This is a genomic window from Dermacoccus sp. GAS27A (assembly GCF_044909235.1).
GTDB classification, from domain to species: domain Bacteria; phylum Actinomycetota; class Actinomycetes; order Actinomycetales; family Dermatophilaceae; genus Dermacoccus; species Dermacoccus nishinomiyaensis.
On the sequence record NZ_JBIYDW010000003.1, the window covers coordinates 288,045 to 331,693 of the forward strand.

Consider the following 43,649-nt stretch of genomic DNA (forward strand, 5'->3'; position numbering starts at 1 on the left):
ACCGCACCACGACCGACACCGACGTCAGCGAGGCCCCGAACTCCGCAAGCGGTGGCCGAACCCTCCCACGACCGCAGCACCCGACGACGCAGACGCACGAAGGCGACCCCGTCGCGAGCTTGCGAGTGACCGGGGTCGCCTTCGTGGCGCATGACGTTGCCGCTCCCGGATCCGGACGGCACACGTCAGCGAATGGAGTAATTCGGGGCTTCGACGATGCCTTGGACGTCGTGGGGGTGACTTTCTTTGAGCCCGGCGGAGGTGATGCGCACGAATTGGCCGCGCTTCTGCAGTTCGGGGATCGTCGAGCCGCCGACGTAGAACATCGACTGGTGCAGGCCGCCGACGAGTTGGCGGACGGCGTTGCTGACGGGGCCCTTGTAGGAGACGCGGCCTTCGATGCCTTCGGGGACGAGTTGGTCGTCGCTGATGACGTCGGCCTGGAAGTAGCGGTCCTTGGAATAGGACTTCTTGCCGCGTGAGCTCATCGCTCCGAGTGAGCCCATGCCGCGGTAGGCCTTGAACTGCTTGCCGTTGATGAGGACGACTTCGCCGGGTGATTCTTCGGTGCCGGCGAGCAGTGAGCCGACCATGACGGTGGAGGCGCCTGCGACGAGGGCCTTCGCGATGTCGCCGGAGTACTGCAGGCCGCCGTCGGCGATGACGGGCACGCCGGCGGGCTGGCAGGCCTGCGCGGCTTCGTAGACGGCGCTGACCTGCGGGACGCCGACGCCGGCGACGATGCGCGTCGTGCAGATGGAGCCGGGGCCGACACCGACCTTGACGGCGTCGACGCCGGCATCGACGAGTGCCTGCGCGCCTGCGCGGGTCGCGACGTTGCCGCCGACGATCTGCACGTGCTTCGTCATGGGGTCGGCCTTCAGCTTGCGGATCATGTCGAGCAACAGCTTGGCGTGACCGTGCGCGGTGTCGACGACGAGCACGTCGACGCCCGCTTCGATGAGCGTCGTCGCGCGCTGCCAGGCCTCACCGAAGTACCCGACGGCGGCGCCGACGAGCAGGCGGCCTTCGGCGTCCTTCGAGGCGTTCGGAAACTGCTCGGACTTCACGAAGTCCTTCACGGTGATGAGCGCGACGAGACGCCCGTCGTCGTCGACGAGCGGCAGGCGCTCACGCTTGTGCTGACGCAGGATCGCCGTCGCGTCGTCGTTCGAGATGTCGACGGGCGCGGTGACGAGCGGCTGCGGCGTCATCACGTCGCGCACCTTCGTCGTCGCCCACTCCGCGACGGGCGTGAAGCGCAGGTCGCGGTTGGTGATCATGCCGACGAGCTTGTCGTCCTCGACGACGACCGGCAGCCCGGAGACGCGGTACTGGCCGCAGATCGCGTCGAGCTCTTCGAGCGTCTTGTCGGGGCCGATCGTCACGGGGTTCGTGATGCGCCCCGTCTGCGTGCGCTTGACCAGGTCGACCTGGTAGGCCTGATCCTCGATCGACAGGTTGCGGTGCAGCACACCCATGCCACCCTCGCGCGCCATGGCAATCGCCATGCGCGCTTCGGTGACGGTGTCCATCGCCGCCGAAACGAGCGGAATGTTGAGGGTGATCTCGCGCGTCAGCTGCGCCGTCGTGTCGACCTCGGACGGGATGACGTCGGTCTCGCCGGGCAGCAGCAGAACGTCGTCGTAGGTGAGGCCCAGCGTCGCGAACTTCGGGGGAACGTCAGTGACATTGTCAGAACCGAAAGCCATTCACCAAGTCTAGGACACTCCGGCCCCTGCCCTCACCGCGCGTGACGACGGCACAGGTGGCTGCACGACGAGCCCGCCGCAGCTCCGGTCAGTGCGAGCCGGCAACCGGGCTCCACGACGAACCGCGCCGCAGCTACCGTCAGTCGGATTCGGCCGACGGGCTTCCCGTCGCGGTGGCGCCGGCGCTCGTCTGCGCGGTGCCCGGGTCCGAAACCGTGTCGGAGGGCGTCGGCGTGTTCGACGCCGACGGCGTGGTAGGCGGCGTGGCCGGACTCGTCGGCGTCGCAGTGCCGGACGAAGGCGTCGTCGGGCTGGTCGGCGACGTGGGCTGCGAGTGCGACGGCGCCGGACGCGAACTGCTCGGCTTGGATGTGCTCGAGCTGCTCTGCTTGGACGTGCTCGAGGACGAACCGGGCAAGGTCGATCCGGACGAGCCCGTCGGACGCGACGTGCTGGGCCGTGAGCTGGACGCCGAACCCGTCGACGGGCGCTGCGTCGTCGACTGGGACGAGCGCTGGCCGCGCGTTCCCGGCGTCGTGCGCTGCGGCGCGTCGCCGCGCGTCGTGGTCGTCATCGCCACGCTCGAGGGAACCTGCTCGGGAATCATCGAACCGGCGACTGAACCCTCACCCGAACGCTCGGCGCCTGATTGCGGGCCGGTTTCGGGTCGGGCTGCCTCACGACCGGCACTCTGGCCCTGACTCGGTCCACCATGCGCACTCGATCGCGCCGGTGCACCCGGCGCGGCGGCCATCGGTCCGGGCAGTGTCGTCGGGGTGGGAACGGCCGTGGCCTGCACTCGGGGGACGTCTGGTTCGGCGACGGCGCGCGCATTGCTCCAGTCGAGGTGCAGCGGCGCGAGAACGGTCGACAGGCTTCCGCCGTTGACGGCAGCGGCGACGCTGGACAGCGCGACGACGGCGCCGGCGGAGACGGCCGTGAGACTGGCACGTCCACTCCAAGCACGCCGCGTACGGCGCTTCGAGGTAGGTCGTCCGGTCGCGAGGTAGCGGCCACCGCCGGCGAACTCGTTCTCGCGCGAAGCTGTGATGTTGGTGTCGATGACGGGGTGGGCCGACACATCCTTGTCGTGTACCTCGGGCCGGCGCGTCACCTCGGGACGCGACGGCCGCGTCACGGCCTCGCAGGTCGCGTCGATCTCACGTGTCCAGGCGGTGAACAGGTCGCTCAATGCCTGCTCGCCGGGGCTGCGCTCCAGGTCGTCGTCACCTTCGCGGGCCGGGGGCTCGACAACGGGCCGCAACCGGGCGGGGCGCAGGGCGGAGACGCAGCGCGCCTCCGAGGGGGGAACCGTCGTGCCGCGTGAGCACGGCGACTCGACGACGGAGCGGGCTCCGAGAGCGTCGAGCAGGGCGTCGTCCTCGGCGATGTCACGCAGGTTGGCCTCGACGTCGAAGCGGGTGGCGGGCGGTGTCATCGAAGCTCCTCCCCCGAGGTCTCGTGCAGGGTGCGCAGTCGCGCGAGCGCACGGTGCTGGGCGACACGGACGGCGCCCGGCGACATGCTGAGGCTCGCGCCCGTCTCCTCGGCGCTGAGGCCGACGGCGACGCGCAGCGTCAGGATCTCGCGCTGCTGCGGCGTCAACTTCTCCATGAGCACGGACAGCCGCCGCGCGGTGTCGAGGTTGAGCGCCGCGTCCTCGGGGGTGAGGCCGGGGTCAATCATGTCGGGCACCTCGTCCGTCGGCACGGCGGAGCGGAAGGCGCCGCGCTGGACGTCGGCCACCTTGCGCGAGCAGATCGAATACACGAACGCTTCGAAGGGGACACCGCGCTCGACGTAGCGGGGCAGAGCCTTGAGCACAGCCACGCACACCTCCTGAGCCGCATCCGCTGCGAGTTCGCGGGAGCCACTGAAGGCCCCCAACCTTGCCGAGGCATAGCGAAGTGCACGTTGGTGCACGTCGTCGAGAAGTGTCTCCCGTGCCGCGTCGTCACCGGATCGCGCTGCTGAGACCAGCGCGGCGATGGACGAGGCTTCCCCGTTCACTTCCTCCATCGCTGTTGGGGTCGTGAGCGTTACATGGCGGCGCGCGGAACTCACCCGGGGCCATTCAGCCTCGGGTGAGGAGTATCCGGTCTCGCTCGTCATGCGGGCCTCTCCAAGGGGCTGCTGCGTGCTGTCGGACGGGGTTCTGCCTGCTCGTTTCTGGGCGTGCGGTCGCGCTTCAGTGTTCCGATCCGACGGTACTGCCTGTCGCGCTCTGACGGTGTGTGGGGCCGTAGATCGACGCTCCACGCTAACGAAGCTGGGGCCGCGGCGCCACCTCAGCGCCGCCCGCGATGGGACAATGGGGGCAGTCTCAGAAAGGAGTGCGTCATGAGCGCACACGCCGATGTTCAGATCCGTGACGAGTCGATCAAGCTCGGTCAGTTGCTCAAGCTCGCGAATCTCGTGGAGGACGGTGCGGAGGCGCGCGTGGTCATCACGGAGGGTCTCGTAACGGTGGATGGCGAGGTCGACACGCGTCGTAGCGCGCAGATCAAGGTCGGCAGCGTCGTGTGCCTCGAGGACGAGTGCGTGCGCGTCACGAACTGACGCCCGCTCCGCACCCCCGGCGCGAAGCCGGCTCCGGAACAACCTCGCGCGTTCCCGCCACCACCCGACGACGCGAGCCCCCCGGGCGAACAACGCCCCACGCTCCCACCATCGCACCACGGCGCGACGCCGGCGTCTGACCAACACCGCACGCTCTCGCCACCGCACCACGGCGCGACATGGACCCGTGACAGACGAATCCCGCCCCGTCCCACACTGAGCTTGCGAAGTGTGGGGCGGGGCGGGATTCGTCTGTCACGCCCGAAGCATCGTCGCGCCGAGCGGGGGTCTGAGCGGGGCGCATGCGCCCGCTCAGACCCCCGCCGGAAGACGAAGCGAGGGAAGGATCAGTGGCTGTGGCCGTGGCCGCCGGCGGCGGGGGCCTCTTCCTCTTCCTTCTTCTCGACGACGAGGGTGTCGGTCGTGAGCACCATCGAGGCGATGGAGGCGGCGTTGGTGAGCGCGGAGCGGGTCACCTTGACGGGGTCGATGATGCCGGCGTCGACGAGGTCGATGTACTCGCCGGTCGCGGCGTCGAGGCCCTGGCCGACGGGCAGTTCGCGCACCTTGGAGACGGCGACGTAGCCCTCGAGGCCGGCGTTCTCGGCGATCCAGCGCAGCGGCTCGGCGATGGCCTTGCCGACGAGTGTGGCACCCGTCGCCTCGTCACCCTCGAGCGAGAGGGAGTCGAGAGCGGACGACGCGTGGATGACGGCCGAACCACCACCTGCGACGATGCCCTCTTCGATGGCCGCACGCGTGGCCGCGATGGCGTCCTCGATGCGGTGCTTCTTCTCTTTCATCTCGACCTCGGTGTGCGCACCGACGGCGATGACGCAGACGCCGCCGGCGAGCTTGGCGAGGCGTTCCTGGAGCTTCTCGCGGTCCCAGTCGGAGTCGGTGCGCTCGATCTCGGACTTCAGCTCCTTGACGCGGCCCGCGACGTCATCAGCGGCGCCGGCGCCGTCGATGATCGTCGTGTTGTCCTTCGTCACCTGGATGCGGCGTGCCTGACCGAGCGAGTCGAGGTCGGCGTTCTCGAGCTTGAGCCCGACCTCCTCGGCGATGACCTGGCCACCGGTGAGGATCGCGATGTCCTGCAGCATCGCCTTGCGGCGGTCGCCGAAGCCGGGGGCCTTGACGGCGACGACGTTGAACGTGCCGCGGATCTTGTTGACGACGAGGGTGGAGAGGGCCTCGCCCTCGATGTCCTCGGCGATGATGAGCAGCGGCTTGCCGGACTGCACGACCTTCTCGAGGACGGGCAGCAGGTCGGCGATGGCCGAGATCTTGCCCTGGTTGATGAGGATGTAGGCGTCCTCGAGGACGGCCTCCATGCGCTCGGGGTCGGTGACGAAGTACGGCGAGAGGTAGCCCTTGTCGAACTGCATGCCCTCGGTGTACTCGAGCTTCGTCTCGGCGGTCGAGGACTCCTCGACGGTGATGACGCCGTCCTTGCCGACCTTCGCGAACGCCTCACCGATGAGGCCACCGATCGTCGCGTCCTGAGCGGACAGCGAGGCGACCTTGGCGTAGTCGTCCTGACCATCGACGGGGCGCGCGTTGGCGAGCAGCTGGTCGTTGATGGCCGTGACGGCCTTGTCGATGCCGCGCTTCAGGCCGGACGGAGCAGCGCCCGCAGCGACGTTGCGCAGGCCCTCCTTGACGAGCGCCTGGGCGAGAACCGTCGCGGTCGTCGTACCGTCACCGGCGACGTCGTTCGTCTTGGTGGCGACCTCCTTGGCGAGCTGCGCGCCGAGGTTCTCGTACGGGTCCTCGAGCTCGACCTCGCGGGCGATCGTCACACCGTCGTTCGTGATCGTGGGGGCGCCCCACGCCTTGTCGATGACGACGTTGCGGCCCTTGGGGCCGAGCGTCACCTTGACGGCGTTGGCGAGCGCGTCGACACCGCGCTCGAGGGACTTGCGGGCGTCGTCGTTGAATTCAAGCGTCTTGGCCATGGTTCAACCTTTCGTTCGAAGGCGCCGCGCGGCGCGTGACGCGCGCAGCGGAAGAGTGTGGGGTGCGAGTGAGAGGAAAGGACGAACCCGGCCCGGCCGTCAGACCTGAGCCGGGCTCGTCGTCACCTGCTGGCTCGACGGATCGTCAGGAGACGACCGCGAGCACGTCGCGAGCGGAGAGGATGAGGTACTCGGTACCGGCGAACTTGACCTCGGTGCCGCCGTACTTCGAGTAGATGACCTTGTCGCCGACGGCGACGTCGACCGGAACGCGGTTGCCGTGGTCGTCGATGCGACCGGGGCCGACGGCGATGACCTCGCCCTCCTGCGGCTTCTCCTTGGCGGTGTCCGGGATGACGAGGCCGGAGGCCGTGGTCTGCTCGGCCTCGACGGCCTTGACGACGATGCGGTCTTCGAGCGGCTTGATGTTGACCGACACGGTAGGACCTTCCCTTTCGCAGACCGCCCGATCTTCTCGGGCGGGACGGATGCTTTCGTTCCCTGGCCACACCACCCACCGGTGGCGGTGTGGCATGCATGTGGGCCGATATCGCCTCGCCGTCGCGGGGGTCGAGGGATGAGCTCACTGGCACTACCCAGGGGTGAGTGCTGGAACCGAATCTAGTAATGCCGTTGGCACTCGGTCAAGCCGAGTGCCAACTCGTTTCCGATGTTCGCCCACAGCGCATCGGGGGCTGCTCCGGGGGCCCCCGATGACACAATGGCGGCCATGGATGCGAGCGTCGTGCACGAGTTGTTCACCGACGACGGACGCGCGCTGCTCGCCTCGCTCCCGCCCTACGAGGAGAAGAACGTCGTCATGCTGACGACGCGGCTGCGCGCCGCAGGGCACTCCCCCGAACTCGTCGCCGCTGCGCTCACCCAGTCCCGGCTGCGGGCCAGGGCCGTCGACAAGTTCGGTGATGCGGCGGCGTCGATGTTCTTCACCCCCGACGCCCTCGAACAGGCCACGCGCGCACCCATCGCCCGTCTGCACGCGCAGCGGTTCCTCGACGCCGGGGCGAGCCTCGTCATCGACGGTGGCTGCGGAATCGGTTCCGACGCCGTCGGATTCGCGCGAGCCGGGCTCGACGTCATCGGCGTCGAAGCGGATCCGGAAACCGCGGCTCTGGCCGCCCAGAACCTTGCGTCGTTTCCCGGCAGTCGCGTCGTCACGGGGCGGGTCGAGGATGTCGCGGCTTCGCTCGACCAACCCGGGGCCGCCCGGTGGTTCGACCCGGCACGCCGCACGCCCGGCGTCGCCGACATCCGCGGGCGCACGAAGCGCACGTTCTCCCTCGCGGCGCTGACGCCGACCTGGGAGCTGATCCAGCACGTCGCGGCTGCCGCCCCCGCGGCAGGCGCCAAGCTCTCGCCGAGCCTGGCCCATCACGACGTGCCGAGCGGTTGCGAGGTCGAGTTCGTCTCCTACGCCGGCGACGTCGTGGAGGCGAGCGTGTGGTGGGGCGCCGCCGTCCGTGACGTCGGCAGAACTGCGACGATCATGCGTCCCCGACCGGGCGGCTCGAGGTCGTCCGGCGATCGCGTCCCGCCCGACGTCCTGCACGTCATCGAGGCCGACTTCGACGGCATCGACGCCGCGCCCGCAAGCCGCGCGTCACTCGGACCGTACTTCTACGAGGCCGACAAGGCGTTGACGCGCAGCGGCCTCGTCGGGGCGCTGCTCGACGCCACGGGCGGCCACGAGTTCACGCCCGGACACGGCTACGTCACGGCCGATGCGCTCGTCGACATCGGGCTGCTGGGACGCGCCTACCGCGTGCTCGACTCCGTGCCGCTGCACGAGAAGACGCTGCGCGCCTACCTGCGCGAGCGCGCCGTCGGCCGCCTCACGATCAAGAAACGCGACGTGGACGTCGACGCCGACGCGCTGCGCCGCTCGCTCAAGCTCAAGGGCTCGAACGCCCTGACGGTCGTGCTCGTGACGCTCGACGGCGAGCGCCTGGCACTCGTCGTCGAACCGCTGTGACGCTCGCCGCCCCGCTTCCCTGACGCCCCGCCCCATGACGCATCCGTGAGATCGAGCGATGTGGGCGAGTCCGAGCACCACAGTGCTCGGACTCTCCCGTATCGCTCGATCTCGAGGATGGGCGTGCGAACCGTGACCTGACCGAGATCCACGCCCCAGCTCGGACGCACTTGAGCCGTCGATACTGACGAACATGCAAACGTCCGAGGCGGGCGCCCTCTCCGAAGACTCGACGCCTGTGCCACCTGCTCCTGCCGAAACCACAGGCCGACGACCGTCCGCGCCCGGGCGCAGTGGCACGGCGACGTGGCTGATGAGCATCGCTCTCATCCTCTGGGCAGTGTGGGCCGTCAGCATCCTCGCCTCGCCGATGCGTTCCGGCAGTGTGGCCGACGCGGCCAGCGCCCTGCAGCGGCACGACGACGTGCGCTGGCTCGTCGTGCAGCGCCCCTCCGACGACGGCCCGAGCGGTCACTTCACGCCGGGCCTCGCCGACCCCCTCTCCCAGGAATGGCAGGATTCGCGTTTCACGACCCCGCGCGAGAACGGTGGCGACGGCGCGGGCACGCTCTCGTCGACGCAGGAGCAGCAGATCGCCTGGAGCGACAGCTCGGGGCTGCACGTGACGCGCGACTTCAGCGTCACCGGCTGGCGCACCGCCGAGGACGGCTGGCCCGACCCCGCGTCCAGCCCGTCGGCCGCCCTCTACCGATCGCTCGCGACCCAGGCTGCGTCGACGCGCGTCACGACGGTCCGCGCGCTCACGCCGCTGGGCACGATCAGCTACGCCGACGGCTCGGGCACCGTCGAGACCTACGGGGTCGTCATGCTGCTCAGCGTGCTGATCGCGCTGGGATCGCTGTACGCCCGCCAGCCCCGTTTCGGCACCCGTTGGAGCTGGTTCTGGATCTTCGGCTGCCCCATGGGCGTCGGCCTCGTGTGGTACGTGATGCGCGAGGGGTGGTTCGGCCGTTCCACGGCCCCTGCGCCCGATCAGCGACGTTCAGGCTTCGCCGGCTTCGCGGCGTTCGTCGGCATCAGCTGGGTGCTCGGTTCGCTCGTGCATGCTTGGCTGTTTCGCTGACGCCGTGTCAGCGAGTTCGAGCGAAATGGGGCGCACGCACGGGGCATGACGGTCCGCCGGAAGGCGGCACGCTCACCGACACGCTGAAGAGCCCACCCCGTCCTTGCCGACGGCGACGGGCAGCGTCCCACCGGCCTTGGCCTTGCCGGTCAGGACGTCCGCGAGCGCCGCGAACGTCGGCTGCGTCGAACCGTAGGCCGCGAGTCCGACGGTGTCGGAGCCGCGCAGAGCGAGCGGGTAGGGCGTGTCGAGGGCGATCTGCACGCCGCTGTTTCCGGCCTTGATCGCTCCTGACGTGCCGGGCGACGTCGCCTCCGCTCCCCCGCCGGCGGACGATTCGCCGGCGTTGTACACGCCCCCTTCGAGCAGGTTCACCCGCGTGCCCTGCAGTCCGACGTCGACGCCGCGGGCCTTCAGCTCCTTCGTCAGCGTCGCTCGATGTTCCGCCGTCCCCCCTTCGACCCGCACACGGCTCCCGACGAGGTCACGCCCGCAGCGCCCGCCGAGCTGGGTGATCGACGCCTTCGCGAGACGGCGCGCGTCGTCGTCATGGGAACCGCGCACCGACGCGTCGGGCGCACTGACGTGCTGGTGCCGCGTCGTCGCGACGATGCGCGCGGCGGATTCGATGAGCCGCTGGCGCGTCAGTTCTCCTGAGGCGACGGCCTTCTCGATCGCGCTCACCGACGCGCTCGCGTCGGCGGGCATGAGCACGACATCGGCTCCGGCCTCGAGCGCCGACACCGCTGCAGCGCCGCCGCGATCGAACTTCTTGACGATCGCGCCCATGTTCATGCCGTCGGTGACGATGAGCCCCTTGAACCCGAGCTTGTCGCGCAACTGGCCCGTGAGCACCTTCGGCGAGAGCGTGCTCGGCACGTTGGGGTCGACGTCCTTGACGACGATGTGCGCCGTCATGATGGCGGGCACGCCGGCCTTGCTCGCCGAGGCGAACGGCACCCAGTCGCGCTTCATGAGCTGCTCGACCGACTGAGCCTGGACGGCGTAGTCGACGTGCGTGTCCGTCGTCACCGAGCCGTGGCCCGGAAAGTGTTTGATGACGGGCACGATGCCGGCCTGCTGGTAACCGGCGACCTGCGCGTTGACAGCTCGCGCGACGCGCTGCGGGTCGCTGCTCGGCGAGCGCACGCCGATCGTCGGGTCACTGGGGCCGACGGTGACGTCCGCGTCAGGTGCGAAGTTCATCGTCACGCCGAGCGAACGCAGCTCCCGGCCTTCGTCCTTGGCGAGCTGCGTCGCGAGCGCCGCATCGTCGGCGGCGCCGTAGGCCATCGCACCCGGCAGTGGGGTGACGCCGGAGGTGATGCGGGTGACCGGACCGCCCTCCTGATCGATGCCGATGACGGCCGGCCACGACCGTCCGCTCTCCTTGACGGCGGCCTGCACCGCTTTCGTGACGGCCGGCAAGCCCGCTGACTCGTCCGTGGGGTTGCTCGGCACGTTGTCGCCCATGATGATGACCCCGCCGAGGCCATTGCGACGCACTGCATCGGCGGCCGCCTGCGGGCTCGTGCCCTGGTAGTACCCGACGATGACCTGCCCGGCGAGCTGCTTCGTCGTCAGCTTCGAGACGTCACCCGTAGCGGCGTCGAGCTCTGCCTGTGTCGGCAGGCCCGTGTCGGCCTGGGCGCGATTTCCGTCAGCCGGCGCCGATGCGCCGGCCGAACCGGACGCCTTCGACGATGCCGACGATCCGGACGATGACGCGGGCTTGCCGTCGTCCGACGAACTGCACGAGGCGAGCGTCATCGACAACGTTGCGGCGGCGACGACCGTCAGGCGGACGCGGCGTCGGCGGGGCGCGAGTCGGGCCTGGTCGGCGGCGAAGGCGACGCCCGCGGGGGCGACGTCAGGCGTGCCGGTAACAGGGGTGGTTGCGGGGGTGCGCGGGGTCATCCCATCACCTGTCCGATCGGCATGGAGGAGTCGGCGGGCACGGCGAGCGTTGACGGTGCGATGCCCTTCGCGACGAGGTGCGCGCCGAGCGTCGCGACCATCGCGCCGTTGTCGGTGCACAGGCTCAGTTTCGGCACGCGGATCGAGATGCCCGCCGACGTGCAACGCTGCTCGAGCACCGTGCGCAGCCGCGAGTTGGCCGAGACGCCGCCGCCGACCATGAGGTTGTCGCACTTGTAGTCGCGGCAAGCCATGACGGCCTTCTTCGTGATGACGTCGACGACGGCCTCCTGGAAGGACGCGGCGACGTCGGCAACCGGAACCTCTTCCCCGGCAGTCTGTTTCGTCGCGACCCAGCGGGTGACGGACGTCTTGAGGCCGCTGAACGAGAAGTCGTACCGGTGCTTCTCGAGGTCCTTCTTCGTCGACAACCCACGCGGGAACGGGATGGCCTTCGGGTCGCCGTCCTTGGCCGCCTCGTCGATCGCCGGGCCGCCCGGGTAGGGCAGGCCGAGTACGCGCGCCACCTTGTCGAACGCCTCGCCGCACGCGTCGTCGATCGTGTTGCCGAGGCTGCGCACGTCCGTCGCGATGTCGGGCACGTAGAGCAGGTTCGTGTGGCCGCCGGAGACGAGCAGCCCCATCGTCGGTTCCGGCAGCGGGCCGTGCTCGAGCATGTCGACGGCGACGTGCGCCGCGAGGTGGTTGACGCCGTAGAGCGGCTTGTCGAGGGCGATCGACAGGGCCTTCGCTGCCGCGACACCGACCATGAGCGCACCGGCGAGACCTGGGCCGACGGTGACGGCGATCGCGTCGACGTCGGTGAGCTTGACGCCCGCCGTGTCGCAGGCGCGACGCAGCGACGGGATCAGCGCCTCGAGGTGCGCGCGGCTCGCGATCTCGGGCACGACGCCACCGAAGCGGGCGTGCAGATCCATCGAACTCGCGACCTCGTTGGCGAGCAGCGTCGTGCCACGCACGAGGCCGATGCCTGTCTCGTCGCACGAACTCTCGATGCCGAGGACGAGGGGTTCGCGGGTGGCGGTGAGGCTCATCGGGTCTCCTTCAGGAGCTTGCGCATGATGACGGCGTCGACGTCACCGGGTTGGTAGTAGCGGCGGCGCACGGTGAGGCGATCGAACCCGGCGCGTTCGTAGAGACGCAGCGCAGGGTCGTTGTCGGCGCGCACCTCGAGCAGCAGGGCTTCGGCGCCCGCGTGCGTGGCGGCTGTGACGAGGTGATCGAGCAGCCGACGCCCCAGCCCTGTGCCGCGCGCCTCGGGGGTGACGGCGATCGTCATGACGTCGGCAGTGCTGCCGGCCACGTCGAGCCCGGCGTAGCCGAGGATGTGTTCTGGGTGACCATTCGCCGAGACGTGAGGTGCGCCGTCGGTTCGCGGCATCGACTGTGCGCTTGGCTCGCGATCATCGGCGTCGTCCGGCGAGGCCTCTGGGGCGTGCGCCGTGCCGTCAGCCACGACGCGCTGCTGCGGCACAGCAGCGCCCACTGCGACGACGTACTGACGGCGCGGGCGTGCGGCGAACTCGTCCCACCACGTGCGTTCGCGCCACGCGTCGTGCTCGAACAGCTGCGCATCGAGGGCCGCGAGGGTCTCGATGTCGCGCCAGGTGGCGGGGCGCAGGGCGACGTCAGCACTCGCCGTCGCCGCGGCAGGCTGCGCAGCGGGCTCTGGTGACGGGGTGTGCTCCGCGGGGTGTGCCACTGACGAATCACTCGAAGGAATAGCCGACAAACCCTGCGGTGCAACGCTGTTCATCGACCAAGAACGCGCGCGATGGGTGCCGCAGCAGCGGGCACGGCGTCAGGGCGGCGCAGGTAGAGAGGTTCGGTGTCGAGCAGGCGCTCCCCCGCCATGACGCGTTCGTGCGCGACGATCGCGAGGTCGGCGGCGTCGACGTCGAGCAGCACCTCAGCCTCGCCTGCTCCCGTCAGGGCCGCGTCGCCGGACGTGTCGACAGCACCGGCCGCGGCTGCCCGCGTCGCGTCATGGAGAACGTCGGCGTAGAGCCTCGCACCGCGACCGACGGCGGGAATGTCACCGAGCTGTTCGGCGACCGCGGCGGCCTTGTCGACGCCCGGGTCTCCTGCCGCGATCCGCCCACCGTCGATGTCGTAATGCGCCCAGTAGATCTCCTTGCGGCGCGCGTCCGTCGCGACAAGCAGCGGACCGCGCATCCCGAGCGTCTGCGCACGATGCGCGAGGGCGTCGAGGGAGCACACACCACCGATGGGCAGGTCGAGGGCGTACGCGAACGTCATCGCCGTCATGATGCCGACGCGCAATCCGGTGAACGGCCCCGGCCCCACTCCGACGGCGACGCGTGACAGGTCTGCGGGCACCACGTCGGTTTCCGCGAACATGGCCTCGATCGCGGGTGCCAGGATCTCGGTGTGACGACGCGCGTCGATCGTCGAGGTGCGCGCGACGACGTCACGCCCGTCGTGCAGGGCTGCCGTGACGGCGGAGGTGGACGTATCGATCGCGAGAAGCACCCATCCAGCTTATCGGCGGGACGCAACTCGCCTGACGAAGCTGCCGGCCGGCTGGGCGCGGAGGCTCACGTCGAGCAGCTCCGGGCGAGGTACCGGCCGACGCGGAACGCACACGTTGCCCGAGGCTGCGGCTGCGACTGCGGCGCGGTCACGACCGCTGCACGAGAAATGTGCAGCGACGCAGGTGCTGGCTGCGATGCTCAGTCGGCGACGAGCCCCAGAGCCGCGACGAGGTCGACGTCCGCCCAGCGCGGCCCGGCCGTCTCGACGGTGACGGTGCGGTCGTCGAGCCCGGTCAACGTGAGGTGCAACCGGTCCTCGGACAGCCCCTCGGCCATCCCGGCGCCCCATTCGACGACGGTGACGGCGTCGTCGACGGACGTGTCGAGGTCGAGGTCGTCGAGTTCACCGAACCCGCCGAGTCGGTAGGCGTCGACGTGGACGAGGGCCGGCCCGTCACCCAGCGACGGGTGCTCACGCGCGATGACGAACGTCGGGCTCGTGACATCACCCCGCACGTTCAGTGCCGCACCGAGGCCGCGCGTCATCGTCGTCTTGCCTGCTCCGAGATCGCCCGTCATGACGACGACGTCCCCCGCGCGCAGCACACCCGCGAGCGCCGCACCGAACGCGGTCGTCGCGTCGGCGTCAGGCAGGTGCTTGCTGCCGCGAATCACCAGGTCATTCACAGTCCGAGCTCCTTCGCCAGGCTTCCCGTATAGACGCGCGGCAGCCGCGTGCTCATGCGCGTGACGATCTCGTAGCTGATCGTGCCGGCGGCGTCAGCCCAGTCCTGGGCGCTCGGGCCCTGGGTGCCGTCGGACGCGCGCCCGAACAGCACGACCTCATCGCCGGCCGCGACGGCGGCGTCCCCGGCGTCGGTGACGATCTGGTCCATGCAGACGCGGCCGGCAATAGTGGTGCGCGCGCCCGCCACCAGGAGCGGGCCGACGTTCGACGCGGCGCGCGGCACGCCGTCTGCGTACCCGACGGGGATGTCGGCGAGCGTCGTCTCACGCGGCGTCGTGTACGTGTGGCCGTAACTCACGCCCTGCCCGGCCGGTACGCGCTTCGTCACCGTGACGTTCGCGGTGATCGACATCGCGGGGCGCAGCGTCAGCTCCTCGCTCGTCGCGAGGTCGGGTGCGGGCGAGAGCCCGTAGAGCGCGAGCCCGGGGCGGACGAGGTCGAAGCGCGCCTCGGGCAGGAAGAACGTCGCCGGCGAGTTCGACATGTGCCGCACCTCGAGTTCGAACCCGGCACTTTCACAGTCGGTTGCGGCGGAGGTGAACCGTTCGATCTGGGCGGTGTTCTCGGGGTGGCCGGGTTCGTCCGCGCGCACGAAGTGCGTCATCAATCCGACGACCTCGACATCACCCGTTGCCTGAGCAGCCTTCGCAGCCTCGACGAGGCGCGGCCAGTCGTCCCCATAGGCGCCGTTGCGGGCGAGGCCCGTGTCGACCTTGAGGTGCACGCGCGCCCGACGCCCGACGCGGCGCGCCGCGGCAGCGATCCCGTCGAGTTCGCCGACGGACGGCGCCCCGAGATCGATGCGCGCCTCGATGGCATCGGCGAACGGTGAGCCGGGAGCGTGCAGCCACGACAGCACCGGAACATCGAGGTCGCCGGCGCCCTCGGCGGCCGCGCGACGAAGCGTCATCGCCTCAGCCAACTGCGCGACACCGAGCCACGTCGCGCCCCCGCTGACGGCGGCGCGGGCGCTCGGCACGAGACCGTGACCGTACGCGTCGCCCTTGACGACACCGAGAACGGAGGCGCCCTCGGCGCGACGCGTCATCTCGTTGGCGTTGTCGGCGATGGCATCGAGATCGACGACGACGCGCGCCGGCGCGTTGCCGAGCAGTGCTGGGGCGGCTGAGTGAGTCATGATGCGCCCATTTTCTCACCCACCCCGCCCGCACTCAGCACCCCGATCCCGCCCCAACGGCGATTCCCGTCCAAATCGGCGATTTTCGTCCACATCGAACAGACGTTGCCATGCCAGGTTCGAGGTGCGCCTGCAGCCGCCGTCACCACATGAATGTGGACAAGAATCGCCGATGGGGACGGGAATCGCGAAGGGGGACGCCGTTCGCAGGGCGGACGCGGTGGTGCACGGACGTCAGAGGCGGCCGGCGTGCAGGTCGTCGTCGAATCTCGTCTTGATCTCGACGAGCTCGGCGATGGCGCGTCCGACGTTCGAGGCGACGTCGAGCGCCCGCACCGGGCCGCCGGGGTTGGCCAGGTGCGCCGCCCGCCCGTGGATGTACGTCGCGACGGCGCATGCTGCCGACGCCTCGATCCCCGCTGCGAGCGCCACCCCGACGATCCCCGCGAGGACGTCGCCCGTCCCGGCCGTCGCGAGCCAGTTCGGTGAGCGGTTCTCGACGAAGACAGCCCGGTCGTGCGTGATGCCATCGGCTGATCGTTGCGCCGGACGCGCGATGACGGTCGCGCCGCCCTTGAGCAGCACGACGTATCCCGTCCCGTCGGCCATGCGACGAGCCCACCGCACGGGGTCGGCTTCGACGGCCTCACGCGTCACCTCGTCACCGTCGTCGGTGATGCCGAGCAGCGCCAGCGCTGACGCGAGTTCTCCCGCATGCGGCGTGATGACGGTGACGCTGCCCTCGGGCCGCTCGATCTCGTCGAGCCATGTCAGCGCGCCGGCGTCGATGACGACGGGAACAGCCTTGCCGAGCACCTCTATCGCGCTCTCGTAGCGTTCGGAGTTCTTCTCGCGCTCGCTCACGCCATCGATGCCAGAGCCAACGACCCAGGCCTGCACCCGGCCCATGCCGTGGACAGCCTCGGGGACGGCGGCGAGCACGAGGTCGGACGGACGTGACGGCCCCACGTACCGCACCATGCCGGCGCCGGCCGTCGCGGCCGCCACCGTCCCAAGTACCGCCGCACCGGGAAACGCGTTGCTGCCCGTCGCCATGCCGACGACGCCGCGCGTGTACTTGTGGTCGTGAGCTCCAGGAATCGGCCAGCGCCCCGCATACTGCTGCACGCTCCATCGCAGCGCATCGGTGCTCAGACCGTCGAGCTCGGCGAGCCCGATGTCGACGACTCCCACCTCACCCGCCGCGCGTGGGTCGAGCAGCATCGACGTCTTGAGTGCTCCGAACGTCACCGTGCGGTCAGCCGTGATGCCAGGTGTCGGGCAGTCGACGGCGACGACGCGCGTCTCGCGCCCGATCGCCCGTACGGCAGATGCCCACGGCGCCGCGTCCGAGTCGTCCTCGCCATGCGAGCCGCTCAAGCCCCGCGAGGCGCGCGCGCCGATGCCCAGAATGCCGTCGACGACGAGGTCCGCGGCCGTGATGGTCTGCAGCGAGCGTGGCCCGTCGCAGTGTTCGCCACCGCACTCGCTGTGCGGCCCATGCGGGTGCTCGATGACGTCGAGACCCGCGTCGCGCACCGCGGCGAGACCCTCCTCGTGCGCTCTGCCGGCGACGAGCACGACGTCGGCACGCACTCCGAAGTCGCGCGCGAGGTCACGGGCAGCGAACAGCGCGTCACCGCCGTTGTTCCCAGGCCCGACGAGCACGACGACGCGGTCAGCGCGAAGCCTGCGCACCTCATCGGCGACGACGCGCGCCACCGCAGCGGCAGCGCGCTGCATGAGCGTGCCGCTCGTCAGCAGCTCGCCGCTCGCCTTCTCCGCCTCACGAACCCACGTCACCGACGCCGTCCGCAGCAGGTCGTCACCGTCGAGCCGCCCGACGTACTCGATGTCGTTCTCCATCGTCATGCCTCCTCGCCCGACGGCCGACGCGAAGCCACCGTCGCCCCAGCTGCCGTAACCCGTAGTGCAACTCATCGTCATGCCTCCGCGATGACGACGGCCGACGCGATGCCACCGTCGTGAGTCAGCGAGAGGTGCAGAGCGTCGACACCGAGGTCGTCCATGCGGGAGGCGACCGTCCCGCCCGTGCGCAGGAACGGTTGCCCCTGCGCGTTGGTGTCGACCTCCGCGTCCTGCCAGCTCATCCCGGGCGGCGCGCCGAGCGCCTTGCTCAACGCCTCCTTCGCCGCGAACCGGGCCGCGAGCGAGCGCACGTGCAGATCACGCTCCAGCGGTGTGAACAAGCGCTCACGCATTCCGGGCGAGCTTTTCAGTGTCTCGGCGAACCGGTCGATCTCGACGACGTCGATGCCCACTCCCACGATCATGAGTTCAGTCAATCACTTGTCGCCTCGAGACCGAGCCCCCGAGCAACACGGCGCCGTCGTTGACGAACAGGGCGACCGGGCCTCGCGACGCTGGTCGCCGGCATACGACGGGGCGCCCCCACATGATGGTGGGAGCGCCCCGTCGGCGTCGGCGCGCGTCACTCCACGGTGACGCTCTTGGCCAGGTTGCGCGGCTGGTCGACGTCGAGGCCCTTGGCCGTCGACAGTTCGAGGGAGAACACCTGCAGCGGCACGATGGCGAGCAGCGGTGCGAGCAGCGGAGCCGACTTCGGGATGCGGATGACCTCGTCCGCGAACGGCACGACGGCTTCGTCGCCCTCCTCCGCGATGACGAGCGTACGTGCGCCGCGCGCACGGATCTCCTGGATGTTGGAGACGACCTTGCCGTGCAGACCGTGCGGCGTGTCGGGTCCGGGCACCACGATGAACACCGGCTGCCCAGCGTCGATCAGCGCGATCGGGCCATGCTTGAGCTCACCGGCGGCGAAGCCCTCGGCGTGGATGTAGGCGAGCTCCTTGAGCTTGAGCGCACCCTCCATCGCGATCGGGTAGCCGACGTTGCGGCCGAGGAACAGCACCGAGCGGGTGTCGGCCATGAAGCGGGCGATCTCGCGGGTGCGCTCGAGGTGGCCGAGCACCTCCTCGATCTTGGCCGGCATCTCCTGCAGCTCACCCATGACCTTGGCCGCGTCGTCGGCGTACGTGCCGCCGCGCAGCTGCGCGAGGTAGAGGCCGAGGATGTAGCAGGCCGTGATCTGCGCGAGGAACGCCTTCGTCGAGGCGACCGCGATCTCCGGGCCGGCGTGCGTGTAGAGCACGGCGTCGGACTCGCGCGGAATCGTCGCGCCGTGCGTGTTGCAGATCGACAGCGTGCGGGCGCCGAGCTCCTTGGCGTGCTTGACGGCCATGAGCGTGTCCATCGTCTCGCCCGACTGCGAGATCGACACGACCAGCGTGCGCTCGGAGACGATCGGGTCGCAGTAGCGGAACTCGTGCGCGAGCGACACCTCGACCGGGATGCGCGTCCAGTGCTCGATCGCGTACTTGGCGACCATGCCCGCGTACGCGGCGGTGCCACACGCGACGATCGTGATGCGGTCGATGGCCTTGAGGTCCTCTTCGGAGATGCGGATCTCGTCGAGCGTCAGGCGCCCCGCCTCGTCCGTACGGCCGAGCAGCGTGTCGCGCACCGCGTCCGGCTGGTCGAAGATCTCCTTCTCCATGAACGTGTCGTAGCCGCCCTTCTCGGCGGACGCCGCGTCCCAGTCGACGTGGAACGTCTTGCCCTGCGCCGCGGAACCGTCGAAGTTGCACACCTCGACGGCCTCGGGGGTGATGACGACGACCTGGTCCTGGTCGACCTCCATCGCCTCCTTGGTGTACCCGATGAAGGCGGCGACGTCGGAGCCGAGGAAGTTCTCGCCCTCACCGAGGCCGATGACGAGCGGCGAGTTGCGGCGCGCCGCGACGACCTGGTTCGGGCTGTCGGCGTGCACGGCGAGGAGCGTGAACGCGCCCTCGAGACGGTTGACGACCTCGAGCATCGCGGCCTTCAGATCGCCCGCGTACGCCTTCGCGAGAAGGTGCGCGACGACCTCGGTGTCCGTCTCGGACGCGAACTCGACGCCGTCCTCGAGCAGCTGCGCGCGCAGCGGGTGGAAGTTCTCGATGATGCCGTTGTGGATGAGCGCCAGCTTGCCGTCCGTGCCGCCACGGTGCGGGTGGGCGTTCGCGTCCGTCGGGCCACCGTGCGTCGCCCAGCGCGTGTGACCGATGCCGGTCGCACTCGCGGGAAGCGGGTGGTTCTCCAGCTCGGCGCGCAGGTTGGCCAGCTTGCCGGCCTTCTTCGCCGTCGAGACGTGATCGCCCGTCACCAGGGCGATGCCGGCCGAGTCGTAGCCGCGGTACTCGAGGCGGGCGAGGCCCTCCATGACGACGGCCTCAGCGCGCTCGTCGACCTTCGAGCCGACGTATCCAACGATTCCACACATACGATTCAGACTACCGGCACGCGCGCGCCGCCCACGAATCCCCGAACGTTCACGAAGCCGTCCCCGCACGGACTTGGCACAATGACACCGTGACCCGCGCCCACCACCCGCCGCTGCCGAGCCCCTACGTCGAACTCACCCGAGCCGACTGGGCCCGCCTGCGCGACACCCACCCCATCGACCTGACGAGCGACGACGTGCGCCGCCTCGCCGGGCTCGGCGAACGCATCGACCTCGCCGAGGTCGAGGACGTCTACCTTCCCCTTTCGCGCCTGCTCAACTTCTACGCCGCCGCGACGCAGAACCTGCACCGCACGACGACGGACTTCCTCCAGGAACGCCCCGCCAAGACGCCCTTCATCATCGGCGTCGCCGGCTCCGTCGCCGTCGGCAAGTCGACGACCGCCCGCGTCCTGCAAGAACTGCTCGCGCGCTGGCCCGACACGCCCCGCGTCGAACTCATCACCACCGACGGCTTCCTCTACCCCAACGCCGAACTCGAACGCCGCGGCATCATGGACCGCAAAGGCTTCCCCGAGAGCTACGACCGACGCGCCCTCGTCCGCTTCGTCGCCGAGGTCAAGGGCGGCAAGGCGGAAGTCGAAGCGCCCGTCTACAGCCACCTCGTCTACGACATCGTGCCGGACGAGAAGATCGTCGTGCGCCAACCCGACATCCTCATCGTCGAAGGCCTCAACGTCCTGCAACCACCCGTCTCGACGCCCGGGCAACCCACCCGCTCGACGCTCACCGTCAGCGACTTCTTCGACTTCAGCGTCTACGTCGACGCCCGCGAAACCGACATCCGCGAGTGGTACATCAACCGGTTCCTGCGCCTACGCGAAACTGCGTTCGCCGACCCCGACTCCTACTTCCACCGCTACGCCCGACTCGACGACGACGAAGCCGTCACCCTCGCCACCCGCATCTGGGAGAGCATCAACCTGCCCAACCTCATCGACAACGTCCAACCCACCCGCGGCCGCGCCACCGCCATCCTGCGCAAGAGCAGCAACCACGCCGTCGACAGCGTCAAACTGAGGAAGCTGTGATGGCCCTCGTCGCCATCACGCAAGGTTGCCTGCGCAATGAGCGGTCGGCGAGCGGGACGTCAGAGCAACTCGCGCACCTGCACCGGCGCGTACCGATGCGGCCGTCAAGCTGGTGGTCTGCGGGCAAGGCGGTCCTGCACCCCTGACGGGTCAGTGGGTGCGGGCGTGCTCGTGGGAATCGAAACGGTCGGGGACGTCGTCGCGCTCGAAGACCTCGTCGTCCTGGTCGAAGGCCCCGTGGCGGCGCTCGGCCGCGTCGAAGTCGTCATCCAGATCGTCGAGCGTGTCGAAGTCGTCGCGCGACTCCTCATCCGGGTGACGACGGCGATCCGCCGCCCACAACGCCATCCAGACGACGGCGAACAGCGCCGCCACCGCGAGACCCGCGAGCAAGCCACCCCCCGCGCCGAACAGGAACTGCGAGCCGACGCCCGTGCGCTTGCTCTCCCCGAACTCCGGCGCCGCACCCGACGACGCCTTCCCGGCACTGACCGCGGCGAAGACCGTCGCGACGAACGCGACAACCCAATACGCGATCCCGAAGAGCTTGTTCTGGACGAGACGCACGGTCGAGCCTTCCTCACGATCGGTGACCCGCCACCTCCCCGCGGCGGATCGTCGAAGCACACGCTACCCAGTCACGAGCCCACTGCGCGCGCGCCACACCGACACCGCTGCCACCGGCTCACATCGAACGCAGCGGGCACGCGGCCAGACCCCGTCAGGCCCCGCGCGTCGGCGACACGATCAGCCCACGCGCCGGCCGTCAGTTCGCGAGCACCGACGTCACGAGCGCCGCGATGGGGCTGCGTTCCGACCGCGTCAACGTCACGTGCCCGAACAGTGCGTGCCCCTTAAGCTTCTCGACGACCGCGGCGATGCCGTCATGGCGCCCCACCCGCAGGTTGTCGCGCTGCGCGACGTCATGCGTCAGCACGACGCGCGAGTTCTGGCCCATGCGCGACAGCACCGTCAGCAGCACGTTGCGCTCCAACGACTGCGCCTCGTCGACGATGACGAACGCGTCGTGCAGCGAACGCCCACGGATGTGCGTCAGTGGCAGCACCTCGAGCAGGTCGCGCGCGATGATCTCGTCGACGACCTCCTTGCTCACGACGGCGCCGAGCGTGTCGAACACCGCCTGAGCCCACGGGCCCATCTTGTCGTTCTCACTGCCCGGCAAGTACCCGAGCTCCTGGCCGCCGACGGCGTACAGTGGGCGGAAGACGATCACCTTGCGGTGCGCGCGACGCTCCATGACCGCCTCGAGGCCCGCGCACAGCGCGAGCGCGCTCTTGCCGGTGCCGGCCTTCCCGCCGAGGCTGACGATGCCGACGTCGAGGTCGCTCAACAGGTCGATGGCGATGCGCTGCTCGGCGGAGCGGCCATACAACCCGAACAGGTCGCGGTCGCCGCGCACGATCTTCACCACGTTTCCCGGCATGACGCGCCCGAGCGCCGAACCGGACGCCTCGCCGTCGGCGCTCAGGATGACGCCGGTGTTGACGGGCAGATCCTCGAGGCCGTCGAGCGTGACGCGCCCCGTCGCGTACAGGGTGTCGATCTCACTCGCGTCGACGCTGCGTTCGACGATGCCCGTCCACCCCGAGTCGGGCACCCCGTCGGCGCGGTACTCATCGGCCGACAGCCCGGTTGCGGACGCCTTGATGCGCATCGGCAGGTCCTTGCTCACCACCGTCACGTCGTGGCCCTCGGCCGCGAAGTTGGCGGCGACCGCGAGGATGCGCGAGTCGTTGTCACCGAGCCGGAAACCCGCGGGCAGGGCGGCGGGGTCGGTGTGGTTGAGTTCGACGCGCAGCGTGCCGCCATCACCGATCGGGACGGGGTGGTCGAGGCGGCCGTGACGCACGCGCAGGTCGTCGAGCAGGCGCAGGCACTCACGCGCATAGTAGCCGAGCTCGGGGTGATGACGCTTGGCCTCGAGCTCGGTGACGACGACGACTGGGAGCACGACGTGGTGCTCGGCGAACCGGGTGAACGCGCGCGGGTCGGACAACAGCACGGACGTGTCGAGCACGTACGTCTTGACGCGCTGGGCGACGGCGGCGTTCGTCGTCGCGCCGTCATCGGTTCCGGGCCTGAGGCCCGATTCGAGCTGGGTGGTCGAGGTGAGCGCGCCCGCGGCGCCCCCCGTCGTGAGGGTGTCCGCCAGGGTCATCGTCGATTCCTCGGGTCACGGGTGCGAACGCGCCGGCCGGGCGCCCGCGAGGAGCCGTCGTGCACCCCTCGTCCTCGACGCTAACGGCGGCGCCACCGCAGGTCGGCGGACAGCCTGAGAAGCCTGCATGAACTTCACGTGAATGGCCGCCGCAGCGACGCGTCACGACCCGAAACGACGCTCGCGTTCGGCGTAGGCGCGCAGCGCGCGCAGGAAGTCGACGCGACGGAAGTCGGGCCAGAACGCTTCGCAGAAGTAGAACTCGCTGTGCGCCGACTGCCACAGCAGGAAGCCGCCGAGGCGCTGCTCCCCCGAGGTGCGGATGACGAGATCCGGGTCGGGCTGGCCCTTCGTGTAGAGGTAGTCGCCGACGCTGTCGATCGTCAGACGCTGCGCGAGCTGCGTCATGTCCTCACCGCGCTCGGCCGCGTCGAGCAGGATGGCGCGGAAAGCGTCGACGATCTCCTGACGCCCGCCGTACCCGACGGCGATGTTGACGACCATTCCGTCGCCGTCCTGCGTCGCGCTGACGGCGTTCTCCAGCCGGGTGCGCGTCGCCTCCGGCAGCAGCCCAAGGGCGCCGACGAGGTTGAACCGGCGGTTGCCGGCTGCGGAGAGTTCGTCGACGACGTCCTCGATGATGGCGAGCAATGGCGCGAGCTCGGTCTCGCTGCGCTTGAGGTTGTCGGTCGACAGCAACCACAGCGTCACGACCTCGATGCCGAGCTCCTCGCACCACGTGAGCAACGGTTCGATGTTGTCGGCGCCCGCCTTGTGACCGTGCGCGGTGTTCGCGCCCCTCTTCTTCGCCCAGCGACGGTTTCCGTCGAGCATGAGGCCGACGTGACGCGGGAGACGCTCAGGAGGCAGGCCCTTGACGAGTTGGCGCTCGTAGGCGGTGTACAGCACGTCGCCCGGTCCGCGCATGGCTGCCTCCTCGTGGTGTGGCGCTGGGTTGACGATAGCAACGCCGGAGCAGGTGGCCTGCCCCGGCGCCGCGACGATCAGTGCTGTGCGCTGCCGATCGGGTCGTCGTCCCCGCGCGGCGCGGAGTCTGCCTCGCGTGCGCCGACGCTCTGCTCGCGCTCGGTGAACGTCATCTTGCGCAGGTGCGTGTTCATCGAACGGAACAGGAACCAGCACGCGAGCGCCAGGCCGAAGAGCACGAGAAAACCCCAGATGCCTGCGGTGACCTCGACGGATTCGTTGCCGCCCATCAGTGTTCCTTCCGTTCGACGACGTCGTCGATCACCATTGTGACAGCGCCGCTCGTCGCGAGTGCATCCGCCTGCTCGGGTGATCCGAGCCCGGCGAACAGGTCGTCCTCGTCCGGGGTGAGCGGCACCGCGCTCAGTGCGAGGTCCCATTCCTCTGTCGGCCACGCCTCGCCCTGCTCGCGCGCGTCGAGCGCGAAGAACATGCCGTCGGGGTCGATCTGCGTCGCGTGGGCGAGCAACGCGCGCGAGCGCACGTCGAACCACTCATCGCAGCGCACCCGCGTCGTGACGCGCCCCTCGGGCCGGTCGCTGCGGCGCTCCAGCCATTCGGGGTACGGCGAATCGCGCCCGTCCTTCACGAGGGCCTCGTGGTAGGCGCTCAGCTTCGCGCGGGTGAAGGTGCGGTCGTAGTAGACCTTGAGCGGCTGCCACGGCGCACCGGCGTGCGGGTAGGCGTCCGGATCGCCCGCCGCGCGGACGGCGGCGATCGTCACGACGTGCGTCATGATGTGGTCCGGGTGCGGGTAACCGCCGTTCTCGTCGTACGTCGTGACGACGTGGGGGCGGCGCTCGCGGATGACCCGCACGAGCGCCTCGACGGTGATGTCGAGCGGCTCCAGCGCGAAGCATCCGTCGGGCAGCGGCGGCAGCGGGTCCCCCTCGGGCAGACCCGAATCGACGAAGCCCAGCCAGACGTGCTCGAAGCCGACGACCTCGCGCGCCTTCGCCATCTCCGCGCGACGCAGCGCGACGAGGTCACTCTTGACCTGCGGGTCGTCGACGAGGCGCGGGTTGAGCACGTCACCACGTTCGCCGCCGGTGCAGGTGACGACGGTGACGTCGTCCCCCTCGGCGAGGTAGCGCGCCATCGTCGCTGCGCCCTTGCTCGATTCGTCGTCCGGGTGCGCGTGCACCGCCATGAGCCGGAATCCGCCTGCCACCTGACACCTCGTATCGTGAGACCTGTTGAACTGCTCCGCAGGCGAACCCGCGAAGCACCCATTGTGACAAAGGAGAGCGAGTGCCCCTCGAACGCCCACGGGCCGAACAACGCAAGTGGTGGATCATCGGCACGCTCGGCGTGGTCCTCATGACGGCGTTCTGCATCTGGTTCGGCATCCAGTGGACGTCGAACACGGTCACCGCGAACCAACACGGCTTCAAGGTGCTCTCCGACGATCGCATCCAGGTGAGCTGGGACGTCATCCCCAGCGACAAGGACAAGCCGGTGACCTGCACGCTCATCGCGCTCAATGACCGCCGCGACGTCCTCGGTTCGAAGTCGGTCTCGCTCAAGCCGAGCCCCTACGACTCGACGACTTACACCGACGTCGTGCGCACCACGTCGCGCGCCGTCTCGGGCACCGTCAAGGAGTGTCACTACACGGGCGAGGAGGCTCAGGCCGAGTGACGTCGCGGCGTCGATGCCGCGGCACACTCTGCCGCTGACGACGCGCGCAAGAGCCGTCGACGACGTGCGTTCTCGCGCCATGGCGCTAGAATGGTGGTTTCACCTGGGCTGAGACGCGCACCGCCGCCGGCGGACACCGCAGCGTCTTGGCCTTGTTCTTTCGTGCGGGAGACCGTGCGAGACCCGAAAGCACAGCAAGGAGAAGACCGTGAGCGAGACCACCACCTCCTCCAGCTTCCTGACGCAGGACGCATACGACCGTCTCTCGGCGGAACTCGAGCACCTCAAGGGAGAGGGCCGTTCCGACATCGCGAAGCGCATCGAAGCCGCGCGCGAGGAGGGCGACCTCAAGGAGAACGGTGGCTACCACGCCGCCAAGGAGGAGCAGGGCAAGATGGAGGCCCGCATCCGCCAGCTCGAGTCGCTGCTGCGCGACGCCGTCGTCGGGGAGGCACCGAAGGACAACGGCATCGTCGACTCCGGCATGGTCGTCACCGTCGAAATGTTCGGTGACACCGAGACGTTCCTGCTCGGCAGCCGTGAGATCGCCGGGGACGCCGACATCGACGTCTACTCCGAGCAGTCGCCGCTCGGTGAGGCGATCATGGGCAAGAAGGTCGGCGAGGAGACCTCCTACGACGCCCCGAACGGCAAGACGATCGAGGTCAAGATCGTCGACGCGAAGCCGTACGCCGGCTGACGCATCGTTCGGCACGACACGAAGAGGGCAACCCCGTGGTGGGGTTGCCCTCTTCGTGCATCCGACGCGACGCGTGCGCCGGCTCCGGTGTGCGCGGCCGGCTGGTCCGCCTCAGACGGTGCCAGTCGTCACCTGCGCCGCGACGGAGATGGCCAGCAGCGCGCTGACGCCGAGCAGCAGCCAGCCCCAGACCCATTCGGCCTGGGCCGGCCGTGGCCGACGCAGATCACTGCGCGGGCCCCGCGCCCCGAGGTGGGCGACGACATCGGCCGGAGGCTCGGGGCGGTCCTGGTCGAACGGGCCGCCCTGCGTGTCGGCCCACCACTGTTCCGCCCGCGTGATGCCGGCCTCGTCGCGGGCCCACGCGGCGCGCGTCGCCCGAGCGCGACGCAGCAGGTACAGCGCCGCGACGAGCGCCACCCCCGCGAGAACGAGGCGCACGACGACACCGGTCATCGCGAGGAGTCGAGTGCGTTTCGCAGGTCGGCGACGAGGTCGTCGGCCTCCTCGATGCCCACGGAGAGACGGATGAGGGCGGCCGGTACCTCGAGGTCCGTGCCGGCGACGGAGGCGTGCGTCATCTTCGCCGGGTGCTCGATGAGCGACTCGACGCCGCCGAGGCTCTCGCCGAGGGTGAAGATCTTCGTGGCATTGCAGACCTCGAGCGCGCGCTCCATGCCGCCGGCCACCTCGAAGCTCACCATGCCGCCGAAGCGTTTCATCTGCTTGACGGCGACGTCGTGGCCCGGGTGCGAGGCGAGGCCCGGGTAGTAGATCTTCGTGACGTCGTCACGGCTCGCCAGGAACTCGACGATCTTCTCGGCGTTGTCGCAGTGACGCTCCATGCGCACCGACAGCGTCTTGAGACCGCGCAACGTCAGCCAGCTGTCGAACGGACCGGAGATGGCGCCGATCGCGTTCTGGTGGAAGCCGATGCGCTCCGCGGCGTCTTCGAACTCGGGCACGCCGATGTTCTTCGCGACGACGACCGCTCCCCCGACGACGTCGGAGTGGCCGCCCGAGTACTTCGTCGTCGAGTGCACGACGATGTCGGCGCCGAGCGCGATCGGCTGCTGCAGGTAGCTCGAGGCGAACGTGTTGTCGACGACGAGCAGTGCCCCCGCCTCGTGCGCGACGGCCGCGAGCGCCGTGATGTCGGCGATGCCGAGCTTGGGGTTGGTCGGAGTCTCGACCCAGATCAGCTTGGTCTGGTCGGTGACGGCGGCGCGCACGGCGTCGACGTCGGCGATGGGTGCCGTCGAGTACTCGACGCCCCAGCTCTTCGTCACCTTGTCGACGAGGCGGTAGGTGCCGCCGTAGGCGTCGGTGGGGATGACCATGTGCTCACCCGGGCGCAGGATCGAGCGAATGACGGTGTCCGAGCCCGCGAGACCGGAGGCGAACGCGAAACCCTTGGCGCCGCCCTCGAGAGCGGCGATGCACTCCTCGAGCGCAGTGCGCGTCGGATTGGCCGAGCGGCTGTACTCGTAGCCCTCACGCAGACCGCCGACGCCGTCCTGCTTGTAGGTCGAGGTCTGGTAGATGGCCGGAACGACCGCGCCCGTGCGCGGGTCGGGCTCCTGCCCCGCGTGGATCGCGCGGGTCGTGAAACCGAGGGTCGAGAGGTCGGAGAGGTCTGCGTTCTCGTTGTCGTGCGTCATGCCGACAAGCCTAGTGCTGCGCACCGACAACCCCGAAAGTTGTGCGAATCCGGCACCAAGGCCGCACTGCACACGGCCACTCGGGACACGACGACGGCCCCACCTCGTCGACACGGGGTGAGGCCATCGGGTTCGCTCGGGTCAGACGTCGAGCGCCCGGTCGAGTTCCTTGTAGTCGATGCCGGCCGGCGCCTTGGCGATGACGCTCTGCAGCAGGCCGAGGCGAGCGGCCTTGAGCGCCTCATCGTCAGCCATGACGAGGACGTCGTCGAAGAACCTGTTGAGCGGCTCGGTGAGACCCGAGGCGTCCGCGAACCACTGCGTCAGCGAGTCACCCGAGTGGTCGGGCAGTGCCTCGACGAGCGGAGCCAGCGTCTTCTCGGCCTCGTCGGTGAGCACGGACGCATCGAAGCCCGGCTGGGTGCCCGCAGGCACGATGCGCGTGATGCGCTGCGTCACCTGCACGAGGGCGCGGAACGCCTCGTCATCGCGCAGAGCCTCGACGTCGGCGAGCACCGCGGCCGCGCGACCGGGCGTTCCGGCGCTCGGGCTGAGGGCCGTGACGAGCGCCGCCGAGACGCCTTCGTCGCGCAGCTGCTGGCCGAAGCGGCCCTCGACGAACTCGAGCGCCGACGCGAGCGCCTCGCCCGAGACCTCGACGCCCTGCTCACGCAGTCGCGCGGCGGCAGCGTCGAGACCGCCGCTCACGCTGATGGCGGCCACGGCCGGCACACCGCGCAGGATCGACACGACGCCGAGCGCCGCGCGGCGCAGCGCGAACGGGTCGGACGAGCCGGTCGGCTTCGCGCCGATGGCGAACATCGCGGTGAGCAGATCGAACCGGTCGGCCAGCGCGAGCAGCGCGCCCGGCGTTGATGCAGGCAGCGAGTCGCCCGCCGAGCGCGGCTTCTCCATCTCGAACAGGGCATCGGCCACAGCCGGGGCCTCCCCCGCCTTCAGCGCGTATTCGCGCGCCATCGTTCCGGCGAGGCTCGACAGTTCGACGACCATCGCCGTCGACAGGTCGAACTTCGCGAGCGCGCCGGCACGCGACAACGTTGCCTGCTCATCGCCCGTGAGTTCAACGGACGCAGCGAGTTTCGTCGACACGTCCTTGATGCGGTCCGCACGCTGCGCGAACGAACCGAGACGGTTCTCGAACGTCAGCTTGTCGATCTGCGCGCGGAAGTCGTCGAGCGGAACCTTGAGGTCGGCCTCCCAGAAGAACGCCGCGTCCTCATAGCGGGCCCGCAGCACTGACTCGTTGCCGGCGCGCACGACGTCGTCGTCGATCGAGCCGTTGGCCATCGTGACGAAGTACGGCATGAGCGTGCCGGAGGCGTCGCGCACCGGCAGATAGCGCTGGTGCTTGCGCATGACGGTGGTAAGGATCTGCTCGGGCAGCTCGAGGTAGCGCTCCTCGAAGGTGCCGAGCACACCGTGCGGCTCCTCGACGAGGTTCGTGATCTCGTCGACGAGGCTCGCCTCGCCGTCGATGTCGATCGTGCCGCCGACGCTCTCCGCGAGCGCCAGGGCACCGTCGACGACCTGCCGGCGTCGCGCGGTCGGGTCAAGCACCAAACCGGCCGTTTCGAGCGTCGGGACGAGCTCGTCGGCAGCGGCGACGTCGACGTGCGGCTGCGCTGCGGTGCGCGCGACGTACGTCGTGCGGCCCGTGGTGAGTGAGCCCACCGTCGCGGGGACGACGTGCTTGCCCCACAGCGCGACGACCCAGCGGATCGGGCGGCTGAACGTCAGCTGCGGGTCGTTCCACTTCATGTTCTTGTCGCTGCGTAGGCCGGAGACGACGTCGGCGACGATCTCCCCGAGCACCTCGAGCACACCGCGCCCCGTCTGCGTCTGCTTGACGGCGACGTGCTCGGCACCGTCGAACTCGGCGGTGACGACGTCGTCGACGGAGACGCCCTTGCCGCGCGCGAAGCCCTCGAGGGCCTTCGTCGGCGCACCGTCCTTGTAGGCGGCCGCGACCTTCGGGCCCTTGGCGAGGGTCTCGGAGTCCGGCTCGTGCGCGCTGACCCCGGGCACGGTGACGACGATGCGGCGCGGCGTGCCGACGACGGCGACGTCGCCGTGCTCGAGGCGGGTGCCGGCGAGCGCCGACGTGACGGCGTCACGCACGGCGGGAATCGTCGCGTCGAGCACGTGCGGCGGCATCTCCTCGACGCCGATCTCGAACGTGAACGTCTGCGGCGCGTCGCCGAGTTCGGCTGCGGTGGGCGCCGGTTCGGGCTCCTCGACGGGCTGGGTGACGTTGGGCGCCGACGCGGCCGCCTCCGCCAGCTCACGCACGCGTGACGTCGCCGCGTCGCCCTTGAGCAGCGGGTGACCGAGTTCGGCGCGACGCTCGGTCCACAGTGCACCGGTCTCGCGAGCGAGGCGGCGCATGAGGGAGAACGAGCGCGCACGCTCCGTCGTGGAGACGGCGCCGCGGCTGTCGAGGATGTTGAACGCGTGCGAGCTCTTGAGCACGTACGTCCACGCCGGCACCGGCAGGCGTGCGTCGATGAGGCGCTGAGCCTCGTCGGTGTACTCCTTGAAGAACGCGCGGGCCGCGTCGACGTCGGCGTCGTCGAGGTAGTAGCGCGACATCTCGTACTCGTTCTGCGCGAACACCTCGCCGTAGCTGATGCCCTCGGCGTACGCCATGTCCTTGAAGTGCGTGACGCCCTGCAGCGCCATGAGGATGCGCTCCATGCCGTACGTCAGCTCGACGGCGACAGGCTCGAGGTTCTGCCCGACGACCTGCTGGAAGTATGTGAACTGCGTGACCTCCATGCCGTCGAGCCAGACCTCCCAACCCAGGCCCCACGCGCCGATGGCGGGCTGCTGCCAGTTGTCCTCGACGAAGCGCACGTCGTGCGCGTCGAGGTCGATGCCGAGCGCCTCGAGCGAGCCGAGGTAGAGCTCCTGCGGGTTGCCCGGGTCGGGCTTGAGGATGACCTGGAACTGCGTGTGCGTCTGCAGCCGGTTCGGGTTCTCGCCGTAGCGGCTGTCGTCGGGGCGCACGGAGGGCTCGACGTACGCGACGTGCCACGGCTCGGGCCCGAGCACGCGCATGACGGTGTTGGGGTTCATCGTCCCCGCACCGACCTCGGTGTTGTAGGGCTGCACGACCATGCATCCGCGGTCGGTCCAGTACTTCTGCAGCGTCAACAGGGCATCTTGCATCGTCAGCACGTCGGTCACGCGCCCCAGGTTACCGAGTGCGCACGCGCCCCGCCCATTCGTCCCGATCACGGCGTCACGGCAGACGATGACGGCGCACGCGCCGCCCGGGAACGCGGGCGCTCGTCATGAGTTCCCGCGTCGTCAGCACCTTGGCCGGCGACATCCATCCGCACGACGGCTTGTGGAGCGCGTAGCCACCACCCAGGCTGACGGCCGCGTGGTCGATCAGGCCGTCGGGGTTGCGCCAGACATGGACGACACCAAGGCCGTCGTCGGTGTCATGACGCGGCAGCAACCGCGTCCGCTCTCGCAGCCACGCCTCGATCGGCTCGCGCTGCATCCACTCCTCACGTGCGCCGTCCACGCCGGCCGCGGCGAGAACGGCACCGAAGCAGTTGGGCCCGCTGGCGCGCGGGAACGTCCCCGCGATCTCACGGGCGCCTGGCAGCACGGCGTCGATGTTGGCCCAGGCCCGCTGGGTGATCTCGCGATGACGACTCGCGCGCAGCCCCTCGACGACGTATGCCACGACGCGCTCGAGGTCGCGCGCGATGGCCGACGCGTCGTCACCGCTACGCCAGAGGTGACGCGTGGGTTGCGCTCGCCTCAGAGACGCAGGCAAGGCGCGTGCCGCCGCGCGATCGAGCCAGCAGATGGCTTGGTCGTCCACGCCGTACAGCAGGAACGTGTCCTTGAGCTCGAACGTCACCCGCTCGGGCTCGTCGCGCAGGCCGAGGTCGTGCGCGACGCTGCGGGGCACGACGAACGGCTGATCGACCGGCATCGTCCAAGCGCGCCACTGGAGCAGCTGCTCGTGCGTCACCTCGATGCCGAGCACCTCGCGTACGGGCGCACCGGACGGGCTCATGCAAGCCTCTTCTGCCATTCGATCATCGTGCCCTCGCGTTCGTAGCCGAGCTCGGAGTTGATCCGCAGCATGTGGGTGTTCGTCTCGTCGTTCCAGGTGCGCTGCACCTCGACGCCCGGCGCGACCTGCGCCAGCAGCAGCGACACCGCAGCCTTGACCCGGTAGCCGAGCCGGCGCCCACGGTGCGCGGCGTCGACGAGGGTGTCGTCCTGGTAGGCGATCCAAGGCGTCTCCGCGGGAACGCTGACGTGCGTGAACGCGGCCATCTGCCCGCTCGGTCGGTGCCACGCCACGGCCTCGACGACGCGTCGGCCCTGAGCGCGTGCGGTGTCGAACAGCTCGTGCACCCGCGCGGCATCCCACGTCTCCGGTTCGATCGCAACGTCACCGAGCGGGGTGTCGGTCGACATCATCGCTCCGAAACGGGCCCGCTCCTCGAGCCACTGCGACGGGAGGTCGTCGACGGCCGTCTCGACGACATACTCGTCGTCGAACGCGAGGGCGGCACGCATCTGTGCGGCGACGGCGTCGCTCACCGGCAGACGCTGAGCGTTGCGCACGCACGTCTGGGCCTGAGCGAACCCTCGGGCAGCGAGGAAGGCGCCTGCGGCGTCAGGCTGGCCGACGGGCGTCTGCGTCTCGACGAGGACCGTCGTACGTCCCTCGTCCTGCATGATCTCCTCCGCGGCTGAGAGCAACGCCGAGCCGACACCCCGTCGTCGCGCGGGAGCCAGCACGTCGAGGTGGAGAAACGCGAGGCGGGTGTTGTCGCGGCGCGGCAGGACGAGCTCGGCGGCACCGACGACGCCAGCTGCTGTGTCCACGCCATCATCCTGGATGTCGGCTGCTCCCCCAACGGCGTCGTCGTCGCACGAGGCTTCCCCCTCGACGGCGACGAACGCATGACGCGTCTCGGATTCCTTGCCCCACATGGCGCGCAGCTCGTCGGCGGGGTAGGCGGTCGTGTGCTTGCCCCACTGCTCGTGGCCCACCGTCATGAACACCTGCGCCCAGGCGTCGAACAGCGGGGCGGACGGGCCGATCTGACGAATGCGCATGGCGACATTGCACTCAGCACCAGCTGCGTACGCAACCGGTTTTTCGGCGCGTCCGCCTGGATCGTGCGACAACCCGTTCATGCCGGCGGAGGCTCGGGCCGGAATGCCTCGACCGCCGGCGGTGTTGTCTCGGAACCCGAGGAAAGGCACCTCATGTTCACTCGAAAGCACACCCGAACGCCCGAGGCGAGCGACCTGCACGACGTCCTCGACGTGCCGATGTTCTCCGAACTGCCCGACGGCTCGGCGACCCTGTACGTCGCGATGGGCTGCTTCTGGGGCGCCGAACGCATCTTCTGGAAGATTCCGGGCGTCGTCACCACGGCCGTCGGGTACATGGGCGGCCACGCCACCGAGCCGACATACGAAGATGTCTGTGGCGGCGGCACGGGCCACACCGAGACGGTCATGGTGGCCTACGACCCGTCGCGCGTGTCCGAACGCGAGCTGCTCAAGGCGTTCTGGGAGAACCACGACCCGACGACCGCGAACCGGCAGGGCAACGACGTCGGCACGCAGTACCGCTCGGCGATCTACTGGACGACGCCGCAGCAGGAGCGCGCTGCCCGCGAGACGTCCGCGCTCTTCCAGGAGGCACTCGACGACGCGGGTCGCGGCGCCATCACGACCGAGATGCGCCCGGCGGACGAGGCGGGCCCCTTCTGGCCGGCGGAGCTGTACCACCAGCAGTACCTGTCCAAGCACCCTGGCGGCTACTGCAACCACGGCTTCAAGGGCGTCACGTGCCCCGTCGGCGTCGCCGACCTGCCCGCGCAGACGGACGTCCTCCCGCCACGCTGACGACGACATGCACGGCGGCCGCTGAGCCGGTGGCCGATCAACCGGCCACCGCGGCGCACCGGCCGTCTCAGCGCACCTGGAAGGCCCGGCTCGTTCCGGTGTAGGCACTGACCTTGCCGTTCCAGCCGTTCTTCCAGTTGCCCTGCTGCACGAGGCGATACGTGCCTGCGGGCGTGCCGCGACGTATGCGCCACTCCACGGTGCATCGCGAGTACGAGACTCCCTCGCGCGACCAGACGTTCGAGGTGTCCCAGTCGTGGTCGTCGGGGACGTCGACCCACGACGAGCCGACCTGACGCTGCACCTTGACGAACGTGTCCATCGTGCGGAAGTCATTCTTCGGGTGGCCGCCGCGGAAGACCGCCCGCACGCTCGAACCAGCCGAGCACGTGGCGTCCGGCTGGGTCAGGACGTCACCGAAGTGCTGCCCGGGTGGGACGTCGTCGAACACGACGCCGGGGCCCTCGGCGCGTGACCGACGTCACACTCATCACCCACCTAGACGATCGTCCAAGCGGTGTGAAGAAATCACTCACCCGAGCCTCGACGGCGAAAGACGCCGCATCAGCCACCCCGCGTGTCGCACGTCACAATCTTCGCCCACGTCTCATCTCCAGTGCCACAACTTGACGCTTTGTCGTGCGCGGCTCTAATCTCGCTGCTGGTCAAGAGATCCGATGCAAAGCCCTGGCTGGTCGGACGGCAACCCTCACACGCGTGGCGGGGTGCTCCAGGTGATGACCCGGCCGCGTCGACCACGCGGCAAGCACGCTCGGCACCCAACGTGACGGCATCCTCGTGAGCCTTCCGTTGCGCTGCCCAGGCCGCGAAAGGTATGCCCCGCACGACACCGCGCACCGCGCCCCACCCCGGCGCTCCCGCCTTCACGCTGACTCCGCGCATCCGCGCCAGCTCCGCGCATTCGCATCCTTGCCGCCTCACCAGGAGAGATCATGACCGACAAGCACACCCCCGCCGACGAGACCTCGACGCCCGCCTCCTCCACGCATGACGCCACGAGCGCCGAGAACGGCGCGAGCGCCCTGCCCCCGAAACCGAAGAACAACACCGGCAAGTACGTCGCGATCGGCGCAGGCGTCCTCGTCGTCGCGCTGGCCGCCGGCATCGGGGCCAAGGTGCTCGGCGGGAGCAGTGACGACAAGCTGACCCACCTCAAGGTGGGCACGACGGAGGCGTCGGACCCGTACTGGAACCAGCTCGTCAAGGTGGGCAAGGACAAGTACGGTCTCGACCTCGAACCGGTCAACTTCTCGGACTACACCCAGGCCAACCCCGCGCTCTCCGAGGGCCAGGTCGACCTCAACCAGTTCCAGCACCTGCAGTTCCTCGCCGACTACAACACGAAGGCGAAGCAGAACCTCACGCCCATCGGCGCGACCTACATCGTTCCCCTGGCGCTGTACTCGAAGAAGCACACGAGCGTCGGCCAGTTCCCCCAGGGCGGCAAGATCGCCATCCCCAACGATCCGACGAACCAGGCACGCGCCTTGCTGCTGCTGCAGAGCGCCGGACTGCTGAAGCTCAAGGGTGGTGGCACCTCGCTGTCGACCCCGGCCGACATCGACGCCGGCGCCTCGAAGGTCACCGTCACAGCGGTCAACGCCGAGCAGACCGCCGCTGCGCTGCCGTCCGTCGACGGCGCGATCGTCAACAACAACTTCGCCGCGGATGCGAAGCTCGACCCGAGCAAGGCCCTGTTCAAGGACGACCCGCATGCGGCCTCGTCGAAGCCGTACATCAACGTCGTCGTCGCGCGCGCCGCGGACAAGGACAACGCCGACTACGCCAAGTTCGTCAAGGCCTACCACGACCCAAGCGTCGAGAAGCTCATCGAGGAGCGCACGAAGGGCACGAGCGTCCTCGTGAACAACTCCGCCTCCGACGTGCAGGGCATCCTCGCGAAGCTCGAGGCCCAGATCAAGGCGAAGGGATCGAAGTGACGGGCCCCTCCCCCACACTGACGAAGGCCGCCGCGCCGGCGAGTGACACCCCGCCCGCCGTCGCCTTCCACGATGTCGGCAAGACGTTCACCCGCGGCAAGAGCCAGGTGACGGCTCTCGACGGCATCACGACGCAGGTGGAGCGCGGACGCATCGTCGCCGTCATCGGTTTCTCCGGCGCCGGCAAGAGCACCCTCGTCCGTCTCATCAACGGCCTGGAGACGCCGACGCGCGGCCACGTGGAGATCGACGGCGTCGACCTCGCGTCGCTGTCCGCGAAGCAGGTGCGCGAGCTGCGCGGTCGCATCGGCATGGTGTTCCAGCAGTTCAACCTCATCCGCTCGCGCACGGTGTACGCCAACGTCGCCTACCCCCTCGAGGTCGCCGACTGGGACAAGGCGCGCCAGGAGGCGCGCATCACCGAGCTGCTCAGCTTCGTCGGGCTCACCGAGAAGGCGTGGGCCTACCCCGACGAGCTCTCCGGCGGGCAGAAGCAGCGCGTCGGCATCGCCCGTGCGCTCGCGACGAACCCGGAGATCCTGCTCGCCGACGAATCGACGTCCGCGCTCGACCCCGACACGACGAAGGACGTCCTCGCGCTGCTGCGCCGCGTCAACGACGAGCTCGGCGTGACGATCGTCGTCATCACCCACGAGATGGACGTCGTGCGCGAACTCGCCGACGACGTCGTCGTCCTCGAGGCCGGGCGGATCGTCGAGTCCGGGCGCACCGTCGACGTCCTCGGCGCGCCGCAGGCGGACGCGACGCGCCGCCTCGTCGACGCCACCCTGCGGAACGTGCCCGACGCACGCGAGAGCGCCCGGCTGCGCGCTGCCCACGACGGGCGCCTCGCGACGCTGACGGTTCACGACCCGCGCGAGTTCGGCCGTGTCCTGGCCCGCATGTCCGCACACGGCGTCGAACCGGAGATCGTGCACGGCGGCCTCACACCGCTCAAGGACGACACCCTGACGACGTTGACGCTCGCCCTGCGCGGCGACGACGCCGCCGTCACCACCGTGCTCGACGAACTGCGTCTCGCCGCCGACGTCGAGGAGGTCGCCGCATGATGCCCGCAACCGATTGGGAGGCGCTGCGCCCCACGATCGTCACCGCGGTGGGCGAGACGCTGCTCATGGTCGGCGCGACGATCATCATGGGCGGCCTGCTCGGCCTCGCCCTCGGCGTGCTGCTCAACACCACACGACGCGGCGGCATCCTCGAGAACCGAGTTCTGCACACGGTGCTCAACGTTCTCGTCAACATCATCCGACCGATCCCGTTCATCATCTTCGCCGCCGCTCTCGGGCCGTTGACGCTCGCCGTCACGGGCTCGACGATCGGTGCGAAGTCGATGATCTTCCCGCTGACGATCGCCTCGACCTTCGGCATCAGCCGCATCGTCGAGCAGAACCTCGTGAGCGTCGACCCCGGCGTCATCGAGGCGGCGCAGGCGATGGGGGCGAGTCCGTGGCGCATCATCCGCACCGTGCTCATCCCCGAGGCGCTGGCGCCGCTGATCCTCGGCTACACGTTCGCGCTCGTCGCGGTCATCGACATGACGGCCGTCGTCGGCGCCATGGGCGGCGGCGGCATCGGTGACTTCGCCCTGTCCTACGGTTACCGCCGCTACGACTGGGCCGTGACGTGGGCCGCCGTCGTCGTCATCATCGTCTTCGTTCAGATCGCCCAGTTCATCGGCAACGCTCTGGCCCGCAAGGCGCTGCGTCACTGAGACACCCTCCGCGCCGCTCGGCGCGAGCATGACGAAGGGCCGCGAGAATCCGAAGAGGATGATCGCGGCCCTTCGCCGTCAGGACGCGTCAGACCAGCGTCCGTCAGACCAACCGTACGTCAGCGAGCGCCGACGGTGGCGACCTTCTGCAGGCTCGAGCGCAGGTCGGCCTGCATGCCCTCACGCTGCTGGACGTGGTGGTGCTTCTTCTTCGTGCTGGACGCGCTGTCCGTCACCTCGTTGGCGGGGCCGGGCTCCGGCTGGGGCACGGGGTCGCACTCGACGTCGGCGTGGCCCGGTCCACCCGTCCGCGCGGGCATCGCGCCGGTGAGGAGGTAGGCGGAGATCTTGTCGTCCGTGCAGGCGATGCCATTGAGCGAACCGGAGTGCGTCGTTCCACCGACGCCCTCGATGAGAGCGCTCTTCGGGAAGCGCTTGCGCACCTCGAGCGCGCCCGGGAACGGCGTCGCACCGTCGTGGGTCTCGGCGATGAGCAGCACCGGCCCGACCTTCGAACCGTCGATCTTCATGGCCTGCGCGTTCGTCGCCTTGACCGGCCAGCTCGTGCACGGGAGGTTGAACATGGCGTTCGCCCACGTCTCGAAGGGCGCCTTCTTGTCGACCTTCGAGTTGTCCGAGAGCCACTTGCTCCACACGTTCGACCACTTGACGTCGGTGCACTGCGTGCCGAGGTAGACCGCGTAGCTGTTGTCCGAGCCCGGCCCGGAGCCGTTGGCGTCGTCGTACAGCGCGGTCGTCGGGCCGAAGTCACCCTTCTGCAGCGCAGCGGCCAGGGCGGCGCCGTCGTCCTCCCAGCCGAAGACGTAGTAACCGGCGTTGAGGTAGGCGTCGGTCCACTCGTCAGGCCCGATCTTGCCGTTTGCGGGCTTCTTCGCGAGCTTGTCGCGCATCGAATACCACTGCTTCTTGATGGCCTTGCCGCTCGTGCCGAGGTGGTACGTCGCGTCGTTGCCCGCGACCCAGTCGAAAAAGACGTCCATGTTCTTGTCGAACGCGATGTCCTGGTTGAGGTTCGCGTCGTACCAGACGTCGCGCGGGTCGACGACACCGTCCATGACCATGCGACGCGTCTGCTTCGGGAACATCGTGGCGTAGACCTGGCCGAGGTACGTGCCGTAGCTGAAGCCGTAGAAGTTGATCTGCTTCTCACCGAGCGCCTTGCGGATCGAGTCCATGTCGCGCACGTTGTCGATCGTCTTCATGTGCGGCATGAGCTTCGCACCGGCAGCCTTGGAGCACGACGCGGAGTAGGCGGCCGACTTCTTCAGCCAGGCCTGCGACGTGCCGGCCTTCGTCACCCGGTAGTCAGGGCGGTTGTAGCCGAAGTAGTTGCCGTCGCAGGCCAGGGTCGGGACGCTGGAGCCCACGCCGCGCGGGTCGAAGCCGATCCAGTCGTACGGGTCGCCGCCCTTGTTGGGCACGGCGCCGCCGAGGCGCGACAGCGTCAGACCGGAGCCGCCCGGGCCACCTGGGTTGACGAGCATGATGCCCTGCTTCTTGGCGTCGCTCGTCTTGTGCTTGATGCGGGAGACGGCGATCTTGATCTTCTCGCCCTTGGGCTTGGCGTAGTCGAGGGGCACCTCGACGAAGCCGCACTGGGCGCCGGCCTTGCTCAGGCGCGCGTTCGCGCAGGTACCCCAGGTGACCGGCGGCGGGGTGTAGGACGAGGAGGCGTCCGCAGTGGGCGTCGCGCCCTGAGCGGGAACGGAACTCGCCGCCGTGACGGGGGCCGACAGCCCGACGCCCAGCAGGCTGAACGCAGCGCCCACGGCGCCGATGGTCTTCTTCATGCGTACTCCCTGGATGGCCTGGTGAACCGCGCGTCCACGAGCGTGTGGCGCCGTGTTCGATCATGCCCCTTGGAATGCGCTGTGTGTCTCCCCTGTGTAACCTTTGTGTAAAGTTCGTCACACTGGGCATGTCGCTCGACAAGTGTGATCAACCCTGAGGGCGCACGAACGGAAACGCGAGCGTCGCACGGATCGGCGCACCGAGCATCATCATGATGGAGCGGTCGACGCCGATGCCGAGCCCACCCGTCGGCGGCATCGCATACTCGAGAGAGCTGAGGAACGCCTCGTCGAGCGACATCGCCTCGACGTCACCGGCCGCGGCCTTGAGGGACTGCTCCATCAGGCGCTTTCGCTGTTCGATCGGGTCGACGAGCTCCGAGTAGGCGGTGCCGATCTCGGCGCCGAACGCGACGAGGTCCCAGCGCTCCGACAGCCTGGGGTCGCCGCGATGCGCGCGGGCGAGCGGTGACGTCTCGACGGGAAAGTCGATGTAGAACGTCGGGAACATGGTCTGGCCCTCGACGAGTTCGTCGTACAGCTCGACGACGAGTTCACCCGCACTCTTCTCGCGCGGCGCGTCGACGCCGTGCGCCGCGCAGACCGCAGCCACCTCGTCCCGCGACGACGCCGACGTCAGCGTCACCCCGCAGGCCCTGGAGACCGCTTCGTGCACCGGGATCGTCGGCCACTGTCCCGACAGGTCGACACGCTCGATCGTGCCGTCGGGGCGGGGGCGTTCGGCGAACTCCCCACCGTTGACGGCCCGCGCGACCGCGAGGAGCACCTCGCGCGTCAGGTCGCGCATCGTCAGGTAGTCGCCGTAGGCGTCGTAGGCCTCGATCGAGGTGAACTCGGGGTTGTGGGTCGCGTCTGCGCCCTCGTTGCGGAAGTTGCGGTTCAGCTCGAACACCTTCTGCATGCCGCCGATGGCGAGCCGCTTGAGGTACAGCTCGGGAGCGATGCGCATGAACAGCTCCATGCCGTAAGCATTGATGTGAGTCTTGAACGGGCGCGCGGACGCCCCACCGTGCACCGCCTGCAGCATCGGCGTCTCCACCTCGGTATACCCGAGTGCGTCGAACGCGTCACGGAACGTCCGCACACCGCGTGATCGGCGCAGCAGCATGCCCATCGAATCACGGTTGACGATGAGATCGAGCGAGCGGTTGCGGATGCGCGCGTCCGGGTCGCGGAACGGTGAGTGCAGGTCGGGGATCGGGCTCAGGCACTTCGCCGCCATCTGCCAGTCGCTGACGTGCACGGACAGCTCTGCGTGCTTCGACGTGACGATCTCGCCCGTCACCGAGACGATGTCCCCGAGGTCGATCCAGTGTCGCCAGTGCTCGTACTTCTCGGCCGGGGTGACGTCGCGCGTCGCCATCGCTTGGAGGCGGGCGCCGTCCTCGTCGAGCACGACGAAGCTGACGCCACCGAAGTCACGCAGGGCCCGCACCCGCCCCGTGACGGAGACGCGCTCGCCCGTGCGGTGATCGGCGGGAAGCCGGCCGTGCGCCGTGACGACGTCCTCGATGCGCGCGGTGCGCGGCACTGAAACGGGGTAGCCCTCGACGCCGCCGGCCTCCATGCGGGCGAGCTTCTCGCGGCGCACGCGCTGCTGTTCGCTGCGGCGCGGCTCGGGCATCCGCGGGGTGAGTGCGTCCGCCTCGAGGGCCTGGACTCGCTCGACGAAGACGGCTTCGGGGCGCGGCGGCTGATGGTCGGCCGGCTTGGGCCCGACGAGCAATCGCGGCCCGATGAGGGGGACGAAACCCTCGGCCACACCCATCGCGAAACCGGCACGCGGGACGGTGAGCTCGGCGTCGTAGCAGAGGAAGCGCGGCACCCATTCGGGGTGGTACTTGTCGTTCGAGCGGTAGAGCGTCTCCAGTTGCCAGAACTTCGACGCGATCGAGAGCGCCTTGTCCGTGACGCGGGTGATGGGGCCGGCGCCCACCTCGTCCGCATCGGCGAAGACGTTGCGGAAGACTGCGAAGTTCAACGAGATGCGCCGGATGCCCAGTGCGGGTGCCGCTTCGGCGAGGTGCGTGACCATGAACTCGTTGAGGCCGTTCTCGGCCTGACGGTCGCGGCGCATCAGGTCGAGCGACAGCCCGCGCGAGCCCCACGGGACGAAGGACAGGAACCCCCGCACGGCGCCACGGGCGTCGTGGGCGGTGATGACGACGCAGCGCCCGTCCGCGCGGTCACCAAGCCGGTTGAGGGCCATCGAGAATCCGCGCTCGGTCTCGTTGCCGCGCCACTCGTCGGCGAGCCGCGAGAGTTCGGCCAGTTCGTCGTCGCCCAGTTCGTCGTGGCGGCGTACCTGGGTCGTGTAGCCGCAGCGTTCGACGCGGGTGACGGCCTGGCGGACGGGACGCATCGAGCGCCCGCGCAAGGAGAAGGTGTCGGTGTCGATGATGGCCTCGTCACCGAGCGACCACGCCTTGAGCCCCGCCTCGATGTAGGCGCGCGCTCCCCTCGTGCTGGCGGAGAGGACGGCGGGGTACAGCCCGTGCTCGCGGCACTGGCCGAGCCACACGGCGATGGCGTCGTCCCAGGACTCAGCTCGCCCGATGGGGTCGGCGGACACGACGCTGACGCTCCCCTCGTTGCGGAACGTGACGGCGGCGCGGCCGTCAGGGGCGAAGACGACGGCCTTGTCCCGACGCGTGGCGAAATACCCCAGGGAGTCGTCCTCGCCGTGCTCGAGCAGGAGACGGCGGATGCGCAGTTCCTCGTCGGCGTCGATGAGCCCGGAGCCGCGGCCCGAACGCCAGAGGACGAGCAGCGAGAAGATGAGGACGAGGGTCGACACCGTGCTCGCGACGACGAAGGTCCATTCGTACCCGTGGTGCCCTCCGAAACCCGGGCTGGCCGGCGGTGTCCTGACGCCGAACGTGCTGCGGACCGACCAGACGAACTTTTGCCCGAGGGTGTCGAGATCACGCGGGAACGACAGGGTGAGCAAGAACGCGACGACGAACGACAGGAACAGACCTCCGATGAGGCTGATGAGTGCCGCCGTCTTCGAGCCGGAACTGAACCGCGCTCGGAACGCGGGGCGCGCGAGGAGCACGACGACGAACGACGTGACACTCAGAGCCAGGATGGCCGCGCACACACCCGGCGACGTCTGGAACTGCGCCCAGTCGCGATAGACGCCACGCACGTGGAGACGGTTGATCATCTGGGTGACCTGGTGCGCGAACAAGAGACGCGCGAGCGAGTCCAGCACCGAAAGCCCCATGACGACCGCGAGGACGGTGTGCGCCGGACGGAAACGACGGCGGATACCGCCTGCGAGGACGAGAGCCATGCAGGCGGCGAACAGGGACGGCTCACTCGGGATGTTGACCCAGCCAAGGACGTCCATGACGACGCGCAGGATCACGCTGCGGTGGAAGAACACTCCGGCGAGAGAGACGAACGCCGCCAGCACGAGCAGCCGGCCGGCCCAGATCGCGACCTTGTCCCGCCACCCATGATCCCGCCAACGATTGCACGCCTCGACCGACGACGTGAGGCGCTCGTTCTTGTTCCCCGTCTCCACCACGGCACGACACTAGCCCCGGGACGTGAGGAAACACTGGAGATCCCCCGATGTTCCAATGAATCCCTGATGTGGCCGTGGAGTGCGCCCGGGCGACGATTCACGGTGGACGCCATGGTTTGTGGCCACGGCTTTGTGGTGGACGTAGAAATGCGTGATGGTCTTGAACTACTCAACCCCAGTCTTTCGGGGGAGCTGTTCAAGACCATCACGTCTTGGAAGAAGTCCGGCGGTGTCCTACTCTCCCACACCCTACCGAGTGCAGTACCATCGGCGCTGAAGGGCTTAGCTTCCGGGTTCGGAATGTGACCGGGCGTTTCCCACTTCGCTATAACCACCGTAACACTATGAAACATATCAAACCCATCATGGTGGGTGTGTTGTTTCAGAATTACACAGGGACGCGAGCACTAGCACAACAATATTCAGTGTGATAATAAGTTATCGGTTCATTAGTACCGGTCAGCTACAACCATTACTGGTCTTCCACATCCGGCCTATCAACCCCATCGTCTCTAGGGA

37 protein-coding genes, 2 rRNA genes and 1 riboswitch are annotated in these 43,649 nt (G+C 69.2%); of the genes, 10 read left to right on the forward strand and 29 right to left on the reverse strand.

Annotated elements, in window-relative coordinates; translation table 11 throughout:
* Positions 1 to 185 precede the first annotated feature (185 nt).
* From guaB to shbA, 3 genes are all read right to left on the reverse strand, one after another.
* A complete protein-coding gene (gene guaB, locus ABH936_RS04965; protein WP_062257899.1) occupies positions 186 to 1,712 on the reverse strand; it encodes an IMP dehydrogenase in 1,527 nt (508 codons plus the stop codon).
* A gap of 139 nt (positions 1,713 to 1,851) precedes the next feature.
* Complete coding sequence (locus ABH936_RS04970) at positions 1,852 to 3,150, reverse strand: hypothetical protein (protein ID WP_074040289.1); 1,299 nt, start codon at positions 3,148 to 3,150, stop codon at positions 1,852 to 1,854.
* On the reverse strand, positions 3,147 to 3,824 hold the full coding sequence (gene shbA, locus ABH936_RS04975; RefSeq protein ID WP_404602756.1) for an RNA polymerase sigma factor ShbA: 678 nt from the start codon (positions 3,822 to 3,824) through the stop codon (positions 3,147 to 3,149). The genes ABH936_RS04970 and shbA overlap by 4 nt, the downstream gene beginning before the upstream one ends.
* Positions 3,825 to 4,052: 228 nt before the next feature.
* On the opposite strand from shbA, the gene ABH936_RS04980 reads away from it, so the two are divergent.
* Positions 4,053 to 4,271, forward strand: coding sequence for an RNA-binding S4 domain-containing protein (locus tag ABH936_RS04980; RefSeq protein ID WP_006944081.1), 219 nt, complete (start codon positions 4,053 to 4,055; stop codon positions 4,269 to 4,271).
* 347 nt (positions 4,272 to 4,618) lie between these two features.
* Here the strand turns inward: ABH936_RS04980 and groL are convergent, their stop codons facing one another.
* Together groL and groES are read right to left on the reverse strand one after the other, a co-directional pair.
* On the reverse strand, positions 4,619 to 6,232 hold the full coding sequence (gene groL / locus ABH936_RS04985; protein ID WP_006944135.1) for a chaperonin GroEL: 1,614 nt from the start codon (positions 6,230 to 6,232) through the stop codon (positions 4,619 to 4,621).
* 145 nt (positions 6,233 to 6,377) lie between these two features.
* Entirely contained in the window at positions 6,378 to 6,671 is a 294-nt protein-coding gene (groES, locus tag ABH936_RS04990) for a co-chaperone GroES (RefSeq protein WP_006944132.1), read from the reverse strand.
* Positions 6,672 to 6,962: 291 nt separating this feature from the next.
* Here groES and ABH936_RS04995 point away from each other — a divergent pair, with 291 nt between their 5' ends.
* Positions 6,963 to 8,222: a THUMP-like domain-containing protein gene (locus ABH936_RS04995; RefSeq protein ID WP_239304829.1), complete on the forward strand. Its 1,260-nt coding sequence runs from the start codon at positions 6,963 to 6,965 to the stop codon at positions 8,220 to 8,222.
* A gap of 313 nt (positions 8,223 to 8,535) precedes the next feature.
* A complete protein-coding gene (locus tag ABH936_RS05000) occupies positions 8,536 to 9,306 on the forward strand; it encodes a hypothetical protein (protein WP_239304827.1) in 771 nt (256 codons plus the stop codon).
* A gap of 72 nt (positions 9,307 to 9,378) precedes the next feature.
* Here the strand turns inward: ABH936_RS05000 and ABH936_RS05005 are convergent, their stop codons facing one another.
* From ABH936_RS05005 to glmS, 9 genes are all read right to left on the reverse strand, one after another.
* Positions 9,379 to 11,223 carry a glycoside hydrolase family 3 protein gene (locus ABH936_RS05005; RefSeq protein WP_239304825.1) on the reverse strand — a complete coding sequence of 615 codons (1,845 nt, stop codon included), beginning with the start codon at positions 11,221 to 11,223 and terminating at the stop codon, positions 9,379 to 9,381.
* Positions 11,220 to 12,278 carry a tRNA (adenosine(37)-N6)-threonylcarbamoyltransferase complex transferase subunit TsaD gene (tsaD, locus tag ABH936_RS05010; protein ID WP_144708360.1) on the reverse strand — a complete coding sequence of 353 codons (1,059 nt, stop codon included), beginning with the start codon at positions 12,276 to 12,278 and terminating at the stop codon, positions 11,220 to 11,222. The genes ABH936_RS05005 and tsaD overlap by 4 nt, the downstream gene beginning before the upstream one ends.
* Complete coding sequence (gene rimI, locus ABH936_RS05015) at positions 12,275 to 12,946, reverse strand: ribosomal protein S18-alanine N-acetyltransferase (RefSeq protein WP_404602757.1); 672 nt, start codon at positions 12,944 to 12,946, stop codon at positions 12,275 to 12,277. The genes tsaD and rimI overlap by 4 nt, the downstream gene beginning before the upstream one ends.
* A gap of 50 nt (positions 12,947 to 12,996) precedes the next feature.
* Positions 12,997 to 13,737, reverse strand: a complete 741-nt coding sequence (tsaB, locus tag ABH936_RS05020; protein WP_165584376.1) for a tRNA (adenosine(37)-N6)-threonylcarbamoyltransferase complex dimerization subunit type 1 TsaB — start codon at positions 13,735 to 13,737, stop codon at positions 12,997 to 12,999.
* A 200-nt stretch (positions 13,738 to 13,937) separates the two neighbouring features.
* Complete coding sequence (gene tsaE, locus ABH936_RS05025; protein WP_404602758.1) at positions 13,938 to 14,426, reverse strand: tRNA (adenosine(37)-N6)-threonylcarbamoyltransferase complex ATPase subunit type 1 TsaE; 489 nt, start codon at positions 14,424 to 14,426, stop codon at positions 13,938 to 13,940.
* Positions 14,423 to 15,625, reverse strand: a complete 1,203-nt coding sequence (gene alr, locus ABH936_RS05030; RefSeq protein WP_051806086.1) for an alanine racemase — start codon at positions 15,623 to 15,625, stop codon at positions 14,423 to 14,425. Before alr ends, tsaE begins: the two co-directional genes overlap by 4 nt.
* Before the next feature lie 234 nt (positions 15,626 to 15,859).
* Positions 15,860 to 17,566 (reverse strand): bifunctional ADP-dependent NAD(P)H-hydrate dehydratase/NAD(P)H-hydrate epimerase, encoded by a 1,707-nt coding sequence (locus ABH936_RS05035; protein WP_235181939.1) that lies wholly within the window; start codon positions 17,564 to 17,566, stop codon positions 15,860 to 15,862.
* 2 nt (positions 17,567 to 17,568) lie between these two features.
* Entirely contained in the window at positions 17,569 to 17,919 is a 351-nt protein-coding gene (locus tag ABH936_RS05040) for a holo-ACP synthase (RefSeq protein WP_165584374.1), read from the reverse strand.
* Between the two features lie 158 nt (positions 17,920 to 18,077).
* Positions 18,078 to 19,931 (reverse strand): glutamine--fructose-6-phosphate transaminase (isomerizing), encoded by a 1,854-nt coding sequence (glmS, locus tag ABH936_RS05045; protein WP_038569134.1) that lies wholly within the window; start codon positions 19,929 to 19,931, stop codon positions 18,078 to 18,080.
* 89 nt (positions 19,932 to 20,020) lie between these two features.
* Between glmS and coaA the strand changes: the two genes are divergently transcribed.
* The gene (gene coaA, locus ABH936_RS05050; RefSeq protein ID WP_006944139.1) at positions 20,021 to 20,983 is read left to right on the forward strand and encodes a type I pantothenate kinase; all 963 of its coding nucleotides are present in this window, start codon (positions 20,021 to 20,023) and stop codon (positions 20,981 to 20,983) included.
* A gap of 150 nt (positions 20,984 to 21,133) precedes the next feature.
* Here coaA and ABH936_RS05055 read toward each other — a convergent pair whose 3' ends face one another.
* From ABH936_RS05055 to mca, 5 genes are all read right to left on the reverse strand, one after another.
* Positions 21,134 to 21,550, reverse strand: a complete 417-nt coding sequence (locus tag ABH936_RS05055) for a hypothetical protein (protein WP_038569137.1) — start codon at positions 21,548 to 21,550, stop codon at positions 21,134 to 21,136.
* A 199-nt stretch (positions 21,551 to 21,749) separates the two neighbouring features.
* Positions 21,750 to 23,162 carry a PhoH family protein gene (locus tag ABH936_RS05060; RefSeq protein ID WP_038569139.1) on the reverse strand — a complete coding sequence of 471 codons (1,413 nt, stop codon included), beginning with the start codon at positions 23,160 to 23,162 and terminating at the stop codon, positions 21,750 to 21,752.
* Positions 23,163 to 23,324: 162 nt separating this feature from the next.
* Positions 23,325 to 24,089 (reverse strand): isoprenyl transferase, encoded by a 765-nt coding sequence (locus ABH936_RS05065; RefSeq protein WP_006944141.1) that lies wholly within the window; start codon positions 24,087 to 24,089, stop codon positions 23,325 to 23,327.
* A 77-nt stretch (positions 24,090 to 24,166) separates the two neighbouring features.
* A complete protein-coding gene (locus tag ABH936_RS05070; RefSeq protein WP_006944099.1) occupies positions 24,167 to 24,379 on the reverse strand; it encodes a hypothetical protein in 213 nt (70 codons plus the stop codon).
* On the reverse strand, positions 24,379 to 25,320 hold the full coding sequence (gene mca, locus ABH936_RS05075) for a mycothiol conjugate amidase Mca (RefSeq protein WP_051806090.1): 942 nt from the start codon (positions 25,318 to 25,320) through the stop codon (positions 24,379 to 24,381). The genes ABH936_RS05070 and mca overlap by 1 nt, the downstream gene beginning before the upstream one ends.
* An 80-nt stretch (positions 25,321 to 25,400) precedes the next feature.
* On the opposite strand from mca, the gene ABH936_RS05080 reads away from it, so the two are divergent.
* A complete protein-coding gene (locus tag ABH936_RS05080) occupies positions 25,401 to 25,790 on the forward strand; it encodes a DUF4307 domain-containing protein (protein WP_062257864.1) in 390 nt (129 codons plus the stop codon).
* 208 nt (positions 25,791 to 25,998) lie between these two features.
* On the forward strand, positions 25,999 to 26,490 hold the full coding sequence (gene greA, locus ABH936_RS05085; RefSeq protein ID WP_006944071.1) for a transcription elongation factor GreA: 492 nt from the start codon (positions 25,999 to 26,001) through the stop codon (positions 26,488 to 26,490).
* A gap of 111 nt (positions 26,491 to 26,601) precedes the next feature.
* Here greA and ABH936_RS05090 read toward each other — a convergent pair whose 3' ends face one another.
* From ABH936_RS05090 to ABH936_RS05110, 5 genes are all read right to left on the reverse strand, one after another.
* Positions 26,602 to 26,946 (reverse strand): hypothetical protein, encoded by a 345-nt coding sequence (locus tag ABH936_RS05090; RefSeq protein WP_404602759.1) that lies wholly within the window; start codon positions 26,944 to 26,946, stop codon positions 26,602 to 26,604.
* Positions 26,943 to 28,151, reverse strand: a complete 1,209-nt coding sequence (locus tag ABH936_RS05095) for a cystathionine gamma-synthase (RefSeq protein WP_404602760.1) — start codon at positions 28,149 to 28,151, stop codon at positions 26,943 to 26,945. Before ABH936_RS05095 ends, ABH936_RS05090 begins: the two co-directional genes overlap by 4 nt.
* 141 nt (positions 28,152 to 28,292) lie before the next feature.
* Positions 28,293 to 31,358 carry a glycine--tRNA ligase gene (locus ABH936_RS05100; RefSeq protein ID WP_404602761.1) on the reverse strand — a complete coding sequence of 1,022 codons (3,066 nt, stop codon included), beginning with the start codon at positions 31,356 to 31,358 and terminating at the stop codon, positions 28,293 to 28,295.
* Positions 31,359 to 31,413: 55 nt separating this feature from the next.
* Positions 31,414 to 32,208 (reverse strand): hypothetical protein, encoded by a 795-nt coding sequence (locus ABH936_RS05105; protein WP_074040274.1) that lies wholly within the window; start codon positions 32,206 to 32,208, stop codon positions 31,414 to 31,416.
* A complete protein-coding gene (locus ABH936_RS05110; protein ID WP_074040273.1) occupies positions 32,205 to 33,266 on the reverse strand; it encodes a GNAT family N-acetyltransferase in 1,062 nt (353 codons plus the stop codon). Before ABH936_RS05110 ends, ABH936_RS05105 begins: the two co-directional genes overlap by 4 nt.
* 153 nt (positions 33,267 to 33,419) lie before the next feature.
* Here ABH936_RS05110 and msrA point away from each other — a divergent pair, with 153 nt between their 5' ends.
* The gene (gene msrA / locus ABH936_RS05115) at positions 33,420 to 34,067 is read left to right on the forward strand and encodes a peptide-methionine (S)-S-oxide reductase MsrA (protein WP_006944083.1); all 648 of its coding nucleotides are present in this window, start codon (positions 33,420 to 33,422) and stop codon (positions 34,065 to 34,067) included.
* Between the two features lie 67 nt (positions 34,068 to 34,134).
* On the opposite strand, the gene ABH936_RS05120 is transcribed toward msrA, so the two are convergent.
* Positions 34,135 to 34,518 (reverse strand): neutral/alkaline non-lysosomal ceramidase C-terminal domain-containing protein, encoded by a 384-nt coding sequence (locus tag ABH936_RS05120; protein WP_404602762.1) that lies wholly within the window; start codon positions 34,516 to 34,518, stop codon positions 34,135 to 34,137.
* Between the two features lie 212 nt (positions 34,519 to 34,730).
* A riboswitch (SAM riboswitch) is annotated at positions 34,731 to 34,842 on the forward strand.
* Positions 34,843 to 35,020: 178 nt separating this feature from the next.
* Here ABH936_RS05120 and ABH936_RS05125 point away from each other — a divergent pair.
* Genes ABH936_RS05125 through ABH936_RS05135 form a run of 3 tightly spaced genes read left to right on the forward strand, consistent with a single transcriptional unit; the run spans position 35,021 to position 37,763 of the window.
* On the forward strand, positions 35,021 to 36,028 hold the full coding sequence (locus ABH936_RS05125; RefSeq protein WP_288756479.1) for a MetQ/NlpA family ABC transporter substrate-binding protein: 1,008 nt from the start codon (positions 35,021 to 35,023) through the stop codon (positions 36,026 to 36,028).
* Entirely contained in the window at positions 36,025 to 37,098 is a 1,074-nt protein-coding gene (locus tag ABH936_RS05130) for a methionine ABC transporter ATP-binding protein (protein ID WP_288756478.1), read from the forward strand. The genes ABH936_RS05125 and ABH936_RS05130 overlap by 4 nt, the downstream gene beginning before the upstream one ends.
* A complete protein-coding gene (locus tag ABH936_RS05135; RefSeq protein WP_006944079.1) occupies positions 37,095 to 37,763 on the forward strand; it encodes a methionine ABC transporter permease in 669 nt (222 codons plus the stop codon). Before ABH936_RS05130 ends, ABH936_RS05135 begins: the two co-directional genes overlap by 4 nt.
* Positions 37,764 to 37,882: 119 nt before the next feature.
* Here ABH936_RS05135 and ABH936_RS05140 read toward each other — a convergent pair whose 3' ends face one another.
* From ABH936_RS05140 to ABH936_RS05155, 4 genes are all read right to left on the reverse strand, one after another.
* Positions 37,883 to 39,574: an alpha/beta fold hydrolase gene (locus ABH936_RS05140; RefSeq protein ID WP_144694885.1), complete on the reverse strand. Its 1,692-nt coding sequence runs from the start codon at positions 39,572 to 39,574 to the stop codon at positions 37,883 to 37,885.
* A 148-nt stretch (positions 39,575 to 39,722) separates the two neighbouring features.
* A complete protein-coding gene (gene lysX / locus ABH936_RS05145; protein WP_404602763.1) occupies positions 39,723 to 43,130 on the reverse strand; it encodes a bifunctional lysylphosphatidylglycerol synthetase/lysine--tRNA ligase LysX in 3,408 nt (1,135 codons plus the stop codon).
* A gap of 221 nt (positions 43,131 to 43,351) precedes the next feature.
* A 5S ribosomal RNA gene (rrf, locus tag ABH936_RS05150) occupies positions 43,352 to 43,469 on the reverse strand.
* Between the two features lie 90 nt (positions 43,470 to 43,559).
* Positions 43,560 to 43,649: ribosomal RNA gene (locus ABH936_RS05155) — 23S ribosomal RNA — on the reverse strand; the annotation flags it as partial.

Coding starts and splice junctions, on each gene's coding strand:
- guaB (WP_062257899.1), bottom strand. CDS start 1,712: ATGGCTTTCGGTTCTGACAATGTCACTGACGTTCCCCCGAAGTTCGCG.
- ABH936_RS04970 (WP_074040289.1), bottom strand. CDS start 3,150: ATGACACCGCCCGCCACCCGCTTCGACGTCGAGGCCAACCTGCGTGAC.
- shbA (WP_404602756.1), bottom strand. CDS start 3,824: ATGACGAGCGAGACCGGATACTCCTCACCCGAGGCTGAATGGCCCCGG.
- ABH936_RS04980 (WP_006944081.1), top strand. CDS start 4,053: ATGAGCGCACACGCCGATGTTCAGATCCGTGACGAGTCGATCAAGCTC.
- groL (WP_006944135.1), bottom strand. CDS start 6,232: ATGGCCAAGACGCTTGAATTCAACGACGACGCCCGCAAGTCCCTCGAG.
- ABH936_RS04995 (WP_239304829.1), top strand. CDS start 6,963: ATGGATGCGAGCGTCGTGCACGAGTTGTTCACCGACGACGGACGCGCG.
- ABH936_RS05000 (WP_239304827.1), top strand. CDS start 8,536: ATGAGCATCGCTCTCATCCTCTGGGCAGTGTGGGCCGTCAGCATCCTC.
- ABH936_RS05005 (WP_239304825.1), bottom strand. CDS start 11,223: ATGACCCCGCGCACCCCCGCAACCACCCCTGTTACCGGCACGCCTGAC.
- tsaD (WP_144708360.1), bottom strand. CDS start 12,278: ATGAGCCTCACCGCCACCCGCGAACCCCTCGTCCTCGGCATCGAGAGT.
- alr (WP_051806086.1), bottom strand. CDS start 15,625: ATGACTCACTCAGCCGCCCCAGCACTGCTCGGCAACGCGCCGGCGCGC.
- ABH936_RS05035 (WP_235181939.1), bottom strand. CDS start 17,566: ATGAGTTGCACTACGGGTTACGGCAGCTGGGGCGACGGTGGCTTCGCG.
- ABH936_RS05040 (WP_165584374.1), bottom strand. CDS start 17,919: ATGATCGTGGGAGTGGGCATCGACGTCGTCGAGATCGACCGGTTCGCC.
- glmS (WP_038569134.1), bottom strand. CDS start 19,931: ATGTGTGGAATCGTTGGATACGTCGGCTCGAAGGTCGACGAGCGCGCT.
- ABH936_RS05060 (WP_038569139.1), bottom strand. CDS start 23,162: ATGACCCTGGCGGACACCCTCACGACGGGGGGCGCCGCGGGCGCGCTC.
- ABH936_RS05065 (WP_006944141.1), bottom strand. CDS start 24,089: ATGCGCGGACCGGGCGACGTGCTGTACACCGCCTACGAGCGCCAACTC.
- ABH936_RS05070 (WP_006944099.1), bottom strand. CDS start 24,379: ATGGGCGGCAACGAATCCGTCGAGGTCACCGCAGGCATCTGGGGTTTT.
- ABH936_RS05090 (WP_404602759.1), bottom strand. CDS start 26,946: ATGACCGGTGTCGTCGTGCGCCTCGTTCTCGCGGGGGTGGCGCTCGTC.
- ABH936_RS05095 (WP_404602760.1), bottom strand. CDS start 28,151: ATGACGCACGACAACGAGAACGCAGACCTCTCCGACCTCTCGACCCTC.
- ABH936_RS05105 (WP_074040274.1), bottom strand. CDS start 32,208: ATGAGCCCGTCCGGTGCGCCCGTACGCGAGGTGCTCGGCATCGAGGTG.
- ABH936_RS05110 (WP_074040273.1), bottom strand. CDS start 33,266: ATGCGCATTCGTCAGATCGGCCCGTCCGCCCCGCTGTTCGACGCCTGG.
- msrA (WP_006944083.1), top strand. CDS start 33,420: ATGTTCACTCGAAAGCACACCCGAACGCCCGAGGCGAGCGACCTGCAC.
- ABH936_RS05125 (WP_288756479.1), top strand. CDS start 35,021: ATGACCGACAAGCACACCCCCGCCGACGAGACCTCGACGCCCGCCTCC.
- ABH936_RS05135 (WP_006944079.1), top strand. CDS start 37,095: ATGATGCCCGCAACCGATTGGGAGGCGCTGCGCCCCACGATCGTCACC.
- ABH936_RS05140 (WP_144694885.1), bottom strand. CDS start 39,574: ATGAAGAAGACCATCGGCGCCGTGGGCGCTGCGTTCAGCCTGCTGGGC.